Consider the following 55931-nt stretch of genomic DNA (forward strand, 5'->3'; position numbering starts at 1 on the left):
CGCATAATCTGGCTCCAGTCCGCTCGATCCTCGTCAACTTTCCGAAGCTGCCCCAGGTCGCCTGCTTCGATACGGCGTTTCATCGCACGCATAGTGCGGTCGCGGACCATTACGCAATCCCGCATCAGCTTCATTCGGAAGGCGTGCGGCGGTACGGTTTCCACGGGCTTTCCTACGAATATATCTCGAAAACGCTGCCCCAGATTGCCCCTGAGATCGCGACCAGGCGGATCATTGTCGCCCATCTCGGCAGCGGCGCATCGATGTGTGCCATCAAGGGCGGACAGAGTGTCGAAAGCACCATGGGATTCACCGCGTTGGATGGGCTTCCGATGGGGACGCGGCCCGGCCAGCTCGATCCCGGCGTCGTGCTTTACCTGATGTCGGAGAAGGGGCTGTCCGTCGCGAAGGTCCAGGATTTTCTCTATCGCGATTGCGGGTTGAAAGGCTTGTCCGGCATCAGCAACGACATGCGCGAGCTCGAAGCCAGCGACAGCTTCAACGCAAAACTGGCGATCGATTGTTTCGTCTATCGGATCGGGCTCAATGCCGGCATGCTCGCCGCCGCCCTGCAGGGTCTGGATGCCTTCGTTTTCACCGCCGGCATTGGCGAGAACTCCGCTGGCATCCGCGCGCGCGTTGCGGATCACCTCGGCTGGTTCGGCGTTGCGCTGAATGCAAGCGAGAATGCGCGTCACGCCCGACTGATATCGCGTCCCGACAGCGCCATTCCCGTCTACGTCGTGCCGACAGACGAGGAGTTGATGATTGCGCAGCACACGCTGGCGCTCCTGATGAACGGCAAATCGCACGATTCCAGAACCAAGAGGGTGTCATGATTCCCGTTTTCCCGGACAGCAAGGTTGCCCTCAAGGGCAAGAAGGGCCTCATCGTCGGTATCGCCAATGATCAGTCGATCGCGTGGGGATGCGCCAGGGCGTTCCGCGCTCTCGGCGCCGAGGTCGCGGTGACTTATCTGAACGATCGGGCCAAAAAGCACGTCGAGCCCTTGGCGCAGGCGCTGGAGGCGCCGATCTTCATGCCGATGGACGTGATGGTCGAGGGGCAGACTGAGGCGGTATTCGAGCGCATCGAGAAGGAATGGGGGCAACTCGATTTCCTGCTGCACTCGATCGCCTTCTCGCCGAAGGAAGCATTGCACGGCCGTGTCGTCGACGTCGGCCGCGATGGCTTCCTCAAGACAATGGACGTCTCATGCTGGTCGTTCATGCGGATGGCACATCTTGCCGAGCCACTCATGAAGAATGGCGGAACGATGTTCACCATGACCTATTACGGCAGCCAGATGGTCGTGAAGAACTACAACGTGATGGGCGTGGCCAAGGCCGCTCTTGAAGCCGCCGTCCGCTACATCGCAGCCGAGCTTGGTCCGAAGGGCATCCGTGTCCACGCGATCTCCCCCGGGCCGCTCGCCACGCGAGCCGCGTCGGGAATCCCCGAGTTTGACGATCTGATGGACAAGGCACAGTCCACCGCGCCGGCCCGCAGCCTCGTCAGCATCGAAGATGTCGGTAATGCCACGGCATTCCTCGCACTCGACGGCGCCAAGCTGATCACCGGCGGCGTGCTCTACATCGACGGCGGCTATCACATCATCGATTGAGGCGCGGGCTTGTTGCTGTCGCGTCCGGCAGTCTCGGAGACGAGGGACTGATCATGCCACCTATGTCGGTGTTTTGCCCGACGGAGCAACCGTCTTTCTGGCTGACTGTCGCCGACCGAAAAACGTAATGACTTCAAGCCCCAGCCTACTGTGCATGGGGTTGTTTTCGCTTTTTTTGCTCAGCGATAGTGCAGGGCGATCAGCTCGGCGACGCAAGCGGGCTTCTTGCCGCCCTCGATCTCGATCACGAGATGGTAGTTCACACGCAAGCCGTCCGGCGGCACGTCTTCGGTCTCCGCCACGGTGACGCGGCCACGCAGCTTTGACCCCGCCGGCACCGGCGCGAGATATCTGATCCGGTCAGCGCCGTAGTTGAGCGTGTTGCGCAGCCCCTTCAGACCGATGACCGAGCGGATGAAGAGCGGCGCGAGTGCGAGCGAGAGCAGGCCGTGCGCGATGGTCTTTCCGCCGGGCATCTCCTTGGCCGCGCGCTCCTGGTCGACGTGGATCCACTGTTCGTCGCAAGTCGCTTGCGCGAACTGGTTGATCCGGTCCTGCGTCACCTCAACCCAGTCGCTGGCTCCGATCTCGGTGCCGACGGCCGATTTGATTTCGTTGAAGTCGCTGAATATCCGCATGATCGTGGCCTCGTCAGAGCTTCATTTCCGCAACGTTGTCGGGCACGACGAGCTCGGCCTCCGTCACCGCCAGGACCTCGCCGACGCTGACGCCGGGCGCGGTCTCCAGCAGGGTGGCCCTGCCCTCGGGGAAACCGATCACGGCCATGTCGGTCACGACCAGGTCGACCTGCCGTGCTGACGTCAGGGGCAGATTGCATTGCTTGACGATCTTCGATTTGCCCTTGGCGGCGTGCTGCATGGCGACGATGACCCGCTTGGCGCCAGTGACGAGGTCCATCGCGCCGCCCATGCCCGGCACCATCTTGCCGGGAATCATCCAATTGGCGAGATGGCCGTGCGCGTCGACCTGAAGCCCGCCGAGTACGGTGACGTCGACATGGCCGCCACGGATCAACCCGAACGACATCGCGCTGTCGAAGACCGAAGCCCCCGGCAGTGCGCTGATCGGGCGGCCGCCGGCATCGGTCAGTGTCGGATGCGCCATGCCTTGCTCCGGAATCGGACCGGTGCCGATGAGGCCGTTCTCCGACTGAAAGAACACTTTGAGATCGGCGGGCACGTAGTTCGCAACCAGCGTCGGAATTCCGATGCCGAGATTGACGAGGTCGCCGCTCTTCAGCTCCCTGGCGACGCGGCGGGCGATGACGATCTGCGGATCCATGATGTCACCCGTTCGCAATGAGGTAGTCGACGAGCGGTGCCGGCGTCACGACGTGGTCGGGCGCGATGACGCCGACGGGCACAATGTGCTCCGCCGTCACGATCACGGTGTCGGCGGCCATCGCCATGATCGGGTTGAAGTTGCGCGACGTCAGCGCATAAGCGAGATTGCCGAGGTAGTCAGCGAGAAAGGCGTGCACCAGCGCGAACTGGGCCCGCAATGCGGTCTCGAGCAGGAACGGCTTGCCGTCGACCTCGATCTGGCGCTTGCCCTCTGCAACCAGGGTGCCGACGCCCGTCGGTGTCAGGACGCCGCCCAGGCCGCATCCGCCGGCGCGAATGCGTTCGACGAAGGTTCCTTGCGGCACGAGATCGACGGCGATCTGGTTCGCCAGCATCTGCTGCTGCGCTTTCGGATTGAGGCCGATATGGGTCGCGGTCAATCGGGAGACCAGCGAAGCCTCGAACAGCTTGCCGACACCTTTACCTGGCGTCGCTGCGTCGTTGGAAATCAGGGACAGGCCGGTCTTATGCTGCCGGACCATCTCGTCGAGCAGTCGCTCCGGCGTTCCGACGCCCATGAACCCGCCCACCATGACGGTCGCGCCCGATGGGATCATGGCAACGGCTTCTTCGATGGAGACGGCCTTCATGATTGAAACTCCGGTCGGGGCGCGTCGAAGGCGGCGGTGCGGGAATGTTGGTCGGCGGTCGCTCCGGTCCTTTGATCTGCGTCAACGCTCCGCATCATTCGTGAACGTGATACCGACGCTTTCCAGCGCTTCCCGCCAGAGCTTGCGCACGCCGGCGTGGCGCTTTTCGAGAGCCGCGCTCACGGCATCGCGCAAGGGCATCAGCTCGGGACCCTTCAGGAACAGGATTTGGCCTTGCAGTAGCCGGCCGCTCTCGAATTCGATGCGGCGCAGCGCCATGACAAAGGGGTCGTCGGCCTTGGCGTTCACCGGCAACAGGGCCGCCGGCCGGATGCCGGCATGTACTGCGTGTGCGAGCGTCGCGAGGTGGATCGCGCCGGCAAGAGAACGATCCGCAATCCCTTCGATCGGTGCGGGAAGCCAGGCGGTCTCCCAGGATACAACCATATAACCCAGGGCAAGATCAGGCACCCATGCCGTCGCGCGCATCAGAAGCGAGACGATCTCGGCCTCACGGTAGAACTGTGCGTTCAGCTCGGTCTGCCAGGCGGTGTCGAGCTTCAAGGGCAGAGTGAACGCGAACTGGCGCGCCAGCGCCCCATGGGCCGAGATCAGGAAGGCCGCGACGCGCGTCTGCTGGTTCGGCGGCACGCGGCCCTCGGAATCGAGCGGGCCGAAGAATCCGCTCATGCCGACACCCTCTGCACCGGGATGGCACGCAGATGATCGTAGCCGGCCGGGAACGGTGTAAGCTCGCCGCCCGGGTCTTCCGGGGCGATCCAGACTGCCTTGTTGCCCTGCCAGTGCCCGGCCAGCACGTTCTCGGCGAAGCGTGCCAGCAGGTCGGCCGTGAGTGCGCCTCTTTCAAGCGTAAACGCATGATACGCCTTCGGAATGATCACCAATGCGCTGTCCGGAATTTCAACCCTAAGCGTTTCATGCAGAGGCCGCGGCGTCAGGAAGTCGAACTCGCCGTTGAGGATCATGGTCGGGACGGAGATCGACGAGAGCTGCGGCGTCAGTGGCTGAAAGTCGAGGAAAGATTCCATCAGGTTCTGAAGCGCGTAGACGTCGTTGACGAGCCAGCCCTGCCGCTTGACGCTGTCGAGCTTGTCCAGGAGCGGCGTCAACCATTGGTCGGACAGGTTCATGGGCAGCAGCAGATCCTGGAGATAGCCGGTGCCGCCGAGAATGAGGCCGGTGCGCAAAGCATTGCCGATCAGCAGCAATTGCGGTGAGAGTTCCGCAAAGCAGCTCATGGGCACCAGGCCGGAGAGACGCTTGCCATGCGCGATGGCATAACGCAGCGCGATCAGGCCGCCGAAGCTGATGCCACTGAGGAAGACCGGTCCGTCGCCGAGTTCGTCGATAAGGAGACGAAGTGCCGTAACCTGGTCATCCTGGTTGATGAAGAGGGCAGGCTTGTCGGACCCGCCTTGCCCCAGCAGGTCGAATGTCGCAACGCGAAAATGTCGGGCCACGAGTGCATCGCGGTAGGCGGCCCACAACTCGGCATACTGGGTCAGGCCGTTGACGAGGACGTAGGTGGGCGCGCCGGCCGGCCCTTCCAGCTCATAGCGTATCCGATATGAGCCGTGATCGAGGAAAGGCATTGGGAAAACCAGCCAGATGTTCTGTCGCGCTATCCTCAATCCTCGGAAGAGGATTCCATTGAGTTAGATCAAGCCTCCCCATGTCGCCCCACCTAGCGTTTTCGCAAGAAACATCATCGGGAGGGATACGTCATGTCCGGGAGAGGCGCTCTGAGGCATTGCCTCGTCACCCTCGTTTTGCTGCTGGTCGGCACGGCCCTTGCCGTTGCCCAGCCCTTCACGCGGCGCTCGTCGCAGATGCAGCACGATGGTTTGAAGAAGTCCTACGAGATCTCCAACTTCCGCCTCGGGGGAAAGTACGATCTCGCCAATCCGTCCAAATGGGAGAGCGGCGGTGAAGGCGGCGTCACGCTGGAATCGCTCGGCGGCGGTAAGCTGCGGACCGGCTACATCGCGATCGGCAATGCACGCCGCAACGCCGCCGGCGAGATCACCAATGCGATCGTCATCAACTCCTATTATTCGGGCGACTCCACCGACATGTACGAGCAGTGGGTCAAGGGCGCACCGCTCTCGGGCGGCGTGCCGATCATTGGCCCGGGCCGGCCGATCGATACCGACCGCTATTACGTGATCATGGTCGATCCGCTCGGTACCTGGGGCGCAAGCAAGCCGTCCGACGGCCTCGGCATCAAGTTCCCGCAATACAGCTATTACGACATGGTGCAGGCCAATTACCGCCTGCTGCGCGACGAGCTGAAGGTTGCGCGCGTCGCGCTGGTGACCGGCGTGTCCATGGGTGGCACGCAGACCTATGTCTGGGGCGTCATGCATCCGGAATACATCAACGCGCTGATGCCGATTGGCGGCACCACGCAGTCGGACGGCGACGACCCCGTCGGCAACTGGACCTTCCAGATGATGACGGCGGCGATCGAATCCGATCCGGTGTGGCAGGCGAGCAAGGGCGATTATTACAAGCTGCCCAAGGAGAAGCATCCGGTTCCCGGCGTGGCGTTCGGCTGGTCAATCCTCGGCATGACGGGGTATGACTTCGCCTACCGCACGAGCCAGAATTGGGCTGCCGTCCAGCCCGAAATTTTCTATTGGGACTCGCCGAACGAGAAGGCCGGCTTGAACGTCACCAATCGTGCCAAGCTCTACGACGCGGTCGATCTCGTCTGGCGCAACCGGGTTGGCGAGACGCACAACGTCAATCCTTATCTCGGCCGCATCCAGGCGCGGACGCTGGTGATGCACATCACCAACGACCTCTGGCTGAACTTCAAGTTGGCCGAGAAGGCTGTCGATCGCGTGCCCGGCGCGGACCTCATCGCGCAGGAAAGCCCGGTCGCCCATTACGGCGTCTTCCCGATCATCAACCAGCGCAAGAACGATCCGAAATTCGTCGCCTTCATGGACGACGTCGCAGCGCTCGATCGTGCACAAAAGTTCGTCGACAAGAACTATCGCGTGCCTGGCGTGGCCGAGAAGATCGACCCGAGCAAGTCCTTCTGGAAGGACTTCGTGACCTATCCCTATCCGGTGAAATACGCCAACGCGAAGGACAAGAACGGCACCACCTGGCAGATCGGCTACATGGACGAATATGCGGGGACCGACAGGGACCCGAAGGCGCTTGTCATCATCCATGGCAAGGGTGCGTTCGGCGGGCATTACGGCAACGTCATGCAGTATGCCCTGCGCAACGGAGTTCGCGTCATCGTGCCTGATCTGCCGCATTACGGCATGTCCGGACCCGGCAATCTCGACAAGAGCCCGGCACGCACCATGCAGGATATGCGCGAGGTCATCTACGACCTCGTGGTCAACCAGCTCGGCGTCAAGAAGGCCTACTACCTCGGCCATTCGCTCGGGGGCCAGTTCGTCATGGGCTACGCCTTGACGTGGCCGGATGCGGTGCAGGGGCTCGCCCTGGAAGCGCCGTCCGGCCTTGAGGAATATCCGCGCGACATCACCATCGCCAAGGACAAGAAGGCGCGCCTGTTCGACGACGCCTTCGGCCGTGACTTCGAGAAGTGGAAGCAGGCCTGGGACCAGACCGGGATCCTGGCCGCCGAGAAGGCGCGGAACGAGCAGAACATCCGCGACTTCTTCTACTTCAAGAAGCGCGACCCCGACACCAACGCCGTGTCCGCGGCCAAGAGCGGCTACTTCTTCGGCGACAGCGAATATGCCCGCTTCCACACCGAGCAGCGCGTCGGGTTGACCAAGGGCAACCCGAAGGAGCTCGAGCAGTGGTGCAACGTCTTCATCTTCGACGTCTACACGATCGGGGCCGAGCTCCAGCAGGATGATCCGAAGAACCTCTACGAGCGGCTTACGCAGATCAAGGCGCCGATTTTCCTGGCCTTCGGCGACAAGGAGCCGTTCATCCCGACGCCTGCCTTTAACGGGCTGACGGACCTCGGACGCGACGTCATCACGCCGTTCATGACCCGCATGACCAATGCGGGCAACCGACCGATGCTGAAGGTCTATCCGGAGACAGGTCATTTCATCCACACGGACAATCCGGTCGAATATTCTGCCGACGTGGTGGACTTCGTCACCAAAGGCACCGTGGACACCTCGTCCCCCCTCGGCACAGACCGCATGATAAAGGGGGCCGTGGTCTCGGCCCTGCCGGTGGCGCCGACGCCGCCGGGCGCGGCGCCGACGGCCGGCTTGAACAAATAGGATAGACCGATGCCGAGAGTGCAGGCGGGCGAGGTCCAGCTGGGCTGGCGGGAGTGGGGAGAAGGCGATGTCACCGTCGTCTTCGTCCACGGCAATCTCGCCAGCAAAGACTGGATCGAGCTCGCCGCACCGCTCTTTCCCCGCGATCTCCGCGTCGTGGGGATCGATTGGCGCGGCTGCGGCGACAGCGATCGGCCAGCGCCTACGGCTGACTATTCCAACTACGCGATGCAGCAGCACGCTGACGACATGCTGGCGGCGCTTGATGCGCTCGACATTCGGTATTGTCACCTGGCAACCCATTCGACCGGTGGCATCATCGCCGCGCGGATGCTGCTGATGCAGCCGCGGCGGTTCGGCCGCGTCTTCGCGCTCGATCCTGTAACGCCGCTGGGTATGTCATTTAGCGACGACCAGATTGGCGTCTTCCGCGCCATGATGGCAAGCAAGGAGCTGACGCGGACCGTCATGGCCACGGCGGCGTCCTCGCTGTTCGTTCCGGAAAGCATGGCCGCCAACGCAATTCCGCGCTTTCGCGCGGGCCTTGGGGAGTGTCAGGCGCTCTTCGATCGGATCATCGAGCAGACCTTCGGTGTCTCGGAGGGAGTCTGGATCGGTACGCCGGTCAATTTGACCAAGGAGAAAGCAAGCCGCGAACTGGAGCGGCGCATGGCGGAAATCCGACATCCGCACCTGGTCCTGTGGGGCGAGCGGGACGGCTGGATTCCTCCGGCCGATCTCCGCATCATGGCCGAGGCGATGCCGGACTGCCGGCTCGTGGTCGTGCCCGGTGTCGGGCACTCGATGAATGTTGAAGTACCGGCTCTGTATGCCGGCTATTTCGGTGCCTGGTTTGGAGGCCTTCGCGCGTAATCACCCAGCTCTGGAAGGAGGCTTGTCATGAACAATGGTCATCAGCCCGAGCTCTTGCAGAGCCACGCGCGAGCGATGACCGACCAGGCAAGAGCCATGGGCAAACCCGCTATGCACGTTTGAAGTCTGGTCGATCATTATGCTGTTGCAGTTGCTGGTCGGTGGCTCGGTAAGCGCGGTCAATATCGGCCTTCACGCGCTTGTCACGATCGTTGCGGTTGGAATTGCCCGCAGCGCAGGGCTGCGGCGAACCGAGAGACCCAGGCTGCACCTGATGGGCGTGATGATCGCGACGGCTGCGGTGTTGAAGGTCGCGCACACGGTGGAGATCCTGGTGTGGGCGTGGACGTACGGCCTCGTCCGGGCCGCCGCACCCGGCAGCGATCTGCTCTATTTTGCCTTCGTCAACTACACCACTCTCGGCTACGGCGACATCACGCCGGTGCCCGAATGGCGGCTGATGGGTCCATTGACCGCCATGAACGGCGTCCTGCTGTTTGGGTGGTCGGCGGCGATCTTGTTCGAGGTCCTGCGCAAGACACTCGATCACGTCGGGCTGATTGACATGCCTGCTTCGGGCTCTCGCCAACCCGATGCACCCATGCTCGGCCGCGGCGCAACAGACGACCTGAGCCCACATGCCTGAACTCGCAGCATCGCGGTGGGGGCCGATTTCCTGTTCGGCGTCGGGGCGCTGTTTGCAATCATCAATCCGTATGGGCTGGCCTTCATCTTTTTCGACAGAACGAAGGGGCTCTCGGAGAAGGAGCGCGCGAAGCTTGCAGGTCGCCTTTTATGCCTTCCTGGTCCTGCTGGTATCGCTGTTTCTCGGCAGCCAGACACCATTCCTGATGGAGCGGCGCGCGTTACCCAATCGGTGTTTGAAGCGTTTCAGGGCTGTAGATCGAGGCTCGCGAGCTGATGACGGTCGAGCAATATGATCTGGCGCTGCGTGTTCCCAACGAAGCCGAGCACTCCGAGTTCGTGCAAGTGCGAGATGGCTCGCGACACCGTCTCCAGCGTCAGGCCAAGATAGTCGGCAATATCGCGCCGCGACATTGGCAGCGCCAGCACGCCTGCGGCCGTTAGCCGCTTGTCCATCTCAATCAGGAAAGCGGCGACCCGCTCCAGCGACGTCTTGCGTCCAAGCAGCAGCATGTGATCTTCCGCATGCTGGAGGTTGGTCGTGGTCATGCCGAGAAGGTTCTTGGCAACCATGGCGTCGCTTTCGGCGACCGTCTCCAGGCTCTGCCGTTTGATCAGGAGTACTGTCGTATCGACGACGGCCTCCGCGGTGAAACGGTGCGTCGTGCCGTTCTCAAGCCCGAAAATGTCTCCGGCGAGGTGAAATGCACCGATCTGGCGCCGGCCGTCCGATAGCAACTTATAACTTCGCACGGCACCGGTCTTGACCTGGTAGACGTATTCGGCAGGCTCCTTCTCGCCATAGATCTCTTTGCCCTTTTTGTATGTAATTTCGTTCAGGCGGACAATTGGGTCTGAACCGCTGCTCATTCCCAGGGCGCGGAGCGAATTAGGGCGGGGGAGCGGATCGGTCGTGCGTACGAACATGGCCAACTCCTCAACGCCGATCGCGAATTGGTCTTAGTCAGGTATTCCATTATGAGAATTGAGGGGTAATACTCACGCCTCCAGGTTTATCTACGATAAAGGTGAGGTTTCTCACATTGTCCCAACGGACATTGTACCAAAGGACAGGCCGCGCAATCTCGTGCACGGAATGAGAAGCAGGGGTTGTTGTTAATTGGAAATTTGTTTTGCCGAAAGTTTTCGCTATCGGGAGTTCGGAATTGTCTCGCTTCGTCTACGTCGTGGATGACGACGCATCTTTTCGGACGGCAATCGAGCGGCGGCTGAAGCTTGCCGGGTTTGAAGTGGCGACCTATGCATCGGCTCTGGATCTGCTGGAGTGCCTGCCCAGAAACGAACAGCAGGGATGCATCCTGCTCGACGTGCAAATACCGGGATTGAGTGGACCTGAGCTTCAGAGCCGCCTGCTCGAGCAGGGGTCATCGCTTCCCATCGTCTTTCTCACTGGCCATGCCGATACCCCGACGACCGTGCGGGCGATCAAGGCCGGCGCCGAGGATTTCCTGACCAAGCCTGTCTCGTCCGCGCAATTGATCGATGCGATCGAGCGTGCGCTGGCGAACCAATCCCAAGCTCGCGGTCTGCGCGACAAGCTCGATGGACTGCGTGCCCTGCTAGGCCTGCTGACGCCAAGGGAGCGCCAGGTCTTCGACCTGATCGTGCGCGGCAAGATCAACAAGCAGATCGCCTACGATCTTGGAACGACCGAGCGAACCATCAAGGCGCACCGTCACCAGGTGATGGAGAAAATGCAGGCTCGGTCGCTGGCGGAACTGGTTTCCATCGCGGAACGCCTTGGGCTGCTCGAAGCGAACGCCAACGCAGCGAGCCCGTAGGTATTTCAGTAGCTCTGCCTCATCGAGACAGCCGTGTTCCAAGGTACAATATAAAAGATTTGCGACAAGGTGTTCCTTGGAACGCACAGCGTTTTTCGAGATTGACCGTGTCAGGCCTCGCGATCCCCGCGCCGCTGATGGATGGAAGGCCTATGATGTCAGTTGGTATCTAAAGGGCTTTTCATTTTGCCGAGAAGCAAGTCCGTTCTCGTCATTGATGACGACTCGTCTATGCGGATGAGCATCGGGCGATTGCTCCGAGCTCATGGATTTGGCGTGCTTTTGTTCGACTCCGTAGAGGCCCTCTTCGGCCACGTTGATTTCAGCAACGCAATCTGCCTGGTCATTGACATCAATCTGGGCCACCGGTCGGGAATCGATCTGCGCCGTCACCTGTTGGAAGAGGGGGTCACCACACCGGTGATCTATGTTACCGGGAACGACAGCCCGGCGCACCGCTCGACTGCCGTCGAGTCGGGCTGCGTTGCTTACCTGACCAAACCCTTCACGGCGCAGTCACTGATCGAGTCGATCGAGCGGGTCCGCTCGGGATTAGGTTAGGAACAGAAGACGCAAAATCGCCTGCTGCACGACGGCCACTTAGTCGGTCGCAAGCTGCCGTAGCGCATCGCAACCCAACGACATTGTATGGTCGCGTTGTATCGCTTGATTGCCGACGCACGCTTCTTCACCGCTATTCGACGGTTGCGTTCACTGTGATGACCGATCTGCCCGAGCCGAACGGACCTTTCCCTTCGCCATATATCGCGAAGGTGTCATTGCCTCTGTATCCGGATTTCGCGGTGTATCTGAAAGTCGTTATGTTGACCTGTTTCAGCATCCCGTGTGCAGGCTTGCTGGCAACGCCCGCGTTGTTCATTATGCCTGGAATTCGGATCGGGAAATTGCATGTTTCGCCGGACTTGATTGCGACATAGGCAGTCATGTCGACACCGAATACAGATGGATTGCCCGTGACTCGGCAGTCGGAGACGGCGAAAGCCGAAACCGGCGTAAGGCTGATGACAGCCGCTATGACCCACAACCGCATGCTAATCTCCCGTCTGGAGGTGACATCGACGACAGTTGATTTCGAAGCGGTGAGGCAACGATTGATATGAATCAAGAGCCGGCCTGATTCGCCGGAACGATTGATTGACAAATCGCCGCCGTGCCGCCTGTAGCTCGTCGCGATGCTTGCTGCGATTTGCACGCAGCTTGTCGATGGCAACGAAGTGAACACGATGAAGATCCGTGCAAACGCGCCGCGAGCTGCCGGTCTGGCTATTCCTCGAGATCTTGCTCCAGCGTCTGCGCCGGCGCACCGTTGCGAACGGACGCAAACGTTGCCAACGGCAGAGCGGTTGTCAGTTTCAGAAGATTGGAATCGACGACCTCCAGCACGAGCCTCGTTCCGGATTCCATCTCCTTGATGAGCTTCGGGTCGGCAACATCCGCGGCTATGCAGGCATTGGTCAGGCACCAGCTATACGGCACCTGGTAGGTGCCGCCCTGATCGACGCTCAGCTTGGCTGGGTGCCGCAGGTACATGCCAACAGGGACAAACATCTGTAATCGCGCCTTCTTGTCTCCTTCGCGCTCGATCAGGTCTATGCGCACTGCCAGCTGTCCGGTCGCAAAGCTGCCGGTGATCGACGTCCGGCAAAGCAGGGGCGCGCCACCCGCTTTGAAGCAGAGCTTTTTCCAATCGCCGTAGGTGATGTCCTTTGCCTCGCGCTGACCACGTGGGGCTTCGGCGGTCGTGGCGGTTTGGGGGTTCCGTTTTGCCGAGGCGATGCCAGGGACCGCAGGGATGGCAAGCAGGGCCATCAACAGGACCGACAGGCAATGGCTAGCATTGGTCATGAATCCACCTCTCGGATCGGCGCTTGCGCGCTTATTTCTGCGCGTCGAGAAATTTCGCCACCAGCGGCGACCAGATCGGAATCGCGTCAGGTGAGCCAATCAGGAAATGTCCTTCGCTGCCGAACGACGGCACCAAATGGTACTCGGCCTTGCCACCCGCCGCGGTGAAGGCCTCATGCATTCGCTTCGACAGGTCGGGGCCGAAGAATGTATCGTTTTCGATATAGATCCACAGCATCGGCACCCGCGACGTCCGGCCAAAATCAGCTGTCGCTTCGACCAGCTTGTCGGGCGCGCAATTGTTGTTCGGTCTGCCGCCGACGCGGCCGCCGCGGCCTCCGGCAAAAATGATGATCGCCCTGACCTGCGGCGGGTTGACGCTGGATAGCGCGATCGAGGCCCAGCCACCGGCAGACTGTCCGACGACGATGACGTCCTTCGGCACGATGCGCTTTTCGGCTGCCAGGTAGTCGATGATCCAGAGATCGACTTGAGCGACGGCAAGACCCGCGTCATGGAAATTGGGGTTGCTGCACTTGCCGATCTTGGAGAAGAACGGTCCGAACACCGCGCGCTCGGGTATGTCGATCGCTGCCGCACCGTAGCCCGAACCGACTGGTGCCACCACCATGTTGCCCCGTTTGGCAAACCATTTCGCTGCATCACGGAATTCCACCAGCGGGAAAAAGCTGCGTTCCTTCGCATCGAGCACGACGCCGTGGTTCATGATCACCAGCGGGAAGGGACCATTGCCGACCGGCCGGACGACATAGGCGAACATCGGCAAGGGCAGGGGCAGAGCCCAGATCTCTTCCTGGATGCGGATTGCCTCCGTCGTATCAGCGGAACGGGCGGTGGGTGCCGCGGCGATGGCCACGAGAACTGCGGTCAGCCAGCGCAACAGGTGAACAGGACGCATGAGCGCTCCCTCAGCCAGTGTAGGTGGCTGCGACAATGATTGGACCGAGCACGGTCAGGACCACGTTGCCGACCGCGTAAGGCACGGCAACCCCGAGCACAGGCGTCTGGCTCTCGGCGACCTCGCATGCGCCAGTGACCGCGGCATCGACGGTCATGGCCCCGGCCAGTGCACCGCACGTCACGACCGGATTCATGCGCAGCACGTAGCGGGCGAAGAGCGTCGCGACGATCAGCGGCACCAGCGTAATGACAAGGCCCATACCGACCAGCAGCATCCCATGCGCCTGGATCGCGGCCCAGGCGGCGGCGCCGTTGCCAAGCCCAATGGCGGCGATGAAGCCGCCGAGACCGATATCGCTCAATATCTGCTGCGCGGCGGGTGGCAGCGCGCCCATGGTCGGACGGCGCGAGCGGAGCCACCCGCAGACCAGACCCGCAATCAGCGCGCCTCCGCCGCCGCCGAGCGTCAGTGCGACGCTGCCGATCTTGACGCTGACGAGGCCCGCAAGCAGGCCAACCGCGATCCCGGTGGCAAGGAAGGCGACATCGGTGCGGTCGCCGGCGCGCAGGATCTGGCCGACATTGGCGGCAGCCCGCTCGATGTTGCGCGTGCTGCCGACCAGGGTCATGACGTCGCCGACATAGACCCGCGTATCGGGGCTCAGCGGCACTTCGCGGCCCATCCGGGTCAATGCGCGCAGGAACACGCCGCGCGCATTGCCGCCAACGCGTTCGGCCACGTTCTTGATGGAGCGCCCGTGAAGCTGGCGGTTGTCGACCAGCACCTCGACCACGTTGCCGGGGATCGCCTTGAGGATCTCGTCCGCGTCGATCTCGGCGCCGATGATCGGCCTGGCTGCAACGATGGCGGCGGTTCGTCCCGTGATGACGATGTTGTCCCCGGCTTCGAGCGTTGTATCCAGATGAGGCTCGACGTCCAGGCCCTGGCGGACAATGCGCTCGACGACAGTGCGGCTGCCGAGGTCTTCCTCGAGCGACTTGACGGTTCGGCCCGCTGCGGTCGAGACGAGATAGGCACGGGCCTGGAACTTTCGGTAGGCAAAGTTCTCGGTTTGCGGCGCTTCACCGCCCGAAAGTTCCGCCTCCAGCTTCTTCGCTTCGGCTTTCAGGTCGACCCTCATCAGTTTCGGCGCGACAAACGGCACGAAGAGCAGGGTGAGGATGTAGCCAAGCACGTAGGTCACGGCATAGCCGGCGGCGATATTGGCTTCCTGCTGCTTCAACACGTCGCTCGGCAGGCCAAGTTGAGCCAGCGCGCCGGATGCGGTTCCGATCACCGAGGATTGGGTCAGTGCACCGGCCGCGATGCCGGATGCAGTGCCGGGATCGAGCTGGAAGCTGAAGGCAAACGCGAGCACGATGGCAAGCCCCGTGCCTCCGAGCACAAGCGCCATGGCAACCTGCGCCAGTGTCCGCATGCTGAGCGAAGCAAAGAATTCCGGTCCGGACCGGTAGCCGATCGTGAACACAAACAGGCTGAACAGGATCACGCGAAGCAGGGATGGGAACGTGAAGGTCCCGAGTTGCCCGATCAGGACTGAGACGATCAGAATGCAGGCTGTGGTGCCGATCGCGAAACCGCGCAACCTGATCCGCCCGAGCAGGGTGCCGATTGCGATGGCCAGCAACAGAAAGATTTCCGGTGCGGCGGTGATGATCCACCTGACGGTATCCATGATCGCATTCCCCGGGCAGCTGCCACCGATTTGATTGGTGACCGCGGACGGTTGCTTGATCCAGATCAAGCCTTGCCGGCGACAAGGCGCGGCCAATCACGTCATGCGAAACCTGCCCCAGCCCGCATTGCCGCCATGAGTATTATGGAGGTCGCCTCTGGCGCTATCCGCCGCGACGAGACGGTCGAGATCGTTCTGCTGCTCGCCTTTGCCGGCGGCTATATCGACGCTTATACCTGGATCATCCACGGCGTGATGGCGAACGCCCAGACCGCCAACCTGATTTTCCTCTGGGTCTATGCGACCGCAGGCGACTGGCCGAAGGCACTTCACTTCGTGCCTCCGATCCTGGCGTTTGCGGTCGGAATCGTGATCGCGGCATGGCTGCGCCGCATCGTCGGCGAGCGAGCCGGCGCGATCAGCACCTTGCTCGAGATCCTGTTGCTGATCGCGATAGGCATCCTGCATAACCGGCTGCCGGATCTCGCCGGCACGCTCGGCATATCGGTCGTCGCAGCCATGCAGGCCGCGGCCTTTAGCAAGGTCGAGGGCACGAATTGCAGCACGGTGATGATCACCGGCAACATGCGCCAGGCGATCGAGACGATTTTTGCGGTTGCGTCCGGAGGCGCGGCGCCAGGGACGTTGCGCCGGTCCGGTATCTTCTTCGCTCTCTGCGCGGTGTTCGGCTTCGGCGCAGCCGTCGGCGCCTTCGCCACCAAGGGCATTCCCGATCTCGCGCTCGGCATTCCCGTGGTCGCGCTGCTGATCGTCCTGCTGCGGTGCGAGACGCCGCATCGCGAGGCGACGTGATGAAGGCCCCGCCCGACCGGGGTTGTCCGACGTCTGCGATCTCTCTGATGATTGCCGCCAGCGTCGGCATCCTCGCTGGCGGACATGCGGCGCGCTATGCGCAGATCGCAAGCCTCGCAGCTTTCGCGGTGCCTTGCTGGCGCGCGCATGCTGCGCGACCTCAACGATGAGCTCGCGCTCCGCCACGCCAGCTTCTGCATCGACGGCGCGCATGCGCAATTGCGGGACCTGCTGCGGGCGGAAGGATTGGCTGAGAAGACCGACAGCGGCCAATGGCTGCGATCGCTGGATGCCGTTTTGGGCGACGACCAGCACGCTTCGAGCAGGCGAACGCCATAGCGACTCCGTGTTGCGATGCAACGGGCATCGCAGCGATCGCGGCCTGCTCAGAATGCGCGCGACCGTTGACTTGGATCAATAGTGCATCCGGCGCCGCACCCACGATCCTCTCATCAACCTTCGCCTCAGGGATCGGGAGAGTCGCATGTCCAAAGACGCCAAGCCCACACAGAAGCGTATTGATCAGTTCTTTTCGGGCCCGGGGGCACGGGCCGACGATTGGCGTGATCTTGTCGACGCTGCGAAGGCGTGGGCTCGCGGCGGCGACCGAGCAAAATACGACGCAGCACTGGCAGATCTCTCGGTCACCGAGGAGTTTCACGGCTATCCCGGCCTGCAATTGATGGCGGCGCTGCGTGAAGCGGCGGCCGCCGGCGATGGGGCAACATCGCTTGCCCTTGCGACCCGGATCACCCAGGCGTTGGCGACGCGATCCTTCCGCCAGCATGCCGGCGACTGGAGCGCGAAGGACGAAGGCAATGGCGATGTGCCCGAACTGGTCCCACCGACCTTTGGCGCGCATACGACACGCAGGCCCTATTTCGAGACCCTGATCGTCACCGGGGTATCTCCAGGCCAATGGCCGGCGCTCGCCGCCGAATGGCGCAAGCTGCGGCGCCCGGTCGATGCTTTCATTTATGAGCCGGTCATCGTCGGTAGCCTCGAAGACGCCTTCTGTGCGACGATGCTCAATCCCAACATCGGCGCCGTCATCATCAACGAGGGATTTGGACTGCGCTCGCGGCATAACGCGCCGGTGCTCCGCTCGATCACGGCCACGGCGGGCCTCAACGACGAGTCCGACGCGTCCGCGCTGCGGCTTGCCCAGATCATCAAGCGTGTCAGGCCCGAGCTTGATCTCTACATGATCTCGAATCGCGACGTCGAGGAGCTCGCCGGCAACCCCGAAGCCAGCGTCGTCCGCCGCATCTTCTATTCGGTTGAAGAACTTCTGGAGCTGCATCTGTCGATCCTCGAAGGCATCCAGGATCGCTACGACACGCCGTTCTTCGACAATCTGAAGAAGTACGCGCAGCGCCCGATCGGCACGTTCCACGCGCTGCCGATCGCCCGCGGCAAATCGATCTTCAAGTCGGACTGGATCCGTGACATGGGCGAATTCTACGGCCCGAACCTGTTCCTGGCCGAGAGCAGCGCGACCACGGGCGGCCTCGACAGCATGCTGGAGCCGACCGGCAACATCAAGAAGGCGCAGGAGAAGGCAGCGCGCGCGCTCGGCGCTGATCGTGTCTTCTTCGTGACTAACGGCACCTCGACCTCGAACAAGATGGCGGTGCAGGCGCTGCTTGCGCCGGGTGACATCGCGATTGTCGACCGCAACTGCCACAAGTCGCATCATTACGGCATGGTGCTCGCCGGCGCTCAGCCGCTCTACGTCGAAGCCTTCCCGATGACCGAATATTCGATGTACGGCGCCGTGCCGTTGAAGACGATCAAGCAGGCGCTGCTCAGCGCCAAGGCCGACGGCCGGCTTGAGCGGGTCAAGATGCTGGACCTCACCAACTGCACCTTCGACGGCCACATCTACAACACCCGCCGAGTGATGGAGGAATGCCTCGCCATCAAGCCCGACCTGATCTTCTTGTGGGATGAAGCCTGGTTCGGCTTCGCGCGCTTCTCGCCCTTCCTGCGCCGGCGCACAGCCATGGGGGCCGCCAACGAGATCGAGACCTGGATGCACGATCCGAAGTCGGTCGCGGCCTATGAGAAGCAGCAGGCCGAGCTCGGCAAGAGTCCGTCGGATGAAGTGCTGCTCAAGACGCGGCTGATTCCCGATCCGCGCCAGATCCGGTTGCGCGTCTACCAGACCAACTCGACCCACAAATCGATGTCGGCGATCCGGCAGGGTTCCATGCTCTCGGTCAAGGACGTCGAATTCCACACGGTCGAGCAGCAGTTCAAGGAGGCCGTCTTTACTCACGCCTCGACAAGCCCGAACCAGCAGCTCATCGCCAGCCTCGACATCTCGCGGCGTCAGATGGAGCTGGAAGGGTATGGCCTCGTCGCCAATGCGATGGAGATCGCGCTCGCCATCCGCCACGCCGTCAACAACAACCCGCTGCTCTCGAAGTATTTCCGCATTCTTGGCGCCGATGTCATGGTGCCGGCGCAGTACCGCCAGAGCGGTTTCACCGATTATCTCGCACCGGGCGTCAACTGGGCGAATACGCTGAAGAGTTTGGACGAGGACGAGTTCTGCCTCGATCCGACCCGGATGACGCTGGTGTGCGGCACGGCGGGCTACGACGGCACCCAGTTCAAGGGCATCCTCGCCAACGAGTACAACATCCAGGTCAACAAGACCTCACGCAATTCGGTGCTGGTGCAGTCCAACATCAACAACACCCGCAGCGACGTCGCGCATCTGATCCGCGTCCTGGCCGAGATCGCGGGCGAGGTCGATCGCGGACTCGCGCAAGGCGGCGCCAACGCGAAGAAGACGTTCGAAGCCCGGGTCAAGAGCTTGATGACCGACGTGCCTGACTTGCCGAACTTCTCGCATTTCCATCCGAGCTTCCGCGGCGATGCCGGCACCAAGACCAATGAAGGCGACATCCGCAGCGGCTTCTACGCGGCCTATGACGTGGTGGGCTGTGAGCACATTCGCCTCAACGATCCCGAGATCGACCGGCGGCTGAAGGCCGGGCCCGAGCTCGTCTCCGCCAATTTCGTGATTCCCTATCCCCCGGGCTTCCCGATCATGGTGCCGGGGCAGGTCATCACCCAGGAGACGATCGACTTCATGCGCAAGCTCGATGTGAAGGAGATCCATGGCTACGACGCCAAGGAGGGGCTGAAGCTGGTGCGCACCGAAGCCTTGGCGAAGCTCGGCAGACCAAAGCCGACGGCAACGCCGAAGCTCAAGGCCGCGTCATAATCCGTTAGAGGGGACGAACATGCAGCCGTTCTTTACATTCTTGCAGCAGAATCCGTATCTGTTGCTGTTCTTCGTCGTCGGGCTCGCCGTTTATATCGGCCGGGCCAGCATCAAGGGCTATGGCCTCGGTATGGTCGCCGGTGCCATCGTCGTGGGCGCCGGGCTTGCGGTATGGTCTTCGAGCTACGGCGTGAAGCTCGAGCTGAACAATTTCACCAAGAGCTTGTTCTACTATCTCTTCATGTACGGTGTCGGCTTGCGGGTCGGGCCTTCCTTCCTCAACAGTTTGAGGGGAGACGGCATCAAGTTCGTGTTCCTGGCGGTGGTGTCGAGCGTTATCGGCCTCGCGCTGGTCGTCATCTTCGCCAAGCTTTTCGATCTCCCGACCGGCGCCGCCGGCGGCATGTTGGCGGGTTCGCAGACCATGTCGGCTGCGATCGGCTCGGCTGAACAGGCCATCACCTCGGGTGTCGTCAAGCTCCCTGAGGGCATGAAGCCCGAGGATGCAACGGGCATGATCGCGCTATCCTACGGTATCACCTACATCTGGGGTACCGTCGGCATCATCCTGATTTGCAAATACCTGCCGCGCTGGTGGGGCATCGATGCCAAGGCGGCGGCGAAAAAGTACGAGAAGGACTTCGGCGTCAAGGATCTCGAGGGCGGCGGCCTGACCGGTTATCGGCAGTTTGGTCTGCGTGCCTATCGACTGGAAAATCCGGCGCAGGTCGGCATGAGCATCGCCAAGTTCCGCTCGATCCATCCGGAGTACCGCATCGTCAACGTGGCGCGCGGCGGCGAGCCACAGGGAGCCGATCCCGATCTGGTGCTGCAAAAGGGCGACGTCGTCGCGCTCGGCGGCACGACCGAGCATCTCACCGACAAGATGGGCCTGATCGGGCCCGAGGTGGCCGATACCGCGGCGCTGGGCATTCCCATGGATCAGGCGGATATTCTTGTCACCAACAAGGAGATGGTCGGACGGACCTTTGAATCCTTCCGCGACACGGCGATCGCCGGCCAGTTGCAGGTCACCAAGGTCGAGCGTGGTGGTGTGCCTCTGGCCGCCGGTCTCAAGACCGAACTGCAGCGGATGGACATCGTCTCGGTGGTCGGCCTCAAGTCGGCCGTCAATGAGCTCGGCGAAATGTGGGGACGCATTGCGCGGACCAACACGTCGACCGACCTGTTGACGCTGGCCGTGGGCATGATCCTCGGATTCCTGATCGGCCGGATCGAATTCCCCGCATTCGGTGCCAAGATCGGCCTCGGCAATGCCGGCGGCCTGTTGCTGTCCGGCGTGATCGTGTCTTCGGTCGTGTCGCGGTTGCGCTTCTTCGGCAACACGCCGAACGCGGCGCGCAACGTGCTGGAGGATCTCGGGCTCGTCGTCTTCGTGTCCATCGTCGGCATCAATGCCGGTGCCGGACTGCTGGCGCAACTCACCGGCGCGATTGCCTTGAAGATATTCATCGCCGGCTTCATCGCCTGCACGATCCCTCCGTTCATCGTCTGGGCGATCGGCTTCCATGTCTTCAAGATCAACCCGGCCGTGCTGATGGGCGGCGTTGCCGGCGCTCGGTCGCATTCCGGGCCATGTCGTGAAGCGGCGGTAGAAATCCAGAGCACGGTACCCTGGATCGGATTCCCGGTCGCCTATGCCGTCTCTGGCATCCTGCTCACTGTGTTCGGCTATTTCGCAATGATCCTGGCTCAATGAGCGGCGCGACAATCAATAGGGGAAGTGACATCATGAGAAAGCTTGCTATCGGCGCCGTCCTGGCTACCTCGCTTGCCGTCGTTGCCGGTTTCAGCACGCCATCGCGTGCCGACACCGGCCAGGTCGCCGTCGTGTTCACCAAGGGCGGCTTCATCGTCGGCGTCGGTGGCGGCGAGGGCGTGTTGCTGTACCGGGGCAAGAAGTATCCGTTCACTGTCTCTGGCATGAGCGTGGGCTTCACAATCGGTGCCTCCACGACCAAGTTCGTGGGTCGGGCCCTCAATCTCAGAGGGCCGGCATCGATTGAAGGTTCCTACGCTGTGGGCGGAGCAGGCGGGGCTGTCGCAGCGGGTGCAGGTGCCGTGCAGCTGCAGAACGCCAATGGCGTGATTCTTCAACTCAGTGGTCCGAAAATCGGGGCGGAAGTCTCGGCTGCGGTCGGCGGCGTCACGATCCGTCTGAAATAGGCAGAGCAAACGGGCTCACAACAAAACGGGCCGCGCCACCGCAGCCCGTTTTCATTTCGGGATCCAGGCGTTTCAGTATCGCTCTTCAACGAATTTCAGCCCACGCAGGCTGGCCTGGTCGTTATAGCGTCCCTTATGCGACCGCGAAGGCAGGTTGACCTTCTCCCGCTTGATCTTCTTGTAGGGAATGGTCTGCAGGATATGCGAGATAGCGTTGAGGCGCGCGCGCCGCTTGTCGTCGGAGCGGATCAGTCGCCACGGCGCATGCTTGGTGTCGGTCGCCTCGAACATCATGTCGCGCGCGCGGGAATAGTCGTACCAGCGGCCGAACGACTCGGTATCCATCGGGCTCAGCTTCCATTGCCGCAGCGGATCCTCGATGCGGGCCTGGAAGCGAAGCTCCTGTTCCTCCATCCCGACCTCCAGCCACAGCTTGATCAGGACGATGCCGGCGTCGACCGCGAATTTCTCGACCAGAGGGCACAATTCCAGGAAACGCTTGTGCTCGGTGGGCGAGCAGAAGCCCATGACATATTCAACGCCCGCGCGGTTGTACCAGCTGCGGTCGAAGATTACGATTTCGCCTCCGGCCGGAAATTGTTCGATATAGCGTTGCATGAAGAGTTGGGACTTCTGCCGGTCGGAGGGCGCGGGCAGGGCGCAGACGCGGAATACGCGGGGGCTCACTTTCTCGGTCAATGCCTTGATCGTTCCGCCCTTGCCAGCGGCGTCGCGGCCCTCAAAGATGATGATCACCTTTAGTTTCTGGGCCTTGACCCATTCCTGAAGATGGCAAAGCCCGATCTGGAGCTTCTCCAATTGCTTCTCATAGTCCTTCCGCTTCATCCGCTCCGCGGGCTCGTCCTTTGCCATCCGGTCCTCTCACCAGTTCGAGCGGCACTCAATCCCCCCAGGAGATGACGATGCCGATATCGCCCGGTACGCCGCCGGGAAAGTCGATGATCTGATACGCGATGCGATAGCCGCGCGGCTTAAGGTAGTCGGTCCAGAGCTGGAATATCTCCTTGGGAATGCCGGTGAGCGTGTCCTCCCAGCCTTTTTCCATCTGGTTGATAGCCCGACCCTTGTCGGTGCACAGCGTGTTGGGGAAACGATAGACCTGGACCTCGGTCAGGCCGTTCCTCACCGCACGCTGGATGATGGTCGAGGCCAGCTTGATCTTCTCCTCCTCGGTCTTGCCGGAGGGTTTACTGAGCCGTTCGATCAGGGCGCGCTTCTCGGCCTCGGCGGCCGCAGCGGCGCGCGCGTACGCGTCGGCTTTCTCGGCCTCCTTGAGGGCTGCTTCCTTCCGAATCTGAGTGGCATTGGGAATGAGATCATCGAGGCCGGACATGCTGACGGCTCCCTGCTTTGGGTGTGTGTCCACTTATGCGCTGGCGGAAGGCTAGGTCGGGGTGGAGACGCTCCTTTGATCCAGATCAAGAGCTGCCCTCTGCCAGGGAATGATCGTGACCGTAAAGGGCCGCGGTCGGCTCGGTCGCTTGTGGGAGATTATATTGGGCGAGCAGCTTCATCCGATGGCCCCGCATCATCTTCCGTTCTACCTCGCACCGGCAAGCGGAACCGACACGATGATGGTCGTGATGGGCGTGTTCCTGATCGGTACCGTGCTGTGGGTCGGCACGCTCTACTGGCGCCTACACAGCCTGCCGGAGCGTATGGCGCACAAGTCGCAGAAGCTGCAATTCGAGATCGTCGCCGTGCTTGGGATCATTTCGCTGTTCACGCACATGCACGTCTTCTGGATTGCCGGGTTATTGCTCGCGATGATCGACATTCCCGATTTCGGCACGCCGTTGCGCAGCATCGCCAATTCCGTTGAGAAGATCGCCGATGCGGCGCCTGACGAAGAGGAGCCTGAGCAAGCAGGCCCGACGCGTCCACCGGTGGTCAGCCCCGAGCGGGAGAAGGAGCGCGATCATGCTTGAGGTCATGATTTGCTCGCTCGTCACCATCCTGCCCGACTATCTCTACCGCCGCTACGGCCAGGGCAAGCGCTTCGGCAAGGAGATCACCTTCTTCTCGATCTGGTACGAGCTCCGGTGGGGCATCACCAGCTGCCTGATGCTGACGGTGTCGCTGATCACGATGATTTTCTATTTCCACCCGGCCACGTCGTCGGCAACGCTCTATTTCCGCACCGTGCCGATCCTCCCCGAGGGCTCGGGCCGCGTGGCCGACGTCAAGGTCGGCTTCACTGCACCCGTGAAAAAGGGCGACGTCCTGTTCACGCTCGATAGTTCAAAGCAGCAGGCCGCGTACGAGACTGCGAAGCGAAAGATCGCGGAGATCGATGCAGCCGTGCAGGCGGCGCAGTCCGAGGTCGTCAAGGCCGACGCGCAGATCGGTGAGGCGAAGGCAAATTATCAGCAGGCCAAGGACGAGCTCGACGTCAAGACCGAGCTGCAGCGCCGCAATCCCGGAATCGTTCCGCAGCGCGACATCGAAAAGCTCCAGGTGCTGCTCGATCAGCGTCAGTCCAGCCTGGACGCGGCCACGGCAGCGCGGCAATCCGCCTCGCTGCAGGTATCCACCTTGTTGCCGGCGCAGAAAGCCAGTGCAGAAGCCGCGCTCGATCAGGCCCAGGTCGACCTCGACAAGACTTTCGTGCGCGCCGGCGTGGACGGCAGGGTCGAGCAGTTCCTTATTCGCCCCGGCGACGTCGTCAACCAATTGATGCGACCGGCCGGCGTGCTCGTTCCGGAGGGCGCCGGTCGCAAGGCGCTGCAGGCCGGCTTCGGCCAGATCGAAGCGCAGGTGATGAAGCAAGGTATGGTGGCGGAGGCGACCTGCATCTCGAAGCCCTGGGTCATCATCCCCCTCGTGATCACGACCGTGCAGGATTACATCGCCGCCGGACAGTTTCGGTCCGGCGAGCAGTTGATCGAGGCTCAGAACAACGTCCGGCCCGGCACGATTTTGGTGTTCCTCGAGCCGCTCTACAAGGGCGGGCTCGACGGCGTAACGCCGGGCAGTAGCTGCATCGTCAATGCCTACACCAGCAATCACGAGGAAATCTCGGCCAAGGATACGCCGACCAGCCGGAAGGTCGCGCTGCATGTCGTCGACGGCGTCGGCCTTGTCCACGCACTCTTGCTGCGCATCCAGGCGTTACTGCTTCCGATCCAGACCCTGGTGTTCAGCGGCCATTGAGGGCGCAAGAAAGGCCAATCGAATGGGCTCACATCATTTAATGGTGCTCGGCGCGACATTGCTGCTCTCGCTGCATCTCATGTCTGGTCGCGCTGATGCCTTGGACCTTAACGGGGCGTGGGTCAGCGATGCCGACAATTGCGCCAAGGTGTTTGAGCGCAAGGGCGCGCAGCTTGGCTTTACCGACATGTCGGATGCCTATGGCGGCGGCTTCATCATCGATGGTGACCAGATCATCGGCAAGTTTGCGCGATGCCGTATCAAGACGAGGAAGGACAGCGGAGCGAACGTCAACCTGATCGCTGCCTGCGCCACCGACATGATGCTTTCAAGTGTTCAATTCAGTCTAAAAGAGCTGGATGCGAACAGTCTCGCTCGCCTGTTCCCGGGTATGGAAGATATGGAAATTCGCTATCAACGCTGCCCTGCCAGATAGCGACAAGTGCGCTTCGCTTGATTCATGTCAAGCAATGATGCGCACAGGATGCGTTGAATTCCGTCACCTCGGGAGGATTGCATGAGCCAAGCAGCAACCATACGAACCGCAATTGGAGCAGTCGGCACGGCCTTGCTGCTCGCCGCCATTTCACCGGCCCACGCTGATGATCCGGCGAAGATCCTCAAGTCGATGGCCGATTATCTGGCGGGCCAGAAATCCCTGTCGGCTTCGTTCGACAGCGATATTGAGATCATTACACCTGAGCTTCAGAAGATCCAGTTCGCGAGTTCCGGCCAATTCAAGCTGAGCAGGCCCGACAAGTTGCGGGTCAGGCGAACTGGAGGTTACGCCGACGTCGAGCTGGTCTATGACGGCAAGACGGTGTCGCTCTACGGTAACGACGCCAAGTCCTACATGCAGGCAGATGCGCCCGACACGGTGGACAAGGTGATCGACACGCTTCAGGCATCGTCGGGCGCAGCCATGCCAGGCACCGATCTGTTGCTCTCCAATGCGTACGAAGAACTGGTGCAGACCGCGACGGAGGGCAAGCATATCGGCCACGGCGTGGTTGACGGCGTCGAGTGCGAACATCTGGCATTCCGTACAGCCGACACCGACTGGCAGATCTGGATCGAGATCGGCGCCCGTCCGGTGCCCCGCAAATACGTGATCACCAGCAAGACGCTGACGGGTGCGCCGCAATACACGCTGCGCATCAAGGATTGGAAGACCGACGCCTTCACCGATCCCGACACTTTCGTGTTCAAGGTGCCCGCGGGCGCGACCAAGGTGACACTGGATTCGGCGGCGATGATTGAATTCGACGAGCTTCCCCCCGGCACACCTTCAGGAGCCAAGAAATGATCATGTTGCGGAAACTGTTGATCGGCGCTTCGGCGGCAACGGCCTTTGCTGCCGGCCTGTTCTGGAATGACACAGGCGGAGTCTTCGACCGCAGCTTCGTTGCGGAGGCTCAGGCCAGGGTGGGCCGGCCGCTGACACCGATGAGCTATGCCGGAGTGGCCCGGCGGACGACGCGGCGCGCGGTGGTCGGGGCGGGCGTCGCGGCGGGCGCGGCCGGAGCCTATTACGGATCGTCCTGCGTTCAGGTCGTGGATGCTTACGGACGCATCGTCACGCGCTGCTGAGACGAGTTACGGTCGCGCGGACTCTGGCGGCGCTATGCAATTTCCGCTAGAATTTCTCCGGAAAGCGGCGTTCGAGCCCGCGCGGGAATGATGATGAGCGCGAGCGGGACCATTCGGACCGTCAAATTCTGGCGGGGCACGGCGATCATGCTGTGGCTCGGCTTGATCCTCGCTGCATGCACCCCATCTGGGCCGGCCGGCGCCGAACCTCGCTATCGCGAGCTGAAGCGCGTGCTGCTGCTGCATTCCTTCGGGCGGGAATTCCGACCCTGGAGCGAATATGCGCGGAGCATCAAGGCCGAGCTCGAACGGCAATCGCCTTGGCCGCTCGACATCCAGGAGCACACGTTGCTCACGGCACGCTTCAACAATCCAGGTCCCGAAGCGCCCTTCGTCGAATATCTCAGCTCGCTCTATCAGGGTGCGCTGCCCGATATCGTGGTGAGCATCGGCGCACCTGCCGCGCGGTTCGTGCAGCAATATAGAGGGAAACTGTTTCCCGATACACCGACCGTCGTGACCGTGGTCGAGCAGCGGCTGGTGAACCCCGTTGATCTCACCGACCGTGACGTCGTCGTGGCGGTCCGCAACGATTTCGTGGCCGCGTTCAACAATATTCTCCAGCTCCTTCCGGATACCAGGACGGTTGCCGTCGTGATCGGTGCCTCGCCGCTGGAGAAGTTCTGGATCGAGGAGGTGAAACGAGAGCTGAAGCCGCTGGAGGGCCGGATCGACCTCGTTTGGTACTCCGACCTGTCGTTCGACAATATCCTCAAGCGCGCGTCGGCACTTCCACAGCATACTGTGTTGTTCTGGGGGCTGATGTCGGTGGACGCCGCGGGCATCGTGCACGAAGGCGACATCGCCCTGCAAAGCCTTCATGCCGTCGCGAATGTGCCGATCTTTTCCTACCAGGAACCGTTTTTCGGCGGCAGCACGGTCGGAGGTCCGATGCATTCCGTCTCCGAAACGACCTCGAAGACCGTCGACGCCGTGATCAAGATCCTCGGCGGCGAGAAGCCGGCCAACATCGCCCATCCGCCGATCGGATTTGCTCCGCCGAAATACGATTGGCGGGAGCTGCAGCGCTGGGACATCAGCGAAAGCAATTTGCCGCCTGGCAGCGAAATCCTGTTCCGCGAGCCGACGCTCTGGGAAAGGTACAGGTGGCAGGTGCTGCTGTTGGCGAGCGTGATCCTGGTGCAGAGCGGCCTGATCGGTGGCCTCCTGCACGAGCGCAGGCGCCGCCAATGTGCCGAGATCGAATCGCGCCAGCGACTTGCCGAGCTTGCCCACGTCAACCGTTATGCGGCTGCCGGCGAGCTGACGGCCTCGATCGCGCACGAGCTGAACCAGCCGCTCGGCTCGATCCTCACCAATACCGAAACCGCAGAGCTCATGCTGAAGGGCGCCTCGCCCAACCTGGAGGAGATCGGCGAGATCCTCGCCGATATCAGGCGCGACGATCAGCGGGCGAGCGAGGTGATCCGCAGGCTGCGCAGCGTTTTGAGGAAGACGCCGTTCGAGGTCCGGGATATCGAGCTCAACGCGACAGTGCGCGACGCGATTGGGCTTGTCGTTGCCCTCGCCAACGGGCGGAGGATTGCATTGACCTACATGCCGGCCCTTTTTGATCTCCACGTCAAGGGCGACCCGGTCCAGCTCCAGCAGGTCATCCTCAATCTGATCATCAATGCGATGGACGCGATCTCGGATGCGGAAATGGTCAAGCGCGAGGTCAGCGTGAGCACAGTGCGGGCCGGCGCCCACGCCGAGATCAGAGTCGACGACACTGGTCCGGGAATCGCGGCCTCCGATCTCGCAAAGGTCTTCGATCCGTTCTTCACCACCAAGCCGCAAGGGATAGGTATTGGGCTCGCGATCGCCAGGACGATCATCGAGGCCCATGACGGCATGATCTCTGCCGCGAACCGATCCTCAGGTGGGGCGCTTTTCACGATCCGGCTCCCGATCATGCGCAGATAGCTGAAACCATCATCGCGGCACGCCGAAGGCGTGACGCCATTTCATTGATCTCGATCAACAAACGTCTGACGGCCAGCCCGATCCTCCCGATCGAACGTGCAATGGAGGGAGTGATGTTTCGCTGCTGTAAGACTTTTGTGGCGCTTGCATTGGTCGTTGCGGTTCCCGTCGTAGCGACGGCGCAGACCCCAGCGCCGGTGCCGCCGAGCACACAGGCCCAGCCCGCCACTCCGCCAGCTCCGACCGCAGACCTGTTGAAGCCCGAGCAGCTTGAGGCGTTGGTCGCGCCGATAGCACTCTATCCCGACGAGCTGCTTGCCAACGTGCTGGCGGCCTCCACCTATCCGCTCGAAGTTGTGCAAGCGGACCGCTGGTTGAAGCAGCACAAGGCCCTGAAGGGCGATGCGCTGAAGACCGAGGTGGACAAGCAGGCCTGGGACGACAGCGTCAAGGCGCTCAGCAGCACCGCCGACGTCCTGACCATGATGAGCGACCAGCTCGAATGGACCAAGAAGCTCGGTGACGCCTTCCTCGCGCAGCAGGCGGACGTGATGGATGCGATCCAACGCCTGCGCAACAAGGCCTACGACAACAAGAAGCTGGTCACGACAAAGCAGCAGAAGGTCAGCGTCCAGTCTCAGGAGGGCAAGCAGGTCGTCGTCATCCAGCAGGCCGATCCCTCGGCGATGTACGTGCCGTATTACGATCCCGCGACGGTCTACGGCGGCTGGCCCTATGCGGAGTACCCGCCCTATTACTGGGGCTACCCATCCTATATAGGCGCCGGCATGGTGGCGGCCGGCATTGCCTTCGGCACCGCCTGGGCGATCGGACGCTGGGGCAATTACTGGGGCGGCGGCTGCAACTGGGGTAACCGCAACGTCTACGTCAATCATCGCACCACCAACGTCGGCAACGGCTGGCAGCACAATCCGGCACATCGTCAGGGCGTGCGCTACAACAACACCAACGTTCAGCAGCGTTTCGGCAACAACAATCTGAAAGCCGGCGCGTCGGATCGAATGGATTTCCGAGGCCGTGACGGCAATCAGGTGCTGCGTCCGAGCCAGGGTGCGGGAGATCGCGCGGGTGACCGGGCCGGAGACCGCGCTGGAGACCGCGGCGATCGTCCGGGGGCAGGTGATCGCGCCGGTGCGGGTACGCGAGACCGGCCGGGCGGCGGCGATCGAGCCGCTGCGAGTGATCGCGCCAAGGGTGCCGGCAACCGGACCAAGGGCGGCGGCGATCGTGCGAAGGCTGCAAATCGCGCCGGTGGCGGTGCGGCCAACCGCGGCGGCGGTGGAAATCGCGGCGGCGCGATGAACGTCTCGTCCGGCCGCTCCGCGGCTGCGGCGTCGGCGCGTGGACGATCCAGCATGGCGAGCATGCCGCGCGGCGGTGGCGGACCGAGCATGGCCGGCCGTGGCGGCGGCGGAATGTCGATGGGCGGTGGTGGCGGATTCCGCGGTGGCGGAGGAGGCGGCCGCGGTGGCGGCGGTGGCCGGCGCTCGGACATCGCGCTGAAGCATGATGTCGTCCTGCTCGGCCATCTCGGTAATGGGCTCGGCTACTATCGCTTCAGCTATATCGGGAGCGAAAAGGCCTATGTCGGCGTCATGGCGCAGGAGGTCGAACAAGTTGCGCCGAACGCTGTGACGCGCGGCAGCGACGGGTATCTGCGGGTTTATTACGAGAAGCTTGGTCTGAAATTCCGCACTTATCGCGACTGGATCGCCGACGGTGAGAGGATTCCTGCGGAGGTGACGCCATGACAGGTCTGACATCGTTTCGTCGCGCCTTGTTGCCGGGCGTCATGGCCCTGGCGCTGCTTGGCTCCGCATCACAGGCACAGCAATCCTACAAGACACCGGAGGACGCAGCTACGGCACTTGCAGCCGCGGTCAAGAGCGGACCGCGCGATATACTGAAGGTGCTCGGCAAGGCAGCCGAGGACATCGTCTTCTCCGGCGATGAGGTTGCCGACGACGACATACGCCAGCGCTTCGTGTCGATGTATGATGCCAAGCACGGCATCAAGGCCGAGGGCAATAAGACCGCGACCCTGATACTGGGGCAGGACGATTTCCCGTTCCCGATTCCGCTGGTCAACACCAAGACCGGCTGGGAGTTCGACACCGACGAGGGACGCATCGAGGTGCTTCGCCGCCGCATCGGCCGCAACGAGCTCGACGCGATCCAGACCGCGCTCGCTCTTGTCGATGCCCAGAACGAGTATGCCGACAAGGACCGGGGCGAGGGCGCCGGCGTCTACGCGCAGCGCATCGTCTCTTCACCCGGCAAAAAGGACGGCCTGTTCTGGCGCGACGACAGCGATCCGAGCCCGCTCGGCGCGCTCGTGGCCGAGGCTTCGAAGGAGGGCTATCGCGCCGGCGATGCCGGTCCTGCACCGTATCATGGCTACTACTTCCACATCTTGAAGGGACAAGGCCCTGACGCGCCTGGCGGCGCGCTCAATTATGTCGTCAAAGGCAAGATGATCGGCGGTTTCGCGTTGATTGCGTGGCCTGCGGAATACGGCAATTCCGGCGTGAAGACCTTCCTGGTCAACCATGCCGGCACCGTCTACGAGAAGGATCTCGGCAGCCGCACCGATTCCGTCGCCTCGCGTACCACGCTGTTCAATCCCGATCAGACCTGGAAAAAGGTCGATGCGGCAAAACCTTGAACGGCGAATGATGCTGCGAGGGCGCGCATCTTGCCTTGCCGTCTTCGTGCTGGCGCTCGCCCTTGTCGCGCCGTGCACGGAATCCTTGGCGCAGGCCGCCGGTCACGTCCACGCCAGGATCGTCAAAGCCGGCCTCCTGATCGGCGGCGGTGCAGGTAGCGGCGTGCTGACCTATCGCGGCAAGACCTATCCGTTCAAAATCACCGGCATGAGCGTCGGCATCACCGCCGGAGCCACCATTGGCCGACTCGACGGCTGGGCCTCAGGCATCCGCGACGTCAGCGATTTCGCCGGCACCTACAGCTCTGTCGGCGGCGGCTTTGCCCTCGTCGGCGGCGCCAACGGCGTCCAGCTGCGCAACGAGAAGGGCGTGAACATGGTTCTGCGGGGACCCAAGGCGGGCCTCGAACTCGCGGCCAACATCAGCGCGATCACGATAAGCCTCAAATGAGATGCACGGAGATATGGGTTGAGGAAGGGGCCGCCAACTGAGGCGGCTTCTTATGGGGGAGTTAGTAAAGAGCTACGAATGCAGCCATGCCGAAGGCCATGACGCAGGCGGCGGCTAGAGACCACAGTGTTATGGCGATCTCCCTTGGCATGAATCATCAACACCCTGGGATGCGCATAGTTCCTAGTATCAGGGTCACCTTAGTGCCCTCCGATGCGTCGCGTCAGGCCTCCAGCTGTTGTAAGCGCTGATCGCGCGTTGGGTGGCGTAGATCGAGGAAAGCGTGGGCCGACCTCCGTGGGAACCGTTAATCGGAGCGCGAGCTCAACGACCTGAGCGCGCGCTCCCGTCCGGCCTGGTTCGATAGCGATCAGTAATCCCAGAAAACCGGTACCCAGCGGAAAGCATCCCCAACTGCCGCGACATGACCGACCGATGGGAACGGCATGTGCGTGGCCACCAGCAGCTCGCCGCTCTGCGCGAGCTCCCGCAACAGCCGGACGCGAACGCGCGCCGCTTCCTCCGGGTCGTGCTCGAAGCCGTTGTGCCATTCGGGTTGATCGAACCCGACCGCAAACACGGCATCGCCGGCAAATGTCAGCGCCTTACCGCCGGACGCCACGCGGACCACGCTATGTCCAGGCGTGTGACCGCCGGTGCGGCGTACGACGACACCAGGTGCAACCTCATGCTGCTCGTCAAACTTCCGGATCTGACTGCCGTACAACTTCACGAACTGCTTGGCGGCGGCCCGAAGCGCATCCGGGAAGCCTTGCGGCATGTTGGTATGGGTGAAATCCGGAGACTCCCAGAACTTGACCTCGGCGGCGGCGACGTGGATCCGCAGATCCTTGCGCAGCCGCTCCTTTACGCCGTCGACCAACAGCCCGCCGACGTGATCCATGTGCATGTGGGTGAGTACCAGGTCGGTCACGGAGGTCAGATTGATGCCGGCGGCCTCCAGCCGCTTTATCAATTGTCCTGCGCGCGGCAGGTGCAGGTCCGGGTCGGACCCCAGTCCAGCGTCGATGAGGATCGTTTTGTCGCCGCTGCGAACCATCACGGCGTTCAGGGCCCAGTCGAAGGCATCCTGAGGCAGGAACATGCCGTTAAGCCAGGCGGCCCGTAGGGCCGGGTCTGCGTTGTGCGCCAGCATGGTGGTCGGGAGCGGCAGCACGCCGTCGCTGACCACCAGCACGTCGATGTCGCCGATGCGCACCGCGTAGCGCGACGGCACGAGCTCTTCGGGTTTCGCGGCAATGGAAGCGTTGTGCAGATTCATGTTGGTCTCCTTTTCAAGGTTGGGGGAGTTGCTAGAGCGCGGTGACGCGCTCGGGATCGGCGGAGGCGAGCGCTGCGGCACGCTCGGCCTTCGGCGGATAGATCCAGACCGTATTGATCTCCCGCTTGGTCTTCTTGGCGCTGTCGCCGACCATCACGACCGTGCGCTCCCAGCCGCGGGTGAACAGCGCGCCGGCTTCGCCGAGGTCGAGGCAGGTGACGTAGGCTTTCTGGTGATAGGGTCTGGTCGGAACGCCCAGCAGCTCGGCGGCGGCATTGTTGCCGGCGAAGGCGCCCATCCGGGTCGCGTGCTGACATGACATCAGCGCGTAATTGCCGACATCGTCACATGCGGCCCGTGCGGCATCGCCAGTGGCGAAGACACCGCTCACCGATGGGACGCGAAGATCACGGTCGACGAGCAGTCGGCCAAACTGGTCGCGTTCAGCCGGAATCTGTGCAGTCAACGGAGCCGCGCGCATGCCGGCGGCCCAGATCGCCGTTTCGCATTCGATCCGTTCACCGCTGGAAAGCGATACTCCGGACCTGTCGAGGGAGGCCACTCCGACACCGAGCCTGGTCTCGATGCCGAGCTTGCGCAGTGCCTCCTCGACGATCGGCCGGGAGCCTGCGCCCATATCCGGGGCGATCGTCTCATTGCGGTCGACTATGACCACGCGCAGCCGGGCGTCCTTGCCGAGAATTTTGTGCAGGCGCGACGGCATTTCGGTTGCCGCCTCGATGCCGGTGAATCCGCCCCCTGCGACGACAACGGTGTTGCGTGCCTGCGAAGCAGGGCGGTTCGACAGTCCGTGCAGGTGACGATCGAGCGCGATGGCATCATCGAGTTGGTCGACGCTGAAGCCGTGCTCGGCAAGGCCGGGAACGTTCGGGCGAAACAGCCGGCTGCCGGTGGCGACCACCAGCCGGTCGTAAGACAGCTTCTTCCGAGTGCCTTGCGCGGCGGCGACCTCCACGACCTTGGACTTGGTATCGATCGCCTCGGCATGGCCGCGGACATAGACGACGTCGATCGCCTTGAAGACGTCTTGCAGCGGTGCGGTCAGGGTCTCGGGTTTCGGTTCGTAGAGTCGCGGGCGAACCACGAGCGTCGGCTCGGGCGCGACGAGCGCGATCTCGAGCTTGTCGGACGAAACGCCGTGGATATCGCGCAGGCGAGCGGCTGAAAGGGCGGCATACATGCCGGCGAAGCCGGCGCCAATGATGACGATGCGCATGTTGACTGGTCCTTGATTGATGCGATTTGCGAAAGAGGGCGGAGCTACGCCGTTACGAACCTGAGCAGGTCGGCATTGACGATGTCCGGATGGGTCGTGCAGACGCCGTGCGGCAGCAGATCGTAGATCTTCAATGTGCTGTGCTTCAGAAGCCGAACCGACAACAGCGCGGAGTCGGCGACGGGAACGATCTGGTCGTCGCTGCCGTGCAGGACGAGCGTTGGCACCGCGATGCTTTTCAGGTCTTCGCTGAAGTCGGTCTCGGAGAAGGCCTTGATGCCGTCGTAATGGGCCTTGGCGCTGCCCATCATGCCTTGACGCCACCAGTTCCAGATCGTCGCCTGCGAAGGCTCGGCGCCCGGACGATTGTAACCGTAGAAGGGACCGCTCGCGAAATCGAAATAGAACTGCGGCCTATTGGCAGCGAGCTGCCGGCGCAAGCCGTCGAAGACCTCAAGGGGCAACCCACCGGGATTGGACTCGGTCTTGAGCATCAGTGGTGGCACGGCGCCGATGAGCACCAGCTTGGCCACGCGATCCCGGCCATGACGCGCGACGTAGCGCGTTGCCTCGCCCCCGCCTGTCGAGTGGCCGATGTGGATGGCATTGCGAAGACCGAGTTGCTCGACGAGGGCTGCCACGTCGGCCGCATAGTGATCCATGTCGTGCCCGTCGCCGACCGGGCTCGAGCGGCCGTGGCCACGGCGATCATGGGCGATCACGCGAAAGCCCTTGCCGAGAAAGAAGAGCATCTGGGCATCCCAGTCGTCGGCGCTGAGCGGCCAACCGTGATGGAAGACGACCGGCTGCGCGGACTTCGGTCCCCAGTCCTTGTAGAAGATCTGGACGCCGTCGTTCGTGGTGACGAAGGCTGCACCGTCGCTCCTGCCGATCGAGAGGGCGGCACTCTCGGCGTCGCGGCCTATTGCCGAGGTGGAGCGGACGGTCAACGACGCCGTGTACAGAAGCGTCGTTGCGAGGATGTTTCGGCGCGAGGTGCTCGCGAGCCGACTGACGGATGTTATCGAAGGCATTTGCTGCTCCGTTGCAGGTGTGGGGGCACAATGATGTCTAGCGAACCGGATTTGCTCGTGCCCCAGCGCGATTGCCGCGATTGCAGCGAGATTGCTGCTAACGCGCGCGCCGCCGCCAATCGCTCGGCGAGTCCCCGGTCAGCTTTCGAAACGCGGCGGCAAAGGCGGTCTGCGAGGAGTAGCCGAGCGTGACGGCAATCGAGACGACGGAGGCGTCGGTGTCGCGCAGCATGTTCATGGCTTGCTCGAGCCGATGCTGGCGCAGCCAGGCATGCGGAGAAAGCCCGGTACTGTCCTTAAAGGCGCGACAGAAGTGAAAGCGCGACAGGCCGGCCTCGGCGGCAAGTGCTGCGAGGGAGACGTCGGCATCACTGTCGGAGCGCAACCGCTCGATTGCGCGAAGCAAAGTCCTGGGCGCCAGGCCGCCTCTGGCCGGCCCGATCGTGCTTGGCGAGCCGGTGTGCGCAGCCAGAAGACGCGTCGCCAGCAAATCCATGAGTTGTTGCCTGAACAGCGTATCCAGTGCCTCGTGTCCTTCCAGCACGTCCGTGGCGCTCAGCAGCAGTCGGGACGTCACCGGGTCAGGATGCGCGGTTCGCTCCAGGAGTTCGGACCGTGCGCCGGCTTCGTCCGCAACGCGTTGCAGCGTTGCCTGCGGAAGGTAGAGCTGAACGACGTCGACGGGCTTTGGAATGTCCCACCGGGAGCTCGATCCCTCCGGAATAATGATCACGACGCCCGGGCGAAACGTCCCGATGGCGACGGATTGTCCGGACCGCCGCTCCATGCGCTGGACCGTGCCGTTATAAGCCATGATGACGTGATGGCTCATGGGCTCGACGATGTCGTGCAACGAGTCGTGCTTCCAGTGAGCAATCCCGGCGCCGGAGGTCTCCAACGCCATGCGAAAAGGCACCGTTCCGAGCACGCGGGCCATTTCCACATCGGCAGTAGGCCGATCTCCAGCCAGGTCGCGCCGCACTTGCGACGCTGCGGGGATTTCGTTCAGAGATTCGCGCAAGACGACTTTGCTCATGGCTTTGCTCGTGTAGCGGCGCACGCTGATGCGCGACAAATTGATCATCGTTTCAGCCGCTGCAGAGCGGGGCCGAACGGCCGGTCTGGTGATCTTTGCTCAAGGGATGGACCGGGCGCCGAAGGCGATCCGTCGAGGTCCCGATGCCGTTGATTTACGGGTTCTAGGCGGCGCGAAGACCTGTGTCTTTCCTGATTCTGCCGCGCATTGCCTGATCCTGCTTCGCGAACGCCAGGGTCGCGCGGCTCGCGTGCGTTTGTGAAAAATCGTGATGTCCACGTCGCGCTTCGACGGCCGCTCACGCCGTCAGGGGACGGACCGATCATTTTGAAATATTTGATGAATTATGACGAGCCGATCAGGGGCGAAGCAAATGGGCTCTGCGGGGTGCGACGTCTCAGGTCGTGGCCGGCGTTGGAAAAATACGGATATACGAATCCTGGAAATAGCAGGTTGCTGTGGCCTGCTCCTCGACGTCACAGAAGAGACATGGGATGACCAGGACAGGCGCGTACGGTGAACGGCTCGGAGCATTCCTCCGCCTCGACGAAGCGCCGCCCACGCTGATGACCCGCTCGCTGCGCAATGCCGAGATCGCAGTCACGGAAACGCGAAACGACAATCCTGTGACGGGTCTGTCCGGTTCGTTTGCTGCTGAAGATGCCTATCTCGTCAGTCTGAAATTGCGCGACTACCCGGAGTGCGAGATCTGGGAGCAGGGTCGTCACCTCACGAAGGCCGATGTCCATGCCGGGACGACCTACCTGTACGACCTCAAGGCCGACCCGCGCTACCTGATCGACAAGCCATTTCACTCTCTGCATTTCTACGTGCCGCGTTCGGCGCTCGATGGTCTCGCCGATCAATCGGGGGGGCGGCGCATCGATGCGCTCGACTGCATCCCCGTCGGGCACGATGATGCCATCGTCCGTCATATCGGCGCTTCCTTGCGCGAAGGATTGTGCCGGCCGGACGAGGCCAACCAGCTCTTCATCGATCACATGATGCTGGCGCTCACCGCCCACGTCGCTCGTGCCTATGGGAGCTTTCAATACAAGGTCGAGACCAAGCGCGGCGCGCTTACGCCATGGCAGCTCGGGCGCGCGTGCGACAAACTCGAAGCGGATCTTGGCGGCAAGCAGCCATTGGAGGCCATCGCTGCGGAATTAGGCCTCTCGGTCAGCCATTTCTCGCGTGCGTTTTGCACTGCGACCGGTCTGCCGCCTCATCGCTGGCTTCTTCACCATCGCGTGAGAACCGCAAAGCGCCTGATGCGCGAGCGCGGTCCATCACTGTCCGAGGTGGCGATCTTGGCCGGCTTTGCCAACCAAAGTCACTTCACGCGAGTGTTCTCCGCGATTGTCGGCGTCAGCCCGGGTGCATGGAGGCGCGATGCCCTGGGAAGAGCAAGCCGCGACCAGTGAAAATGCCCGTAGTCTGTCAACTGACTTCCGCGACCCTGGAGCAGCAGCGGTGGCCTCGTAGATGACGATGGCCGTGCCGAGACGACTTCGTAAAGGAGCGCCGTATGCTTGCCTTCCTTCGCTCTTCATCTGTATGCATTGGCGCTAATAGCCGACCACACCATAGTCCAATATCGCCGCCAATGCGCCGAGGTCGGCTGCTCTTGCTCCATGGCCTGGACCAAGAAATTCGGCGATTGTATATCTGGATGTCTACGTTGCCGATGTCTGTTGTTGGGCCCTTCAGCGACCTCGGCAGACGTCCGCTTTCCCGCCTCTGTTGGGGGTTGAACGGACATAAGGCGGCCAGCTGCTTAATGAGTACACAGCCTAGCTAGGCTCGCATCGCATGCTCGCTTACAGGAGCGAACGCAACGTGCGCGAACTCGACAATTGCAGTGCTGATCTGATCCGGACGCTCTTGCGGAAGCCAGTGACCGGCACCGGCGATGATAAACGGCTCCCGAACATGAGGCGCAAGCTTTGGCATAGATCTTATGATCTCCGCCATGCCAGGAATCTGCAGCCCGGCGTCGCGCTCCCCTGCGATGAACAGCGCCGGTTTGTGAACCTTTAGACCGGCAAGCGAAGCCTGTAGCTGCCAATTGCGATCAAGATTTCGGTAATAATTCAGACCGCCTCGAAAACCTGATTTCGTAAATGCCTCGGTACTGGATGCGCGAGAATCTTGCGCAGCCACTGTCGATGTCATGCATGGCGGAAAAAGTGAGGATGTCCGAGCGCACGTTCCTCAGGCGGTTCACTCAAAGTACCGGAGAGACACCTGCGCGTTTCGTAGAGACTCTGCGACTTGACCAGACGCGCACCCTGCTCGCGACCGGCTTGTCGTTGAAAGACATCGCTGCACAGACTGGGTATTCAACAAGCGCACAGCTATCAAAAGCCTTTGAGCGGCGTTTCGGCATGAGTCCGACGCTGTTCAAGGAGCTTCACTGCCAAGAGAAGACAGCACATACTAATACTCCCAGCGCAGGTTAGCGATCCCGATTCAACCACATTCCATCTGAAAGCTATACCTGAAACGAAGGCTGATGCTTGAGGCACCTGAGAGTGAAAGCGGAACGGCTGTGGCGTATGCCGGGGATTCGGTAAAGCTTCTCGCGTAAAAAACGCTCATAACCCGCCATGCCCGACACCGCGACCTTGATGAAGTAATCGTACTCCCCGGTCGTCAAATTGGCTTCAATGACCTCCGGCAGGTCCTTCAAAATATCGCCGAAGCGCTTGAGCGCCTCCTCGTCATGCCGTTCCAGCGTGACTTCGATGATTACTGAGCTCTCCCTAGGGAGCGCCATTTTCCCACCATTCAGTACAAAACCGCGAACTGTTGCAGAGCTCCGGTATGGACCGGTGCCTATTTGATCCCCGATCGGCATCAAAGGTTGATGTCATCGACGATGCCGTCTGCGAAGTACTCTTGTTGAGGGTCGTCGTTGATGTCGCTGGTAGGGCCCCGGTAGGACGCGGCCGGCATCGTCGCCGACGCCTCAGCGGATCATAGTCTTCCGCTCCGCTCCGTCTCGCCTGGGCACCACTTCGACCGCCGAAACCAAAAGGGTCGGCTGGAGCAGGACGGCGAACTCTTCGAGCGATAGCGGCGGAGAAAAAATATAACCTTGCGCCATGGTGGCGCCGTTTTCGGCCGCGAACCGAAGGTCTTCGGCCGTTTCGACGCCTTCTACGACCGTTTCGAACCCCAATTCGTCGGCAAGTCCGAGTGCCAGGCGAAGGATCGTTTGCTTTTCGCGGTCTCCCGCGACACCCGCCACGAGCGTGCGATCGAGCTTCACGGCGTCGAAGGGGAGCCTCGCCATCGTCGAAAGATTCGAATAGCCGGCTCCGAAATCGTCCATTGCGAAGCGTATGCCCAATTGCCTGAGCAGGCTTATTCTCTCGCGCACGACGTCAGGATTGCGCATCGCGACCGACTCTGTGATCTCGATCTCGAGCTTTGGCGGCGGGAAGTCGGCCTCGCGAACGATCGTGATGATATCCCTGATGAACAGCGGGTCTTCGATTTCGGTCGCCGCGACATTTACGGCGAGCACGAGGTTCGAGCCGGCCCGGATCAAGCCCCCGATTTCGGCGAGCGCGCGCCTGAGCACGAAGCGGTCGATCTCCATGATGAGGCCGATCTCTTCCGCGATCCTGATGAAGCGCTGAGGAGGAATGTCGCCCTCCTTCGGGTGATGCCAGCGCGCCAGCGCCTCCACCCCTAGGATGCGACCATCCGCGCAGGACACCTTGGGCTGGTAGTGGACGACGAGCTCTTCATTGCGGATCGCCAGGGCGAGATCGGTTTCGAGCGCATGGCGGGCACGCGCGACCTCTGCGAGATCCGGAGTGAAGAACGCGTAGGTATTGCGTCCCGAGCTCTTCGCGACGTACATCGCAAGGTCGGCGCGGATCAGGAGATCGTCATAGGTTGTGCCGTGGGTGGGACAGATCGCAATGCCGATGCTGACACCGATGGTCGCATGGTTGCTCTGGAGCTTGAAGGAAACCTGCAGCGTCTCGATCATCTCGCGGGCACTGAGGCTCGCGGCCTCGACCGTCTTCACCCCAGCGATGATGGCGACGAACTCGTCGCCCCCGACCCGGGCGAGCAGACATTTGCCGGCAGCGCCCTTGGACGTCAGCAAATTGCTCAAGCGTTCGGCCACCATCCTAAGCAGCTCGTCGCCAGCCTTGTGCCCGAAAGTGTCGTTGATGGATTTGAAGCCATCCAGGTCGAGGAAAAACAGCGCTACGCCCTCTTCCGCGCCGATGAGCGCCGGCGCATCGACGCGCATCTTCTCCCGATTGGGAAGGCGGCTCACCGTGTCGTAGAAAGCGAGCTGACGAATTCTTTGAGTGCTGGCCCGCAAATGCGTCAGCATTCGCTCGAATGCGAGGCCGAGGCCGCGGACCTCGCCGATGCCCATTGCGCGGAATTGAACGTCAAGATTGCCACCCGCGATTTCCTGGGCGGTCTTGGCGAGCGCTGAAAGCCCTTTCGTGAGGTGCCTCACGGCGGCCAATAGCGCGACGACCAAGGCACCGAGCGCCAGCGCCGCGGAGGCCAGGAACTGCCACATCAGCGAACGCGTATGGGATGCGCCGATCTGGAACATCTGATCGCGTGTCGTCGTCACCAGCGATGCGCTCGCGAACGTACACACCTTGAGCGTCGCCTCGTAATCGACACAGCGCGCGACGTAGTTGCCGTCATCCGAGCGCTGTAGCCCGGCCAAACGCGTCCTGGCGCCGCTGAATCTCACCCCTTCAGGCCCCGCGGAAGACACGATCTCGTTGTCACCCGTCATGATGACCACGCCGGCATTGGCTAGCGAAGTGAAGTTCTCGAGAGTCCGTTCCGTGCGGCCGAGCGGTCGGATGGCGGCAAGCGCGCCGATGAGGTCGCCGAAGTCGTCGAACACGGGCTCGATCGCGGTGTGCGCTATGGTGTGGCGCTGCGGCAGGCCGAGCGCTGACAATTCACGCAATTTGAGCTCATAGGTGCCTTCCTCACCCTGCGGGTGCGAGCGGCTATTGTCCTTGAGGATCGCGTGGAGACTGACAGAGAGAGCGGTACCCTCGAATGCCCGGTTCAGCGCGAGGAGGTCGAGGGGCGTGTTGGCGCCGATCACGCGACCGGTTTCGTCGAAGGCGATCAGCCTTTCGAAGCCGGCGGTCGAAGCAACGATGCTGAGCAGCTCGCGGATAGTCACATCGTTGTTCGAGGCGACCGCCTTGGCGACATCGGCGCGCTGAGCGATCTGACGCAGGCGAGATGCGGTTTCTGCGCCTAGGACCTCGATTCGCGCTCGCGCCAACTGCGCCTCGCCGTCGAGGCGATGAGCGAGCTGGTCTTCTGAGAGTTCACCCAGTGCCGCAGCCTGATGCCTCAGTTGCTGTTGCAGGCGTAGCGCCGTGACGCCACCGATGAGGCCGAGCCCGAGGACGCCGGTCGCGAGCACGACGGCAACAAGGCGCATGGCGATAGACGAGGGGAAACTCGGAATCCCGGACGGAACGGCCCAACGACGCCAGCGGGGCGGCGCCCTCGATGCCTCTGCCATATCCGGGTCAGTCGCCACCACCGCCAGCACCCTGAACTTATGGGGGCCGGTCAATGTCGCTCATTGAGGCCCCTTCCAGGCGCCAACCTTAGGCGAGTGGAATACCCAAAATCGTCAATTTGATCGTCAATTTGTGGCCGGTTGATTAGCAAATGGTTTCTCAAAACCATCAGATTTTGTGCTTTTCACTTCTGTCCGCCACAGATGATTCCAAAAGGCGCGGCGTTTACAACAGATGGTTTAGGTTTCTTTGCCAGATTGCGCACCTCGTGGTTCGAAGGGGCTTGCCATGGCATTTTCGAGGATAACGGCGGCAATTTTGGGCCTCTGCCTTGCAGGGGTGAATGCCGCTAGCGCCGAAACCCGCAGGCTCGACATCGTCGGGACCGGAGATGGCATCGATGTCCTGCGCGTCATCGCCGCGAGCTTCATGCAACAGGAAGGATCGGCACAGATCGAGGTCCCGCCGAGCATCGGTTCTGGCGGAGGCATCGCGGCCGTGGGGTCCGGCAAGGCGATCTTAGGGCGCGTCGCACGCCGCCTGACCGACGCCGAAACGGCTTCCGGCATCGTCTACAAGGCGATCGCCCGCCTGCCCTCGGCTTTTATCGTCCATCCCGGCTGTGGAGTGAGTGCCGTTACAAGCGATCAGCTCGTTGCGATCTATTCGGGCCGCCTCGCGAATTGGAAGGAGCTGGGCGGCGCCGATATGCGCATCCGCGTCGTGCGGCGCGAGGACCAGGACAGCACTCTCACCGTGCTACGGGCCAGCATGCCCGGCTGGCACGATCTCAAGATCACCGAGAAATCAAAGACGGCGACCACCACACAGGAAGCGATCGAGACGGTTCGCGATGTTCAAGGCGCGATCGGCTTCGGCCCCTTCTCGCGGCCGTTGGAACAAGGGCTCACAGTGCTTCGCGTGGACGGCCACTACCCGACCGACGCGGATTATCCCTCGAGCGCGGTGCTGGCGTTGATCTATTTAAGCACGTTGCAGGATCCGGACGCCTTGGCCTTTCTACGCTTTGCCGATACGCAGAAGGCGGCCGACGTCATCACCAGCCTCGGTAGTCTGCCCGTCAAGCCGTGAGCCGCCGGGGCTCGGCGGCCGCCGACGCTGCTGAGCTCGGCATCGGCTCACGGACCGGGGCGATGAGGCTGCTCCCGGCTTCGCCATAGACGGGTGATCTTGTCCATCAGCGATGAGGTTTGAGAGCTCGGCAGGAAAGGATCGGCGTAGCATTGCGCATTGGCCGAGCGCGCCTTGTTCTTCACGATATCGACGAGACCAACGGGGCCGGCGACGTAGACCGTATCCTCCAGCCCGAGCAGGGGCAGGTAGTGCGATGGGCGCCCGGGCCTGATCGGCAGGGTAGATCCGACCTCCGTCGTCGCAATGACGTCGCGGACACCGTCGTCGATCAGCCACTGCAACGAGGGAAGCATATAGAGGTTATCGGCATCCCGGCTGCCGGCGACGACCGCCATCTCGCGGTTGCGCTGGGTCGAGCGCGCCGAGCGGGCCAGCGCCCAGATCGGAGCCCAGCCTGCTCCGCCGGCGACGAGCACTAGCGGCCCCTGGCCCTGTCGTAGATAGGCTTGTCCGAAGGGGCCTTGCACATGCGCCGCATGGCCGGGCCTGATGGCCTTGCCGAACTGCCCCGACACGGTGCCGTCAGGCAGGCGCCGGATGTGGAAGACGAGTTCGACTTGCTTGAAGGAACCATCGAGTCTGAAGGTCGGGCTGAACTCGCGCGCAGGATAGCCGGAAAACTTGACGCGCACATATTGGCCCGGCCGAAACTCGAGCGGCGCTGAGGTCGTCAGCACGACTTCGGCGATCTCTGGCGAGAGCTCGTTGATCTCGGTAACGGCGCACGCCCGCTTCATCGGTAGCGGCAATTCTTCGAATTCGATCTCCGCATCGCCTGCGACCGCGGCCTGGCAGGCGAGCACAGTGCGGCCATGGCCCGAGCCGCCGTCATCGACCGAGCCCGAAACGACCGTCACCCGGCAGCTCTGACATTGTCCCGATCTGCAGTCGTGTGGAATGAGGATCGAGCCGCCGAGCGCCGCGTCGATCAGGCTTTCGCCGGCGCGGGCTTCGACGAGCTTGCCGTTGAGGACGAGCCGACAATGCCTCTTCATCGCGAGGCCTCTGGGCGCCGCGAATTTCTGCGAGCAGGCCGCTGCTCGCCGCGCCGGAATGCGATGCGCGGATGAGGGCGAAGCCATGCTTCAGCGCAGCCGCGCCGTAGTGGCCTCCGGTCGAGCACGTCGCCCCCCATGAAACACCTAGTTCTGCGTGACGACACGCACCGGGCGGTTATGGCTCGCATGCCGCGTCTGTGCATGGTCGAAGACAGCGACCCACATGTAGAGATCGTGGGCTGGCACGAAAGCTTTGTCATATCTGCCATCGCTTTTCATGTTGCGCGTCAGCTCGAGCGTCCAATGTCCGTTGCTCCATTTTGAAACCCCGGTGACATTGGCCCGCTCTCCTTCGTTGTCGCCGGCAATAATCACGCCGGGCAGGGTCGTGCCAACGGGAATCCCCGCGTCGGCCTCTGGAGTATAGGGTTCGCTCTCCCAGTCGAACATGTGCCAGCGGCCGTTCTCGTCGTCGCTGCTGTCGGGATTAAGATCGAATTTGCCGAGGGCTGCGACCTGCGCCTTCCAGTCCTTGGGAAGCCGCAGAACTGTGACGGGCCCCTTGTCGTTCCTGTGGATGAACTTGAAATTATACGAATAAAGAGCGCGACCAGGCTTGTTCCAATAGCCGCCCTGGTAGCGGGCATTGTAATTTTGCTCGTCCAAGGTCGGGGCGTAGGGTGGGCCGATATATTGGCTGTCGACACGCCCGAGCATGCCCCCGCGCGACGCCTTCCACTGCCACATGTCTATGTAGCTGCCATCCGTCGTGAAGTGGAAGCCCCGGCCGTTGATCGGCATCGGTTTGCCGGGCAGCGGGTTGGCGCCGAGATCCGTCGCGCCTGCGCCGCCGAGCGATGGATTATCCGAGAAAATGACCGCAAGTTTATCCTCGTAGAAGTCGACGGCGTCTTGCAGGCCCGCACGCTCGTCGAGGACGTGCCAGCCATCCTCTTTCTTGATGATCGGAATGCGGCGCAGGGAGCGCGTGGGATCCTCCCAGCGGAAGGCGAAATAGACCTTCTGCCCGTCGTGCAGGGCGCGCACCTCCACGAGCGATTCGCCCGATCCGCCGAGATTGGCACCCTGCTGCGTGCGGATGAAGACGGGGCGCGCGCGCGACCAGGCGGGATCGCCCATGGCGCCGTCCAGCTTGGGCGCGTCGCTCACCCGCGCGACGACGAGCGTATCGCGCGTCGCCCAGTCGACCCCGGCGACGCCGCACGCGACTGCCACCCCGATTGCAGCGGCGACGAGAAGAGGCCTCGGCCGCACGGCCTTCGTGATCGCGAGCGGCGCCGGCCGAAACACGCGGAAAATCTGCAGCCAGCCGCCATAGAGATAATGCGCGGCGACATGCGCGAAGATATAGACGAGCGCGACGAAGGCGGCGGTCGAGTGGAGATAAGCCCACCAGCCGCCATAGCCGAGATACATCATGACGCCCGTCCCCGTGAGGAAGATCACGAGCGCATAGACGAACCAGTGCAGGATGACGTTGACGGCTCCCCACTTGAGGCGAGCTGGAGCGCGCATCGCGAGGATCCGCGTCTTCTTGGGGCTGTTGCGCTCGACGAGGCCGCTGCGCGCGAGGTAGGCGACGTAGGCCGATCCGCAGAAGAAGACGGCGAGACCCGCGAGGAAATGCCAGGAAAAGATCTCGCCCTGCGGCAGGACGGGAGCCAGCCATTTCGAGAAGGGGGCGCGCAGCGCGTCCGCTGCGATGCGTAGGCCGGTAACGAGGCTTACGACGAACGCGAGCGCGGTCGCCCAATGGAGCGTTATCGTCCCGACATCCGTGCGTGGCGGGCCTTCGTGAGGCTTTGTTTGAGCGAGGTTTCTGTCGGTCAAGGCGTCGGCGTTCGTTCGAGCGGTGACATTTTTCATTGCATAAAGCTTACCCACGGTAAACCGGCAGAGCCACAGCGCCCGCTTTTCGCTCTTTCCAGAAAAGCGGACAGCTGCGAACAAGCTACCTCCGCGATATCATAAGCAAGTTATCAAGTCTGGCGAGATTGCTCGTTTCGCGACAATTCGTCCCCGGTCGGCCGTCCTTTGGACATTCGAGAAGGCGCGAGCGTCACGAGGTTTCCGTGGGATTTCTGGTGGGCAGTTTTGCTCCCCCTTGGGGGCACCCTGCTGGTCGAAGGCGATCAGGCGGCTGTTGGCGATGGCAACGCGGTGGGTGTAGCGCGACAGATCGGCGAGCATGGCCTCGGGCCCGCCGAACGGCCGCGTTGCGTAGACGACCCACTCCGCTGGCGCAGTGGCGCCAGAAAGGCTGCGAAGCATTGAGATTTGGCGAGATGGGCGTGGTCGCCGAAGAAGCTAAGGCGGCGGGCAACGATCATTATCCCAGTCAAAGCGGTCGGCCAAGGAGCCGCCCCTTGGGGCATACGTCAGCCTCGCAGTCTGGTTTCTAACCCAGGTTAGCTCCAAACCAACTCGGTCATAAACTCGGCAGAAACCGTTGGGGGCGTAGGTAGCCTTCAGTGAGTCGGTCCTCCCCAGTAGCTCGAATTTATATAACAATTTCAATTATATATGAGTTCGCGGTTTTGTTCTGAATGGCGCGCCAGCGATTTCAAGAGCTTAGCTGGTCCCGTCTTCTCTCCCTCCGTCTTCCACCAAGTTAGAGCCGGGTAACAGGGATACGAACGTCAGCAGCGCGACGGTGCGGATCGGCTTCATCCTTGTCCTTTTCCATCTCCAGTGCGTCAGTTCAGTCGCCGGCATGACGTGGTGCGGTTGACGACCTCACCCGCTCCAGCCGCTCAGAAAATCGAGAAGGAGCCTGTTGACCGCCTCTGGCTGTTCTTCCTGCGGAAGATGGCCGCAACGTTCGATCGGGGCGACCGAAAGATTTTCTGTCATCTCGCTCCAGACCGCCTTCATGTCGAAGAGGCGGCCGACGGCGCCGAAGTCTTCGCCCCAAAGGGAAAGCACGGGGCACCGGATCTTCTGCCCGGCGTCCGCGAGATCCTGCGCGATGTCTTCTGCGCTGGCGCGATAGTCGGACATCGCACCCCGTACGGCGCCAGGCGCGCTGTAGGACTTCACGTAGGTCTCGAATGCCTCGCCGGAGATCGTCATCGGGTCGTGGCACCAGTCGGAGAAGAAGTGACGAAGCCAGATGTCCTCGCGTCCCGCGATCAGCGCCTCAGGCAGGTCGGGGATCTGGTGGAACATGAAGAACCAGTACTCGCGGGCGACTTTCGCGGTCATCTCGCGCGCGACGACGCGGGTCGGAACGTTGTCCATGACGACGAGGCGATCGACCAGATCCGGGTGGTCCTTGACCAGGCGGGTCGCGACCCGCGCGCCGCGATCGTGCCCGACCAGTGCCACTCGCCCCACGCCGAGCGTCTTCATGAGTTCGACGATGTCGTTGGCCATCGTCCTCTTGTCATAGCCGTTCGGCGGTTTGTCGGTCTCGCCGTATCCGCGCAGGTCCGGCGCGATCACCCGGTAGTGGGAGGCAAGCGCCGGTATCTGGAAACGCCAGGCGAAGCTGGTCTCCGGGAAGCCGTGCAACAGCACGACCGGGGGGCCGGCCCCGGCCTCCAGGTAGAATTGGCGGATGCCGTTTGCCCGGCAGGTTGCTCGACGAATGGTGGTCACCGATCTCATGCCCGGGGGTGCGAGGTTTCCGGGCGCGATCCTTCGTCAAGTCGGAGGGGACTGATTGCAGGTTTTGACGGCGTTTTGCACGATTGCGTCCCTACAGCTGCGGGAACGCTGGGTTAGGTACCGAATTTTACCCTGGCGGCGGTTCCAAGATCGGGAGAAAGTCCAAGACGCGCGGAGATGTTCGGGGTTGTCTCTCCGGAACGAGCAGCAACCAGAGGGAGAACGAGACCCGCGCGGCGGAAATGATGCTCCGAACGGGCGGCCTCGGGACCGAGGATTAGGCAGCAATTGCGTGAACGCACGGGGACTTCATCACGTCACAGCGATCATCGGCGACGTACGCCGCGCCGCCGACTTCTACGCGGGTGTGCTGGGCCTCAAGCGGGTCAAGAAGACCGTCTGCTATGACGATCCCGGCAGTTACCACGTGTACTATGGCGACGACATCGGCAATCCGGGTGCCGTGATCAGTACGCTCGCCTGGAATTGCGTGACGCCGGGGCTGAGCGGCGTCGGCGAGGTCGTGCAGACCGCCTTCCGCGTCGCACCGGATTCGCTCGATGGGTGGGTGGATCGGCTCAACGCCTCAGGGGTCCCCAATCGATTGGACGTGTCGCCCTTCGGCGAGCGCATGCTCTGCTTTGCCGATCCCGATGGCACGGAGCTGTCTCTGGTCGAGACGTGGGAAAAGCTGCCAGCGACAACCGGCCAAAATGCCACGGCCGATCGTGCGCTACGCGGCCTTCATGGCGTCACGCTGAACGTCCGCGAGGAGGACGAGACCATCGACATCCTCCAGAAGGTTTTCGATTTCCAGCTGGTCTCCCAGAGAAACGGCGCCATGCGCTTCGTGGCTCATGACGGTCCGGGCGGCACGATCACCTTGTGCATGATCGGAAAGTCTTCGCGGGGGCGCCTCGGCGGTGGCACCATCCGGCACGTCGCCTTCCGCGCGAGCAATCTGGACGATCGATCGGCGATGGTCGAGAAACTTCAATCTGCGTACGACATCGTGGTGAGCGATCCCATCGAGCGAACCTACCTGAATGCGGTCGGCTTTCGCGCACCCTGCGGCGTGCTTTTCGAGATCGCGACCGACGGCCCGGGATTCGCGGTCGACGAGGCGCCGGAGCGGCTGGGCCAGCAACTTCAGCTTCCCGCCTTTCTCGAAGAGCGTCGCGCCGAACTCGCGGCGATCCTGCCCCCGCTCACGTGAACTGCCTGTCGATCAACGCGAGCCCGGCCTTCCATGAAATCGGTCAGCCGTGGGCACATGAAGTCGAGGAATGCTCGCACGCGTAAGGGCAGCCGCGGTCCACCGTGATAAAGCGCGTGTATTTGCTCTTCGTCGCCTGCCGTGCCCTCGAGCACTTCGACCAGGTGGCCAGCCGATATGTCGTCGCGAACGTGATAATCGGCGAGCCTTGCGAGGCCGATGCCCGCGATTGCCATTCGCCGCAGGCTCTGTGCGTTGTTTGCAAGTAGCGAGCCGCTGATTGCGCGGTCGACAATTCGCCCGCTCTCCTTCAGAGGCCAGACCGGGGCAGAGCGTCGGAAATTGAATCCCAGGCAATTGTGACGTGAAAGATCCTCGATCCTCTTCGGCTCACCCAGGCGACCGATGTAGTCTGGAGACGCAACGATCCTTCTTTTGACGACCCCGATACGTCGGGCGACCATCGCGGAGGCCTGCAAGGGGCCGACGCGGAAGGCGATATCGGTCCGGTCGAGGTAAAGATCGACGATTTCGTCCGAGAGTGAGATATCGACCACGATCTCGGGATGAGCTTGCCAAAAGGCAGGGAGCAGCGGCTCAAGGCCGAGAATGCCGAAGGATACGGTGGTATTGACCCGGATCGTTCCGCCCGCTGCCGCTGCGCCCCGAGAAATGCCGCGTTCGATGCCGTCGAGCTCGGCCAGGAGCGCAAGGCTCTTCTCGTGGTACATCCGACCCTCGGACGTCAGCGACAGCCGCCGCGTCGAACGCTCGAACAGTCTGACACCGAGCCGTGTCTCGATCCTTCCGATGAGCTTGCTGACGGTGGACGGCGTCATCAACAGCCGACGAGCCGCTTCCGAATAGCTGTTGGCTTCCACCACGCGGAGGAAGACCTGCATTTCGCCGATGCGATTATCCATCGCGTATCCATCTATGAAATCGTTTCACAGATAAAGTGGAATTGGAGCGGATTATCAAGTCCGGTAAATGTCACCTATGGTGGATCATCGTTTCCTTTTGCCATCCGTTTTCCGGCTAGCGCATCGCTGTCGGATCGGTGACTTGAACGGGGAGCGACTATTGCTCTATGAGGAAAAATCGGTGCGGCGGACGTGATCTGTACGTGGTTCTTCGGATTCACTATGGCGGCATATCCAACGGTGGATAGCTTTGAATACCCCGATGATGGAAGAGTCTGATAGTAAGGCGGGCGGTTTCTATGGTCGTCGCCTCAGCCGGCACCTGGGAATGGAGGGCGACTGCCTGCTTCGCATCAAGCGCGAAGGGCAATTGGCCCTGGCGATGACCCGGCTGACCTGCTCCCAATTCATCCGGGAGCGGACCGCCGCGATTCCTTCCGAGCCGGCCTACAGCATCCTGCAACAGCTCGGTGACCTCGATCGGCATTCCTGCTGGCTCGCCGGACGGCCGAAATATTCGGGAGCTTTCGGTGCGGGGAGCGTCAGCGTGATCAACCTGATGGACAACCCCCAATGTGAGTTCAAGGGCCCGTTCGATGCCGTCCAATACTACGTGCCACAGACCGCCCTCGACGAGTTCGCCCGTGAGCACGGAGCCAGGCCGATCTCGACGCTCAAATGGAGCAGGGATCAGCGCGATCCCTTCCTCTCGACCCTGTCCAGCGTTCTGCTGAGCGCGGTGGAGCAGGATCCGACGAGCAATCAGCTCTTCGTCGATCAGATCGGGTTGAGTGTCCTGGCCCATTTCGCCCAGACTTACGGCGGAATGCGCCCGCAAGAAAAAGCTGCGGGTGGCAGCCTTGCTCCCTGGCAGGAGCGTCGCGCCAAGGAGATCATGCGAGCGCGTCTCGCCAGCAATCTGACGATTGCAGACGTCGCCGCGGAATGCAAATTGACGCCAAGCCATTTCGCGAGATCGTTTCGGCGCAGCACGGGCGTCGCTCCGCATGAATTCCTGTCCCAGCTTCGGATCGACGAGGCGAAGCGCCTGATGCTGAGCACCAAACTTCCGCTTGCCGACATTGCGCTGATCTGCGGCTTTGGCGACCAGAGCTACTTCACCAGGGTGTTTTCCCGCAACGTGGGAGCCAGCCCCGGAGCCTGGCGAAGGTCCCGCTCAGAGGGCTGACGCGAGCGTGATCGTCTCAAGCGGGTCGGATCATGTCGCGGGCGTAGGCCAAGCCGATCCCGTATCCTCCAGCATGAGCTTCGACGATGGCGCGTGCGCCATCGTAGGTTTCATGCCGCGTCCAATCGCGCTGCATCTCTAGCAGGACCTGGATCCAGGACGTGAGGCGTGCGCCGGCGGCCTGCATCCGGCCGAGAGCCAATTCGTGGCTCGCAGTCGTCAGCCCTCCGCAGGCGTCGCCGACGACGTAGACCTCCAGGCCGGCTGACAGTGCCGAAAGCACCGCGAACGTCACGCACGCCTCCGTCAGCAGGCCCGAAACAATCAAGCGGCTTCGACCGGTGGCGAGGACGGCCTCGCGGGCCTTGTCGTCCTCCCACACGTTCATGCTGCGCCGGTCGATCGGTTCAACGCCGGGAAGCGCCGACTTGACCGCCGGCATCAGCGGCCCGCTGTACACTTTCGTCGCCGAGGTGGACGCGACGACAGGCAGACCGAACACCGTCGCGGTCTTCGCGAGCGCGACGACGTTGTTCACGAGAGCCTGCCGATCGATCGAACCCACTCCGAAAGCCAGGCCGGCCTGTTGGTCGACCAGGAGCAGGGCGCAGTCCTTGGGCTCGAGCAGATGAAGAGGATTCGGGGCCATCGACTTTCTCCGGCTAGGCCATCAGGAATGCGAGCAGGTCCGCATTGACCTGGTCGGCATGCGTCGTTGCTGTCGCGTGCGGAGCGCCCGGATAGGTCTTCAGCTTGGCGCCCTTGATCATCTCGGCGGCCAGCTTGCCCGTGTAGGGGAACGGCACGACCTGATCGTCCTCGCCGTGAATCACCAGGGTAGGTACGTCGATCTTGGCCATGTCGGGCCGGAAGTCGGTTTCCGAGAATGCGGTCACGCAATCGATGGTCGCCTTGACCGACGCCTGAAGCGCGATCTGGAGGGTCTGCTTGAATACACCTTGCGATACCTTCACGCCGTGATTCGTGCCGTAGAAGAGGGGGCTGAAGTCGTCGAGGAACTGCGCACGGTCCTTGACCAAGCCGGCCTTGATGCCGTCGAACACCGACTTGTCGACACCGTCATGGTCCGAGGTCTTGACGAAGAGAGGCGTCACGGCGCTGAGCAGGACGAACTTGGCGACCCGCGACGTTCCGTGACGCGCCACGTAGCGCGCGATGTCTCCGCCGCCCATGGAAAATCCGACGAGTGTCACATCTTTCAGGTCGAGGTGCTTGACAAGATCGGCGATGTCGTCGGCGAAGGTGTCGTAGTCATAGCCTGTCCAGGGCTGGCTCGACCGGCCAAAACCCCTGCGATCGAACGCCACCGTTCGGTAACCGCGCTCGGCGAAGAAAAGCATCTGCGCGTCCCACATGTCCGCGCTGAGCGGCCAGCCGTGGCTGAACAGGATCGGCTTTCCGCTTCCCCAGTCCTTGTAATAAAGCTCGGTGCCGTCCCGCAATTCAAGCAAGGCCATCGTTCGCTCCTGTGACGAATTGATGAAAACCGAACGTCATCCTGCGAGGCGGCTCGGTCCTCCTGCCTGCAAGGTTGCGGATAGAGCGCGGATTGGCTTGCACGATCTGCGCGTCGTTTGGACATGCTGGCGATCTCGGACCAGCGCCGCCGATGTGCGCCCGGCAATTCGTCGCACTTGGATGAGTCATCGGGCCGAAATCCAAGCCACGACGAAATTGTCCAAGCGTTGGCCGGCGATCAGGGGGCACGATGCAGCCACTTGCTCCATTCCCTTTCGCTCGATCGTCTATGCCGATCGCAAGGAGAACTTCTCGATGTCGAAACTCGATATGCTTACCCCCGACAATAGCGCCATCGCGCTGATCGACTATCAGCCGGCCATGTTCCAGGGCGTTCAATCGCATGACCGCCTGGTCACGGTTAACAACGTCCAGATCCTGGCAAAGGCCGCCAAGCTTTTCAAAATCCCGACCGTGCTGACCACGGTGGCAAGGGATTCCTTCTCCGGGCCCTTCATGCCGGAAGTCACCACGCTGTTTCCGGAACACGACGTCATCGACCGCACGTCCATGAATTCCTGGCTCGATGCGAACTTCCGCAAGGCGGTAGCTGCCACCGGTCGCAAGAAATTCGTGCTGGCGGGTCTCTGGACCGAAGCGTGCGTGATCTTTCCGACCCTGGACATGCTCAAGGAAGGTTACGAGATCTACATCGCCGCCGATGCCTGCGGCGACCTCTCCCTCGAAGCCCATAACCGCGCCATGGAGCGCGCCATCCAGGCAGGTGCGGTCCCCATAACCTCGTCGCAATACGCCTACGAGCTTCAGCAGGACTGGGCGCGCAGCGAGACCTACGAAGGCATGATGGACATTCAACGTGCGCATTCGCCTTACGGAATCCAGATCCGCTTCTCGAAATGGGCGCTTGGAGAACACGCCTCCGAAGGAGGCGCGAAAGCCGGCTGAACGTCCTCCAATCGCGGATCACCGTGATGAAAATCTATCTGTTGTCCCTCGGCGCCGGCCTTTTGGTCGGCGTCGTCTACAGCCTTCTCAACGTGCGTTCACCGGCGCCGCCGCTGGTGGCGCTGGTCGGGCTTCTCGGCATCCTCGCCGGTGAACAAATTGTCCCCGTAGCCCGACAGCTGCTGTCCGGACACGGGCTGGCGTCGGCGTGGCAGCAAGCCAAGTGCGCTCCGCACATGTTCGGGATGCTGCCCGGACGTCAAACCGACCCATCGAAAAATGCCGCCCCGGCAGACGGCCTGGAGAAACATTCATGACCTCCGCACCCGATATCATCCTGCATCGTGGTCTGTTCACGACGCTTGATCGCTCGAATCCGACGGCTTCGGCGGTCGCGATCGCCGACGGCCGCTTCGTCGCGGTCGGGCACGATCATGACGTGATGAAGCTGGCGAGGCCGTCCACGAAGATCGTCGATCTCAGGGGGCGGCGCGTTTTGCCCGGCTTGATCGACAACCACCTTCACATCATCCGCGGCGGTCTGAATTTCAACATGGAATTGCGCTGGGACGGGGTCCGCTCGCTCGCCACTGCGATGGACATGCTGAAGCGGCAGGTCGCTGTCACGCCGCCGCCGCAGTGGGTGCGGGTGGTCGGCGGATTCACCGAACACCAGTTCGCGGAGAAGCGGCTTCCGACGATCGACGAGCTCAATGCCGTGGCACCCGATACGCCGGTCTTCCTGCTGCATCTCTACGATCGGGCCATCCTGAACGGCGCGGCCCTGCGTGCAGTTGGTTATACGAAGGACACGCCCGAACCGCCCGGCGGCGAGATTATGCGCGACGTCAAGGGCAACCCGACGGGTTTGCTGCTGGCCAAGCCCAATGCCAACATTCTCTATGCGACCCTCGCCAAGGGGCCCAAGCTGCCCTTCGACTACCAGGTCAACTCAACCCGTCATTTCATGCGGGAGTTGAATCGGCTGGGTGTGACCGGCGCGATCGATGCCGGCGGCGGATTCCAGAACTATCCGGAAGATTACGCTGTTATCCAGAAGCTGAACGACGAAGGTCTCCTGACGATACGGTTGGCCTACAACCTCTTCACCCAGAAGCCCAAGGGCGAGAAGGAGGACTTCCTGAACTGGACGAAGACCTCGAAGTACAAGCAGGGCGACGACTATTTCAGGCACAACGGCGCCGGCGAGATGCTGGTGTTCTCGGCCGCCGACTTCGAGGATTTCCGGGTGGCGCGTCCGGACATGCCGCCGGAGATGGAAGGCGAGCTTGAGGAGGTCGTCCGGGTCCTTGTTCAGAACAAATGGCCATGGCGGCTCCACGCGACCTACGACGAGACGATCTCGCGGGCGCTGGACGTGTTCGAGCGAGTCGATCAGGACATGCCTCTGGAAGGGCTGCACTGGTTCTTCGATCACGCCGAGACGATCTCGGACCAGTCGATCGATCGCATCGCGGCGCTCGGCGGCGGCATCGCCGTGCAGCACCGGATGGCCTATCAGGGCGAATATTTCGTCGAACGCTACGGGGCGGGAGCCGCCGAGGCGACGCCACCGGTCAAGAAGATCATCGACAAGGGCGTAAAGGTGTCGGCCGGTACCGACGCGACCCGGGTGGCTTCCTACAACCCGTGGGTCTCTCTGTCGTGGCTCGTCACCGGCCGGACCGTCGGCGGTTTGCGAATTACCCCCCAGCGTAACTGTCTGGATCGCGAGACGGCGCTGCGGATGTGGACCGAGAACGTGACGTGGTTCTCGAACGAAGAGGGTAACAAGGGCCGGATCCAGGTCGGCCAGCTCGCCGACCTCGTCGTCCCCGACCGCGATTACTTCTCCTGCAGCGAGGCCGAGATCGCCGATACGACCTCGCTGCTGACCATGGTCGGGGGAAGGATCGTGTTTGGCGCGGGAGACTTCTCCAGGCAGGAGAGTGTCACTCCGCCGCCCGCGATGCCGGACTGGTCACCGGTCCGCCGCTTCGGCGGGTACGCGGCCTGGGCCGATGACAAGGCACAGACGAAGGATACCAGCCTCGCGATGAAGGCCATGCAAATGTGCGACTGCGCCAACTCGTGTGGCGTCCATGGACACGACCATGCGGCGGCCTGGTCGAGCCGGCTGCCGGTCTCCGATCTCCGAAGCTTCTGGGGCGCATTGGGATGCGCCTGTTGGGCGGTCTGAGATGCAGGCCAGCGCTGCACCTGGCTGGATTTCCACAATCTTGCGCTGGCCGCTGCTGTGGCACGCGGCCAGATTGGCCTTGGTGTCCGCCTACATCCTCGGCGGTTTTGCCAAATCGCTCGATTTCGCAGGCGCGGTGGCCGAGCAGGAACACTTCGGCCTGTATCCGGGCTGGCTGTGGGCCGCCGCCGCCATCGTGGTCGAACTCGGCGGGTCTCTGCTTGTCGTCTTGAATCGTTTGGTGTGGTTGGGCGCCGGCGGGCTCGGCGTTCTGACGTTC

The 55931-nt window shown here is 62.3% G+C and carries 56 protein-coding genes and 2 pseudogenes (2 of these 58 running past the window's edge); 31 read left to right on the plus strand and 27 right to left on the minus strand.

Annotation, left to right across the window (positions count from 1 at the left end; translation table 11 throughout):
* Positions 1 to 839 carry the 3' portion of an acetate/propionate family kinase gene (locus E4K64_RS20410; RefSeq protein WP_135165121.1) on the plus strand. It extends 376 nt beyond the left edge of the window, so only the last 839 of its 1215 coding nucleotides appear in the window; its start codon lies beyond the left edge, outside the window; the stop codon is at positions 837 to 839.
* Positions 836 to 1624 carry an enoyl-ACP reductase FabI gene (fabI, locus tag E4K64_RS20415; RefSeq protein ID WP_135165122.1) on the plus strand — a complete coding sequence of 263 codons (789 nt, stop codon included), beginning with the start codon at positions 836 to 838 and terminating at the stop codon, positions 1622 to 1624. The genes E4K64_RS20410 and fabI overlap by 4 nt, the downstream gene beginning before the upstream one ends.
* A gap of 179 nt (positions 1625 to 1803) precedes the next feature.
* On the opposite strand, the gene E4K64_RS20420 is transcribed toward fabI, so the two are convergent.
* The 5 genes from E4K64_RS20420 to E4K64_RS20440 form a co-directional block, all read right to left on the minus strand.
* Positions 1804 to 2262 (minus strand): MaoC family dehydratase, encoded by a 459-nt coding sequence (locus E4K64_RS20420; protein WP_135165123.1) that lies wholly within the window; start codon positions 2260 to 2262, stop codon positions 1804 to 1806.
* A 13-nt stretch (positions 2263 to 2275) separates the two neighbouring features.
* Positions 2276 to 2926, minus strand: coding sequence for a 3-oxoacid CoA-transferase subunit B (locus tag E4K64_RS20425; protein ID WP_135165124.1), 651 nt, complete (start codon positions 2924 to 2926; stop codon positions 2276 to 2278).
* A gap of 4 nt (positions 2927 to 2930) precedes the next feature.
* The gene (locus tag E4K64_RS20430; protein ID WP_135165125.1) at positions 2931 to 3578 is read right to left on the minus strand and encodes a CoA transferase subunit A; all 648 of its coding nucleotides are present in this window, start codon (positions 3576 to 3578) and stop codon (positions 2931 to 2933) included.
* 81 nt (positions 3579 to 3659) lie between these two features.
* Positions 3660 to 4268, minus strand: coding sequence for a hypothetical protein (locus E4K64_RS20435; RefSeq protein ID WP_135165126.1), 609 nt, complete (start codon positions 4266 to 4268; stop codon positions 3660 to 3662).
* Positions 4265 to 5191, minus strand: coding sequence for an alpha/beta fold hydrolase (locus tag E4K64_RS20440; protein WP_135165127.1), 927 nt, complete (start codon positions 5189 to 5191; stop codon positions 4265 to 4267). Before E4K64_RS20440 ends, E4K64_RS20435 begins: the two co-directional genes overlap by 4 nt.
* A gap of 132 nt (positions 5192 to 5323) precedes the next feature.
* On the opposite strand from E4K64_RS20440, the gene E4K64_RS20445 reads away from it, so the two are divergent.
* From E4K64_RS20445 to E4K64_RS20455, 3 genes are all read left to right on the plus strand, one after another.
* A complete protein-coding gene (locus tag E4K64_RS20445) occupies positions 5324 to 7831 on the plus strand; it encodes an alpha/beta hydrolase (RefSeq protein ID WP_135165128.1) in 2508 nt (835 codons plus the stop codon).
* A gap of 9 nt (positions 7832 to 7840) precedes the next feature.
* On the plus strand, positions 7841 to 8704 hold the full coding sequence (locus E4K64_RS20450) for an alpha/beta fold hydrolase (protein ID WP_135165129.1): 864 nt from the start codon (positions 7841 to 7843) through the stop codon (positions 8702 to 8704).
* Positions 8705 to 8843: 139 nt separating this feature from the next.
* The gene (locus E4K64_RS20455) at positions 8844 to 9350 is read left to right on the plus strand and encodes a potassium channel family protein (protein WP_135165130.1); all 507 of its coding nucleotides are present in this window, start codon (positions 8844 to 8846) and stop codon (positions 9348 to 9350) included.
* A 245-nt stretch (positions 9351 to 9595) separates the two neighbouring features.
* Here the strand turns inward: E4K64_RS20455 and E4K64_RS20460 are convergent, their stop codons facing one another.
* Complete coding sequence (locus E4K64_RS20460) at positions 9596 to 10276, minus strand: helix-turn-helix domain-containing protein (RefSeq protein WP_135165131.1); 681 nt, start codon at positions 10274 to 10276, stop codon at positions 9596 to 9598.
* Between the two features lie 239 nt (positions 10277 to 10515).
* Here E4K64_RS20460 and E4K64_RS20465 point away from each other — a divergent pair, with 239 nt between their 5' ends.
* Both E4K64_RS20465 and E4K64_RS20470 read left to right on the plus strand, forming a co-directional pair.
* Positions 10516 to 11151, plus strand: a complete 636-nt coding sequence (locus E4K64_RS20465; RefSeq protein WP_135165132.1) for a response regulator transcription factor — start codon at positions 10516 to 10518, stop codon at positions 11149 to 11151.
* A 186-nt stretch (positions 11152 to 11337) separates the two neighbouring features.
* Positions 11338 to 11712 (plus strand): response regulator transcription factor, encoded by a 375-nt coding sequence (locus E4K64_RS20470; RefSeq protein WP_135165242.1) that lies wholly within the window; start codon positions 11338 to 11340, stop codon positions 11710 to 11712.
* A 133-nt stretch (positions 11713 to 11845) separates the two neighbouring features.
* On the opposite strand, the gene E4K64_RS20475 is transcribed toward E4K64_RS20470, so the two are convergent.
* Genes E4K64_RS20475 through E4K64_RS20490 form a run of 4 tightly spaced genes read right to left on the minus strand, consistent with a single transcriptional unit; the run spans position 11846 to position 15635 of the window.
* Positions 11846 to 12394, minus strand: coding sequence for a hypothetical protein (locus tag E4K64_RS20475; protein ID WP_135165133.1), 549 nt, complete (start codon positions 12392 to 12394; stop codon positions 11846 to 11848).
* 41 nt (positions 12395 to 12435) lie between these two features.
* Positions 12436 to 13017 carry an invasion associated locus B family protein gene (locus E4K64_RS20480; RefSeq protein WP_135165134.1) on the minus strand — a complete coding sequence of 194 codons (582 nt, stop codon included), beginning with the start codon at positions 13015 to 13017 and terminating at the stop codon, positions 12436 to 12438.
* 31 nt (positions 13018 to 13048) lie between these two features.
* Positions 13049 to 13936 carry an alpha/beta hydrolase family protein gene (locus tag E4K64_RS20485; protein WP_135165135.1) on the minus strand — a complete coding sequence of 296 codons (888 nt, stop codon included), beginning with the start codon at positions 13934 to 13936 and terminating at the stop codon, positions 13049 to 13051.
* A gap of 10 nt (positions 13937 to 13946) precedes the next feature.
* Positions 13947 to 15635 (minus strand): aspartate-alanine antiporter-like transporter, encoded by a 1689-nt coding sequence (locus E4K64_RS20490; protein WP_135165136.1) that lies wholly within the window; start codon positions 15633 to 15635, stop codon positions 13947 to 13949.
* 135 nt (positions 15636 to 15770) lie between these two features.
* On the opposite strand from E4K64_RS20490, the gene E4K64_RS20495 reads away from it, so the two are divergent.
* The 5 genes and pseudogenes from E4K64_RS20495 to E4K64_RS20515 all read left to right on the plus strand — a co-directional run bounded on the left by E4K64_RS20495 (position 15771) and on the right by E4K64_RS20515 (position 21873).
* Positions 15771 to 16448, plus strand: coding sequence for a YoaK family protein (locus tag E4K64_RS20495; protein WP_135165137.1), 678 nt, complete (start codon positions 15771 to 15773; stop codon positions 16446 to 16448).
* A gap of 132 nt (positions 16449 to 16580) precedes the next feature.
* Positions 16581 to 16787 (plus strand): annotated as a pseudogene (locus E4K64_RS20500) (SulP family inorganic anion transporter); the annotation flags it as partial.
* Positions 16788 to 16932: 145 nt separating this feature from the next.
* Positions 16933 to 19686, plus strand: coding sequence for a decarboxylase (locus E4K64_RS20505; protein WP_135165138.1), 2754 nt, complete (start codon positions 16933 to 16935; stop codon positions 19684 to 19686).
* A 19-nt stretch (positions 19687 to 19705) separates the two neighbouring features.
* A complete protein-coding gene (locus E4K64_RS20510; protein ID WP_135165139.1) occupies positions 19706 to 21406 on the plus strand; it encodes an aspartate:alanine exchanger family transporter in 1701 nt (566 codons plus the stop codon).
* A gap of 32 nt (positions 21407 to 21438) precedes the next feature.
* Entirely contained in the window at positions 21439 to 21873 is a 435-nt protein-coding gene (locus E4K64_RS20515) for a hypothetical protein (RefSeq protein ID WP_126259941.1), read from the plus strand.
* A 72-nt stretch (positions 21874 to 21945) separates the two neighbouring features.
* Here the strand turns inward: E4K64_RS20515 and ppk2 are convergent, their stop codons facing one another.
* Both ppk2 and E4K64_RS20525 read right to left on the minus strand, forming a co-directional pair.
* Entirely contained in the window at positions 21946 to 22746 is an 801-nt protein-coding gene (ppk2, locus tag E4K64_RS20520) for a polyphosphate kinase 2 (protein ID WP_135165140.1), read from the minus strand.
* Positions 22747 to 22774: 28 nt separating this feature from the next.
* Positions 22775 to 23227, minus strand: a complete 453-nt coding sequence (locus E4K64_RS20525) for a hypothetical protein (RefSeq protein ID WP_126259938.1) — start codon at positions 23225 to 23227, stop codon at positions 22775 to 22777.
* Positions 23228 to 23411: 184 nt separating this feature from the next.
* Between E4K64_RS20525 and E4K64_RS20530 the strand changes: the two genes are divergently transcribed.
* From E4K64_RS20530 to E4K64_RS20570, 9 genes are all read left to right on the plus strand, one after another.
* Positions 23412 to 23822 (plus strand): hypothetical protein, encoded by a 411-nt coding sequence (locus E4K64_RS20530; protein ID WP_235884740.1) that lies wholly within the window; start codon positions 23412 to 23414, stop codon positions 23820 to 23822.
* A complete protein-coding gene (locus E4K64_RS20535; RefSeq protein ID WP_135165142.1) occupies positions 23815 to 25047 on the plus strand; it encodes an HlyD family secretion protein in 1233 nt (410 codons plus the stop codon). Before E4K64_RS20530 ends, E4K64_RS20535 begins: the two co-directional genes overlap by 8 nt.
* Before the next feature lie 22 nt (positions 25048 to 25069).
* Positions 25070 to 25483 carry a hypothetical protein gene (locus E4K64_RS20540; protein ID WP_135165143.1) on the plus strand — a complete coding sequence of 138 codons (414 nt, stop codon included), beginning with the start codon at positions 25070 to 25072 and terminating at the stop codon, positions 25481 to 25483.
* Positions 25484 to 25564: 81 nt separating this feature from the next.
* Entirely contained in the window at positions 25565 to 26353 is a 789-nt protein-coding gene (locus E4K64_RS20545; protein ID WP_135165144.1) for a DUF2092 domain-containing protein, read from the plus strand.
* Complete coding sequence (locus E4K64_RS20550) at positions 26350 to 26637, plus strand: hypothetical protein (RefSeq protein WP_135165145.1); 288 nt, start codon at positions 26350 to 26352, stop codon at positions 26635 to 26637. Before E4K64_RS20545 ends, E4K64_RS20550 begins: the two co-directional genes overlap by 4 nt.
* A gap of 93 nt (positions 26638 to 26730) precedes the next feature.
* Entirely contained in the window at positions 26731 to 28623 is a 1893-nt protein-coding gene (locus tag E4K64_RS20555; RefSeq protein ID WP_135165146.1) for an ATP-binding protein, read from the plus strand.
* A gap of 113 nt (positions 28624 to 28736) precedes the next feature.
* Positions 28737 to 30395, plus strand: coding sequence for a DUF3300 domain-containing protein (locus E4K64_RS20560; protein ID WP_167772151.1), 1659 nt, complete (start codon positions 28737 to 28739; stop codon positions 30393 to 30395).
* A complete protein-coding gene (locus E4K64_RS20565) occupies positions 30392 to 31309 on the plus strand; it encodes a DUF2950 domain-containing protein (protein ID WP_135165148.1) in 918 nt (305 codons plus the stop codon). Before E4K64_RS20560 ends, E4K64_RS20565 begins: the two co-directional genes overlap by 4 nt.
* 7 nt (positions 31310 to 31316) lie before the next feature.
* The gene (locus E4K64_RS20570) at positions 31317 to 31760 is read left to right on the plus strand and encodes a hypothetical protein (protein ID WP_430642516.1); all 444 of its coding nucleotides are present in this window, start codon (positions 31317 to 31319) and stop codon (positions 31758 to 31760) included.
* Positions 31761 to 32130: 370 nt separating this feature from the next.
* Here E4K64_RS20570 and E4K64_RS20575 read toward each other — a convergent pair whose 3' ends face one another.
* From E4K64_RS20575 to E4K64_RS20590, 4 genes are all read right to left on the minus strand, one after another.
* Positions 32131 to 33042 carry an MBL fold metallo-hydrolase gene (locus E4K64_RS20575; protein ID WP_135165150.1) on the minus strand — a complete coding sequence of 304 codons (912 nt, stop codon included), beginning with the start codon at positions 33040 to 33042 and terminating at the stop codon, positions 32131 to 32133.
* Between the two features lie 31 nt (positions 33043 to 33073).
* Positions 33074 to 34279: an NAD(P)/FAD-dependent oxidoreductase gene (locus E4K64_RS20580; RefSeq protein ID WP_135165151.1), complete on the minus strand. Its 1206-nt coding sequence runs from the start codon at positions 34277 to 34279 to the stop codon at positions 33074 to 33076.
* A gap of 44 nt (positions 34280 to 34323) precedes the next feature.
* Positions 34324 to 35313, minus strand: coding sequence for an alpha/beta fold hydrolase (locus tag E4K64_RS20585; RefSeq protein WP_135165152.1), 990 nt, complete (start codon positions 35311 to 35313; stop codon positions 34324 to 34326).
* Between the two features lie 97 nt (positions 35314 to 35410).
* Complete coding sequence (locus E4K64_RS20590) at positions 35411 to 36349, minus strand: helix-turn-helix domain-containing protein (protein WP_167772152.1); 939 nt, start codon at positions 36347 to 36349, stop codon at positions 35411 to 35413.
* Between the two features lie 28 nt (positions 36350 to 36377).
* On the opposite strand from E4K64_RS20590, the gene E4K64_RS20595 reads away from it, so the two are divergent.
* Positions 36378 to 36611, plus strand: coding sequence for a hypothetical protein (locus tag E4K64_RS20595; protein ID WP_135165154.1), 234 nt, complete (start codon positions 36378 to 36380; stop codon positions 36609 to 36611).
* A gap of 232 nt (positions 36612 to 36843) precedes the next feature.
* Positions 36844 to 37773 (plus strand): helix-turn-helix domain-containing protein, encoded by a 930-nt coding sequence (locus E4K64_RS20600; RefSeq protein WP_135165155.1) that lies wholly within the window; start codon positions 36844 to 36846, stop codon positions 37771 to 37773.
* 373 nt (positions 37774 to 38146) lie between these two features.
* Here E4K64_RS20600 and E4K64_RS40450 read toward each other — a convergent pair whose 3' ends face one another.
* Positions 38147 to 38512: an alpha/beta fold hydrolase gene (locus E4K64_RS40450; RefSeq protein WP_167772153.1), complete on the minus strand. Its 366-nt coding sequence runs from the start codon at positions 38510 to 38512 to the stop codon at positions 38147 to 38149.
* Between the two features lie 14 nt (positions 38513 to 38526).
* Between E4K64_RS40450 and E4K64_RS41895 the strand changes: the two genes are divergently transcribed.
* Positions 38527 to 38811, plus strand: a complete 285-nt coding sequence (locus E4K64_RS41895; RefSeq protein ID WP_167772154.1) for a helix-turn-helix domain-containing protein — start codon at positions 38527 to 38529, stop codon at positions 38809 to 38811.
* Positions 38812 to 38843: 32 nt separating this feature from the next.
* Here E4K64_RS41895 and E4K64_RS20610 read toward each other — a convergent pair whose 3' ends face one another.
* Both E4K64_RS20610 and E4K64_RS20615 read right to left on the minus strand, forming a co-directional pair.
* A complete protein-coding gene (locus tag E4K64_RS20610) occupies positions 38844 to 39128 on the minus strand; it encodes an Lrp/AsnC ligand binding domain-containing protein (protein ID WP_235884720.1) in 285 nt (94 codons plus the stop codon).
* Between the two features lie 192 nt (positions 39129 to 39320).
* The gene (locus E4K64_RS20615) at positions 39321 to 41948 is read right to left on the minus strand and encodes a bifunctional diguanylate cyclase/phosphodiesterase (RefSeq protein ID WP_235884721.1); all 2628 of its coding nucleotides are present in this window, start codon (positions 41946 to 41948) and stop codon (positions 39321 to 39323) included.
* 235 nt (positions 41949 to 42183) lie between these two features.
* Between E4K64_RS20615 and E4K64_RS20620 the strand changes: the two genes are divergently transcribed.
* Entirely contained in the window at positions 42184 to 42987 is an 804-nt protein-coding gene (locus E4K64_RS20620) for a PstS family phosphate ABC transporter substrate-binding protein (RefSeq protein WP_135165244.1), read from the plus strand.
* A 47-nt stretch (positions 42988 to 43034) separates the two neighbouring features.
* Here the strand turns inward: E4K64_RS20620 and E4K64_RS20625 are convergent, their stop codons facing one another.
* From E4K64_RS20625 to E4K64_RS20640, 4 genes and pseudogenes are all read right to left on the minus strand, one after another.
* Positions 43035 to 44045 (minus strand): 2Fe-2S iron-sulfur cluster-binding protein, encoded by a 1011-nt coding sequence (locus E4K64_RS20625; RefSeq protein WP_135165158.1) that lies wholly within the window; start codon positions 44043 to 44045, stop codon positions 43035 to 43037.
* A 147-nt stretch (positions 44046 to 44192) separates the two neighbouring features.
* Positions 44193 to 46019, minus strand: a complete 1827-nt coding sequence (locus E4K64_RS20630) for an ethylbenzene dehydrogenase-related protein (RefSeq protein WP_235884723.1) — start codon at positions 46017 to 46019, stop codon at positions 44193 to 44195.
* A 162-nt stretch (positions 46020 to 46181) separates the two neighbouring features.
* Positions 46182 to 46384 (minus strand): annotated as a pseudogene (locus E4K64_RS20635) (transposase); the annotation flags it as partial.
* 421 nt (positions 46385 to 46805) lie between these two features.
* The gene (locus E4K64_RS20640) at positions 46806 to 47678 is read right to left on the minus strand and encodes an alpha/beta fold hydrolase (RefSeq protein ID WP_135165159.1); all 873 of its coding nucleotides are present in this window, start codon (positions 47676 to 47678) and stop codon (positions 46806 to 46808) included.
* Between the two features lie 187 nt (positions 47679 to 47865).
* Here E4K64_RS20640 and E4K64_RS20645 point away from each other — a divergent pair, with 187 nt between their 5' ends.
* The gene (locus E4K64_RS20645) at positions 47866 to 48894 is read left to right on the plus strand and encodes a ring-cleaving dioxygenase (RefSeq protein ID WP_235884724.1); all 1029 of its coding nucleotides are present in this window, start codon (positions 47866 to 47868) and stop codon (positions 48892 to 48894) included.
* On the opposite strand, the gene E4K64_RS20650 is transcribed toward E4K64_RS20645, so the two are convergent.
* Both E4K64_RS20650 and E4K64_RS41185 read right to left on the minus strand, forming a co-directional pair.
* Positions 48828 to 49817: a LysR family transcriptional regulator gene (locus E4K64_RS20650; RefSeq protein ID WP_135165160.1), complete on the minus strand. Its 990-nt coding sequence runs from the start codon at positions 49815 to 49817 to the stop codon at positions 48828 to 48830. The two genes, E4K64_RS20645 and E4K64_RS20650, sit on opposite strands and share 67 nt — an antisense overlap.
* Before the next feature lie 220 nt (positions 49818 to 50037).
* A complete protein-coding gene (locus E4K64_RS41185) occupies positions 50038 to 50304 on the minus strand; it encodes a hypothetical protein (RefSeq protein WP_235884725.1) in 267 nt (88 codons plus the stop codon).
* 60 nt (positions 50305 to 50364) lie between these two features.
* Between E4K64_RS41185 and E4K64_RS20655 the strand changes: the two genes are divergently transcribed.
* Positions 50365 to 51006 (plus strand): helix-turn-helix domain-containing protein, encoded by a 642-nt coding sequence (locus tag E4K64_RS20655; protein ID WP_235884726.1) that lies wholly within the window; start codon positions 50365 to 50367, stop codon positions 51004 to 51006.
* Between the two features lie 16 nt (positions 51007 to 51022).
* Here the strand turns inward: E4K64_RS20655 and E4K64_RS20660 are convergent, their stop codons facing one another.
* Together E4K64_RS20660 and E4K64_RS20665 are read right to left on the minus strand one after the other, a co-directional pair.
* Positions 51023 to 51655 carry a hydrolase gene (locus E4K64_RS20660; RefSeq protein ID WP_135165162.1) on the minus strand — a complete coding sequence of 211 codons (633 nt, stop codon included), beginning with the start codon at positions 51653 to 51655 and terminating at the stop codon, positions 51023 to 51025.
* A 13-nt stretch (positions 51656 to 51668) separates the two neighbouring features.
* A complete protein-coding gene (locus E4K64_RS20665; protein ID WP_135165163.1) occupies positions 51669 to 52484 on the minus strand; it encodes an alpha/beta fold hydrolase in 816 nt (271 codons plus the stop codon).
* A 316-nt stretch (positions 52485 to 52800) separates the two neighbouring features.
* Between E4K64_RS20665 and E4K64_RS20670 the strand changes: the two genes are divergently transcribed.
* The 4 genes in view from E4K64_RS20670 to E4K64_RS20685 are tightly spaced (at most 26 nt apart) and all read left to right on the plus strand, a layout consistent with a single transcriptional unit that may run on beyond the window.
* Entirely contained in the window at positions 52801 to 53451 is a 651-nt protein-coding gene (locus E4K64_RS20670) for a hydrolase (protein WP_135165247.1), read from the plus strand.
* 26 nt (positions 53452 to 53477) lie between these two features.
* A complete protein-coding gene (locus E4K64_RS20675; RefSeq protein WP_135165164.1) occupies positions 53478 to 53768 on the plus strand; it encodes a XapX domain-containing protein in 291 nt (96 codons plus the stop codon).
* Positions 53765 to 55651 carry an amidohydrolase gene (locus E4K64_RS20680; protein ID WP_135165165.1) on the plus strand — a complete coding sequence of 629 codons (1887 nt, stop codon included), beginning with the start codon at positions 53765 to 53767 and terminating at the stop codon, positions 55649 to 55651. The genes E4K64_RS20675 and E4K64_RS20680 overlap by 4 nt, the downstream gene beginning before the upstream one ends.
* Position 55652: 1 nt before the next feature.
* Positions 55653 to 55931 carry the 5' portion of a DoxX family protein gene (locus E4K64_RS20685; RefSeq protein WP_135165166.1) on the plus strand. 189 nt of this gene lie beyond the right edge of the window, so the window shows 279 of its 468 coding nt (coding positions 1–279); it begins with the start codon at positions 55653 to 55655; its stop codon lies beyond the right edge, outside the window.

Origin of the sequence: Bradyrhizobium frederickii, from assembly GCF_004570865.1 — a bacterium.
GTDB classification, from domain to species: domain Bacteria; phylum Pseudomonadota; class Alphaproteobacteria; order Rhizobiales; family Xanthobacteraceae; genus Bradyrhizobium; species Bradyrhizobium frederickii.

Bases quoted from the DNA above. Each gene is read 5' to 3' on its own strand.
- fabI (WP_135165122.1), top strand. From the start codon at position 836: ATGATTCCCGTTTTCCCGGACAGCAAGGTTGCCCTCAAGGGCAAGAAG.
- E4K64_RS20420 (WP_135165123.1), bottom strand. From the start codon at position 2,262: ATGCGGATATTCAGCGACTTCAACGAAATCAAATCGGCCGTCGGCACC.
- E4K64_RS20425 (WP_135165124.1), bottom strand. From the start codon at position 2,926: ATGGATCCGCAGATCGTCATCGCCCGCCGCGTCGCCAGGGAGCTGAAG.
- E4K64_RS20430 (WP_135165125.1), bottom strand. From the start codon at position 3,578: ATGAAGGCCGTCTCCATCGAAGAAGCCGTTGCCATGATCCCATCGGGC.
- E4K64_RS20435 (WP_135165126.1), bottom strand. From the start codon at position 4,268: ATGAGCGGATTCTTCGGCCCGCTCGATTCCGAGGGCCGCGTGCCGCCG.
- E4K64_RS20440 (WP_135165127.1), bottom strand. From the start codon at position 5,191: ATGCCTTTCCTCGATCACGGCTCATATCGGATACGCTATGAGCTGGAA.
- E4K64_RS20445 (WP_135165128.1), top strand. From the start codon at position 5,324: ATGTCCGGGAGAGGCGCTCTGAGGCATTGCCTCGTCACCCTCGTTTTG.
- E4K64_RS20450 (WP_135165129.1), top strand. From the start codon at position 7,841: ATGCCGAGAGTGCAGGCGGGCGAGGTCCAGCTGGGCTGGCGGGAGTGG.
- E4K64_RS20455 (WP_135165130.1), top strand. From the start codon at position 8,844: ATGCTGTTGCAGTTGCTGGTCGGTGGCTCGGTAAGCGCGGTCAATATC.
- E4K64_RS20460 (WP_135165131.1), bottom strand. From the start codon at position 10,276: ATGTTCGTACGCACGACCGATCCGCTCCCCCGCCCTAATTCGCTCCGC.
- E4K64_RS20480 (WP_135165134.1), bottom strand. From the start codon at position 13,017: ATGACCAATGCTAGCCATTGCCTGTCGGTCCTGTTGATGGCCCTGCTT.
- E4K64_RS20485 (WP_135165135.1), bottom strand. From the start codon at position 13,936: ATGCGTCCTGTTCACCTGTTGCGCTGGCTGACCGCAGTTCTCGTGGCC.
- E4K64_RS20490 (WP_135165136.1), bottom strand. From the start codon at position 15,635: ATGGATACCGTCAGGTGGATCATCACCGCCGCACCGGAAATCTTTCTG.
- E4K64_RS20495 (WP_135165137.1), top strand. From the start codon at position 15,771: ATGAGTATTATGGAGGTCGCCTCTGGCGCTATCCGCCGCGACGAGACG.
- E4K64_RS20505 (WP_135165138.1), top strand. From the start codon at position 16,933: ATGTCCAAAGACGCCAAGCCCACACAGAAGCGTATTGATCAGTTCTTT.
- E4K64_RS20510 (WP_135165139.1), top strand. From the start codon at position 19,706: ATGCAGCCGTTCTTTACATTCTTGCAGCAGAATCCGTATCTGTTGCTG.
- E4K64_RS20515 (WP_126259941.1), top strand. From the start codon at position 21,439: ATGAGAAAGCTTGCTATCGGCGCCGTCCTGGCTACCTCGCTTGCCGTC.
- ppk2 (WP_135165140.1), bottom strand. From the start codon at position 22,746: ATGGCAAAGGACGAGCCCGCGGAGCGGATGAAGCGGAAGGACTATGAG.
- E4K64_RS20525 (WP_126259938.1), bottom strand. From the start codon at position 23,227: ATGTCCGGCCTCGATGATCTCATTCCCAATGCCACTCAGATTCGGAAG.
- E4K64_RS20530 (WP_235884740.1), top strand. From the start codon at position 23,412: ATGGCCCCGCATCATCTTCCGTTCTACCTCGCACCGGCAAGCGGAACC.
- E4K64_RS20535 (WP_135165142.1), top strand. From the start codon at position 23,815: ATGCTTGAGGTCATGATTTGCTCGCTCGTCACCATCCTGCCCGACTAT.
- E4K64_RS20540 (WP_135165143.1), top strand. From the start codon at position 25,070: ATGGGCTCACATCATTTAATGGTGCTCGGCGCGACATTGCTGCTCTCG.
- E4K64_RS20545 (WP_135165144.1), top strand. From the start codon at position 25,565: ATGAGCCAAGCAGCAACCATACGAACCGCAATTGGAGCAGTCGGCACG.
- E4K64_RS20550 (WP_135165145.1), top strand. From the start codon at position 26,350: ATGATCATGTTGCGGAAACTGTTGATCGGCGCTTCGGCGGCAACGGCC.
- E4K64_RS20555 (WP_135165146.1), top strand. From the start codon at position 26,731: ATGAGCGCGAGCGGGACCATTCGGACCGTCAAATTCTGGCGGGGCACG.
- E4K64_RS20560 (WP_167772151.1), top strand. From the start codon at position 28,737: ATGTTTCGCTGCTGTAAGACTTTTGTGGCGCTTGCATTGGTCGTTGCG.
- E4K64_RS20565 (WP_135165148.1), top strand. From the start codon at position 30,392: ATGACAGGTCTGACATCGTTTCGTCGCGCCTTGTTGCCGGGCGTCATG.
- E4K64_RS20570 (WP_430642516.1), top strand. From the start codon at position 31,317: ATGATGCTGCGAGGGCGCGCATCTTGCCTTGCCGTCTTCGTGCTGGCG.
- E4K64_RS20575 (WP_135165150.1), bottom strand. From the start codon at position 33,042: ATGAATCTGCACAACGCTTCCATTGCCGCGAAACCCGAAGAGCTCGTG.
- E4K64_RS20580 (WP_135165151.1), bottom strand. From the start codon at position 34,279: ATGCGCATCGTCATCATTGGCGCCGGCTTCGCCGGCATGTATGCCGCC.
- E4K64_RS20585 (WP_135165152.1), bottom strand. From the start codon at position 35,313: ATGCCTTCGATAACATCCGTCAGTCGGCTCGCGAGCACCTCGCGCCGA.
- E4K64_RS20590 (WP_167772152.1), bottom strand. From the start codon at position 36,349: ATGAGCAAAGTCGTCTTGCGCGAATCTCTGAACGAAATCCCCGCAGCG.
- E4K64_RS20595 (WP_135165154.1), top strand. From the start codon at position 36,378: ATGCGCGACAAATTGATCATCGTTTCAGCCGCTGCAGAGCGGGGCCGA.
- E4K64_RS20600 (WP_135165155.1), top strand. From the start codon at position 36,844: ATGACCAGGACAGGCGCGTACGGTGAACGGCTCGGAGCATTCCTCCGC.
- E4K64_RS41895 (WP_167772154.1), top strand. From the start codon at position 38,527: ATGGCGGAAAAAGTGAGGATGTCCGAGCGCACGTTCCTCAGGCGGTTC.
- E4K64_RS20610 (WP_235884720.1), bottom strand. From the start codon at position 39,128: ATGGCGCTCCCTAGGGAGAGCTCAGTAATCATCGAAGTCACGCTGGAA.
- E4K64_RS20620 (WP_135165244.1), top strand. From the start codon at position 42,184: ATGGCATTTTCGAGGATAACGGCGGCAATTTTGGGCCTCTGCCTTGCA.
- E4K64_RS20625 (WP_135165158.1), bottom strand. From the start codon at position 44,045: ATGAAGAGGCATTGTCGGCTCGTCCTCAACGGCAAGCTCGTCGAAGCC.
- E4K64_RS20640 (WP_135165159.1), bottom strand. From the start codon at position 47,678: ATGAGATCGGTGACCACCATTCGTCGAGCAACCTGCCGGGCAAACGGC.
- E4K64_RS20650 (WP_135165160.1), bottom strand. From the start codon at position 49,817: ATGGATAATCGCATCGGCGAAATGCAGGTCTTCCTCCGCGTGGTGGAA.
- E4K64_RS41185 (WP_235884725.1), bottom strand. From the start codon at position 50,304: ATGCCGATCGAGGTCACCGAGCTGTTGCAGGATGCTGTAGGCCGGCTC.
- E4K64_RS20660 (WP_135165162.1), bottom strand. From the start codon at position 51,655: ATGGCCCCGAATCCTCTTCATCTGCTCGAGCCCAAGGACTGCGCCCTG.
- E4K64_RS20665 (WP_135165163.1), bottom strand. From the start codon at position 52,484: ATGGCCTTGCTTGAATTGCGGGACGGCACCGAGCTTTATTACAAGGAC.
- E4K64_RS20670 (WP_135165247.1), top strand. From the start codon at position 52,801: ATGTCGAAACTCGATATGCTTACCCCCGACAATAGCGCCATCGCGCTG.
- E4K64_RS20675 (WP_135165164.1), top strand. From the start codon at position 53,478: ATGAAAATCTATCTGTTGTCCCTCGGCGCCGGCCTTTTGGTCGGCGTC.
- E4K64_RS20680 (WP_135165165.1), top strand. From the start codon at position 53,765: ATGACCTCCGCACCCGATATCATCCTGCATCGTGGTCTGTTCACGACG.